This is a genomic window from Puniceicoccus vermicola, assembly GCF_014230055.1.
In the GTDB taxonomy this organism is placed as follows: Bacteria; Verrucomicrobiota; Verrucomicrobiia; order Opitutales; family Puniceicoccaceae; genus Puniceicoccus; species Puniceicoccus vermicola.
Genome location: NZ_JACHVA010000136.1, coordinates 1 through 40,469 on the forward strand (window position 1 = coordinate 1; position 40,469 = coordinate 40,469).

Consider the following 40,469-nt stretch of genomic DNA (forward strand, 5'->3'; position numbering starts at 1 on the left):
GGACGCGGATAGGGTCCTGAGTGTCCTGAAGCGGTATTTCGTGAGGGATGTTTCGTCCTGCCATTGCGCGGTGGGCGCTGAAGCGACCCACCCACGGTGGGGCATGGCTTGAGGCTAGCCCAGTTGGACGCGGAGAGGGTCCTGAGTGTCCTGAAGCGGCATTTCGTGGGGGATAGTTTGGTCCTGCCATTGCGCGGTGGGTGCTGAAGCGACCCACCCACAGTGGGGCATGGCTTCAGCCTTTCCCGGTTGGACGCGGATAGGGTCCCGAGTGTCCTGAAGCGGCATTTCTTGGGGGGTGTTTGGTCCTGCCATTGCGCGGTGGGTGCTGAAGCGACCCACCCACAGTGGGGCATGGCTTAAGCCTTGCCCAGTTGGACGCGGATAGGGTCCTGAGTGTCCTGAAGCGGTATTTCGTGAGGGATGTTTCGTCCTGCCATTGCGCGGTGGGCGCTGAAGCGACCCACCCACAGTGGGGCATGGCTTAAGCCTTGCCCAAGTTGGACGCGGATAGGGTCCTGAGTGTCCTGAAGCGGCATTTCGTGGGGAATGTTCGGTCCTGCTTTTGCGCGGTGGGCGCTGAAGCGACCCACCCACAATGGGGGCACAGTTAGCGGATTGAAATCCGCGCTGCAGGAGACGCTTTGTTCTATTCTCCGGTGCCTTTGGGGAATGCGAATACCAACCTTCGGTCAATCCAGCAGGGCCGGGTTTCGCCGGCTTTGATTCGTGTGGTCATGCGGTGAAAGGCGCGGAAGCGGAGATTCTCGCAGGTGGGGATGAGGGGTTGGAACTCGGTGACCCGGCGTCCACCCATGACTCGGGATTCGTGAATTTTTGCCTCAAAGCAAAGGTGGTAATCGGGGGCCTCGTGGGGTTCCCGAAAGACGAAGGCTTGGTCGCGGATGACGACATCGACCGAGCCGCTGGAGATTTCTGACGGGGCTTCCCATTCGCCAAGGGCGCTCTTGAGGAGGCCATTTTCAACGATTCCCGAGAGGCTGGCGGTTTCCCCGAAGAAACGGGCGGCGAAAGGGGTGGCGGGGCGGAAGTAGAAGTCTTCCGGAGAACCTTCTTGGACGATGTGTCCGTGGTCAAGGAGGAGAATTCGGTCAGCGAGCTGGGCGGCCTCTTCTCCGTCGTGGGTGACGAGGATGGTGGCGGAGCCTTCGCCGTGAAGGATTCGGCGGGTTTCTTCACGCACCGAGAATCGGAGGTTGATGTCGAGATTGGAGAAAGGTTCGTCCATCAGCATCAAGGCCGGACGAAGCGCAATGGCGCGGGCGAGGGCGACCCGCTGTTGCTGCCCTCCGCTTAGGGTGTGGGGGAATCGGTCATGGGAAGTCCCGAGGCCAACGTGCTCGAGGACTTGGGTCGCTCGTCGGTATCGCTCTTGGGGGCTGACTCGTTTGAGGCCGAAAACCACATTTTGAATGACGGTGAGGTGCGGAAAAAGGGCGTAGTCTTGGAAAACCATCGAGATGGGTCGTTTCTCGGGAGGAGAGACTTTGGGTCCATTCGCGACCTGGTTACCCGCGATGAAAATCTTGCCGGTTTCCGGGGCTTCCAGTCCGCTTGCAAGCCGGAGAATGGTGGTTTTTCCGCAGCCTGAGGGCCCGAGCAGACAGACGATCTCCCCTGGCTGAATCGAAAATGAGATATCCGTGACGCTGGGAGATTTTCCGTAGCGATGGGAGACTCCCTCGAAGCGGATTGCGGCTGGATCAACTGAGTTCTTCATGCGAATTGCGGTTTCACCCATTCAGGACTGTGGTGGGGAAGTCAAGGTTCGGTGAGTCGGTGAGTCGGTAGTCGGTAGTCGGTGGACGGTGGACGGTGGACGGTGAGTCGGTGAGTCGGTGGGATTGGGGTATGATCCCTATCGGCATTGGGAACAGTTGAAGGGTTGATCGGGTGGTCACTCGACTTCGCTGCGTTCGGCCCGGGATTTTGACATCATGCGGCTGAGGATGAGGACGGGGGCGAGACCTACTAGAACGATCATAAGGGCTGGGGCGGCTGATTCCGCGAAGCGCTCGTCAGAAGCCTGTTGGTAAATATGAACCGCGAGCGTATCGAAATTGAAAGGACGGATCATCAAAGTGGCGGGAAGCTCTTTCAATACCTCGACAAAGACGAGGAGGGCGGCGGCGAGGGTGCTGGCCCGCAGCATGGGAAAATGGATTCTGCGGAGAACCCCAACCGGTCCCGCGCCGAGGGTGCGTCCTGCCTGGTCGAGGGAGGGGGAGATGCGTCCGAGTCCGGACTCGACCGTTCCGAGGGAGAGGGTGAGAAAGCGGGTGACGTACGCGAAGAGGAGGGCGGCGAGGGTGCCGCTGAGGAGAAAGTGGTGGGAAAAGAGGGAGGTCGTAGCCCGATCCGTCCAGCCGAGAATGAGGAGGACGCCGACGGCAATCACGGAGCCGGGGATGGCGTAGCCCAAGGAGGCCATTCGGGCGGCGCTGCGGGACACGAGTCCCGGCGCAAGTCGAACGTTGTAGGAGAGGATCAGAGCGAAAAGAACGGCAAGAACGGAGGCGGAGAGGGCGAGGACGATGCTGTGCCATGCCCATTCGAGAGAATCGAGGAGAGAGGGAAAGAATCCGGCTTGGGTCGAGGCTTCGATGAGAATGCCCAGGGGAATCAGGAAGCCGATGAGGACCGGAAGAAAACAAATTATAAAGGCGCAGAATTTCTTGGGGATAGAGAGAGGCCAGCGGGGAAGATTCTGGTGCCGGTTGGTCGTGTGAAAGAAGCGTTTTCGCCCGCGGCTGAGGCGTTCCAGAACGACAACGAGGACGATGACTCCCAATAGACCGGCGGAGAGTTGCGCCGCGGCAATAGGCGAGCCCAGCCCAAACCAGGTGCGGTAGATCCCGGTCGTAAACGTATCGACCGCGAAGTAATCTACGGCACCGTAGTCGGCCAACGATTCCATGGCGACGAGGGCTATGCCAGCGGCGAGGGCCGGACGGGCAAGGGGAATGGCTACGCGACGGAAAGATTGGAGTCGCGATTGGCCCATGGTGCGCGAGGCATCCAGCATGCAGACAGATTGCTCGAGGAAAGAGGCTCTGCAGAGCAGGTAGACATAAGGGTAGAGGACGAAGGCAAACAGGAAGATAGCTCCACCGAGAGATCGAATCTGTGGAAACCAGTATTCCCGGGCTCCGAGTCCCGTCCAGTTGCGGATCCAATCCTGAATGGGTCCATTGAAATCAAGAAAGTCGGTGTAGGCGTAAGCGATGAGGTAGGTCGGCATCGCCAGCGGCAGAAGAAGCATCCACTCCAGAATGCGTCGCCCGGGGAATTGGTACATGGTGATGCACCAGGCCGAGAAGAGCCCGATGAGACCCGCGCCCAGCCCGGCTCCGAAGGCGAGGAAAAGGCTGTTGCGAATGTAGAGTCCGAGAACGGTTTCCCGGAGGTGGGCCCACGTTCCGTCGCCTCCCAGTAGGGGGCTGGCCGCTATGACGAAAACGGGGGCAGCGATAATCAGTGCCAGTAGGCAACCGCCCGTCAGAAGAAGAGGTTTCGTGGACGGACGGGAAATGCGGGATGAGGTCTCCTCAGGAGTCTCTGGTGCCGCCTGCGCGGAAGCGTTGGCTGTTGTGGAAGAGCCGTCAGAGGGAGGTTGTCCTGCTGGAATCGGGTGTTCGATGGTGTCGTCCGGTGTTCGGAAGTTCGATGTTTTTGATCTGCGGCTCGTATGAAAGAACGAAATGCCTCTGATGTTGGGCAGATAGGCCAGAACAGACACCGGAGAGGAATGGTGATCACCATTTCTACGGGTTGTTCCAGACAGTAAGGGAGGTGCTAAAGCAGCCTCCTCACTTTAGATCGGCGATTTGACTGCGTCTTTTTCTCGTTTCTTGTTGGAGAGGAATGGCGATCGCCATTCCTGCGCGTCGTCTCGGGCGGGAGGGGAGGCGCTGAAGCCTCCTCCCCACTCTGGAAGACGCCGCGGTTTCGTATCTTGGGCCGATCAGCGCCAGCCGACGCGGTCGAAGATACGGATCGCTTCCGGATTATTGTCGCCGATGACGGAAGAAGGAGTGTCGTTTTCTACAAAGACAAAGCTCTCGAGCACCTCCGGGACCTCGGCATCCGGATTGACAGGGAATTCGGAGTTTCCATTCGCGAGGATTTCCTGAGCTTCCGGGGAAACCATGAACTCCAGGAACTGAACAGCTTCTTCTGGGTGGGGGGCACCTTTGACCATGCCCGCTCCGCTGATGTTAACATGCGCTCCGCCTTCACCTTCGCCCTGATTCGGGAAGAAGACTCCAACTTTTTCGATCACTTCCTGATCCTCGGGTTTGTCGGAGCCCATCAGGCGAACGTAGTAGTAGTGGTTGGCAATGGCAATGTCTCCCAAGCCGGCGGCGACGGCGCGGAGTTGGCCTGTGTCGTTCGATTGTGGTTTGCGGGCAAAGTTTTCGACAATACCAGCGGCCCATTCTTCGGCTCCCTCTTCTCCCTCTTCGGCAATGATCATTCCGAGAAGAGACTGGTTATAGACGTTCGAGGAGCTGCGGATCAGGATGCTGTCTTCCCACTCCGGATCGGTGAGGGCTTGATAAGTCGAGAGATCTGCCGGATCAACCCGTTCCTTGGAGTAGAAAATCAGCCGAGCGCGCTTGGTAATTCCAAACCAGAGATTGTCGGGATCGCGGAATTCGGCGGGCACGGATTCGATGAGGATCTCGGATTCGGCGGGGGCGAAGATACCGGCCTGCTCGGCAGCCCAGAGGCGTCCGGCGTCCACGGTGATAAAAACGTCGGCGGGGGAGTTGTCTCCCTCGGCTTTGATCCGTTCGAGGAGGGCGTCGCCCTTTCCATCGACCACATTGACCTCGATTCCAGTCTTTTCTTCAAATTTCTCGTAGAGCTCGTCATCACCGGGATAGTGGCGAGCGGTATAGATATTGACTTCGGCGGCGTTGGCGAAAATCGCGGCCAAGGGCAATGAGAGGAACGCTAGGTTTTTTCGGATCATGTTAAGAACGAGTCTCATTTGCGGGTAAAAGTCAATGGGAATGCCATTATGGAGGGTGAATTGGGACAAATCTCATCGCCGCGCCAGCAAGATGGAGAGGAAGGAGAACTCCCTGAGGGCGAGCTAGGCCGACAACGTTGGGAATTTTGTAAAATTCTCCTGATCGCAATGGGTCCAAATTTCGATTGCGAAGCCCGAAAAGTTGAGCATCTTATGAGTATGCGTAAAAAGGACGCGTTTACCCTAATTGAGTTACTGACCGTGATCGCAGTGATTGCCATTTTGGCGGCAATTTCATTCGGAATCACCTCAGGTGTTTATCAGCGCCAAGCGCGCACGAAGGCGGCGGCAGAGCTTTCGGCCTTGTCGGCAGCCTTAGAATCTTATCGGGCTCAGTATGGCACCTATCCGATAACGAACGATCCAGGGGTTATGCTTAAGGCTCTGGCCAATCGCGTTAAATGGGATGGGCCTTCCTCGGATGATACCGTCAATATTTCGGAGCGTCGGCCATTCATTGAGCCTTCGAAGTATGATATTGCTGGTACGGGTGAGTTTTGGAATGACACGCAGACTTTGGTGGATCCATGGGGGAACGGTTATCACTATGAGTTTTCAACGGGTAGCTCTTGGAAACGGTTCGGATTCATCTTGTTTTCGGATGGGCCGGATGGGACTTCTGCTGCTCCGGTGGACGGAATTATGAACAAGGACCACGCTGACAACGCCGACAACATTTACGCCGGTTCGAACTAAGGGAGATTTAGCTATGAAGAAAAATAAACAAGGTTTTACCCTCATTGAGTTGCTCACGGTGATTGCGATCATCGGTATTCTTGCTGGGATCATTATTCCCTCCGTCGGGGCTGTGCGGAAAAGTGCGAAAAAGGCGAAGACGCAATCGATGTTCAGTCAGTGGGCTTCAGCAATTGAGCTTTTTCGCCAAGATTATGGCTACTACCCCCTCGCGGCAGATGGGTCGTACGATTTGAGTACTTCTGGCAACCAAACCAAATTTATCCAAGTGCTGGAGGGGACTGAGACGGGCGCTGACCGGTTGAACAAGAAGAATGTCAGGTACTATTCCTTCCCGGGCGATGCTTTCGCTATTCCTGACGATGATTCTTCTGGATTGGTCGATGCTTTCGAGAATCCTTCGATTTTCATGGCGGTAGACAATGACCAAGATGGAGTGATCGATGCAGCCGATGTGGATATATCGAGCGACGATGTTCGACGTGGAGTCATTTTCTACTCGAAGGCGAATGAAGATTTAGATGCTCCCGAGATTAAGTCTTGGTAGGAGTAGTTTTGAATTTTTGATCTGGATTTCTTCGCCGATCGCCCTCTTCACTAACGTATGACAAGCGAGACGCGTTCCTACGTGGTGCGCCGTTCTTCGATTCACAACCGCGGACTTTATGCGCGGACGTCGATTGAGGAGGGGGAGTACATTATTGAGTACAAGGGGGAGAAAATCTCTAAAGCGGAATCGGAACGGAGAGCCCTTTCTCAAGAAGCCCGCGGGAAGAAGAACCAGTCCGGTCAGGTCTACATTTTTGACCTGAACAAACGATTTGACCTCGACGGAAATAAGCCGGGAAATCTCGCCCGCTTTGCCAACCATAGTTGTGAGCCGAATTGTGAGGCCGTCAATTATCGGGGGCGGATCTGGTTCGTCGCCCTGCGAGACATCGAGCCAGGGGAGGAGCTGACGTTCGATTATGGATATGCTTTGGAAAGCGCCCTTGATCATCCATGTCGCTGCGGAAAGCCGTCCTGCATTGGGTATATCGTCAACGAAGCGGATCGCCCGAAGTTGAAGAAGATGCTTCGCAAAAAGAAGAAGAAAAAGGAGAAGAAGTCGTGATCGGCTCGATAGGTTGGATTCATGCCGAATTGGCCGGATTCCCCGACTCCTCCCTTGCTTGCAGAGGAGGTGCTTCCGTCGGAAGCGGAGGGGTTGGGTTGGATGGGCAACCCGGTTGGATTCGATGTGGTATTTCTGCGGATTGAGGTTCTGATTGTAAAGATATGCCTCCGGATGATAATTCAGCGGGCGCAATGGCGCGACCCGACTCTTTCGACGTTCCTGAAAAGGAATTGCCGGTTCGGCGTGTATTGATCCTCACTTCGAGCACGGGAGGAGGCCATGATATGCGGGCCAGGGCGTTGAAGTCGTGGTCAGAGACGGAGGAAGGTCGCAAGTTTGGGCTGAGTGTTGAAATCCATCAAGCTCTTGAGGATACGCACGGCCTTTATGGGTTCGGAGTGAATCTCTACAATCGGATTCAGCAGTTTTGGCCGAAGCTGCACCACATCTATTTCAATTTTCTTGAGCATGCGAGCCTACACGATTCGGCCGAGAAAATCTGGGGCCGCCATCGGTTTATTGAACGGGTCCGGGAGGTTCAGCCGGACCTGATCGTGAGCACTCATGCGCACCTCAATCACGGGTTCTTTGAGCTCGCGAAATGGGCGCTTCCCGGTCGACGGATCAAGTGCGTGACCTATTGCGGCGAGCTTTCGGGAGGATATGGGTTTAGCCGTCACTGGGTGAATCCGAAGGCGGACCTCTTCATCGGGGCGGTCGAGGAGACTTGCGATGCAGCCTCAACTTTTGGCCTTCACGATGACCGGAACTGGCTCGGGGGCTTCATGCTCGATCCCTCCTTTTACCAAGAACCCTCGACCGATGAGGAGAGAGCACAGTATCTTCGCGACGAATTTGATTTCGACGCCGATCGCTTCGTGTTGGTTCTGGGGACGGGTGCGAATGGTGCCAACAATCACATTCGTGCCCTGAATTCTCTTTATGAAGCGCGGGTCTATCCGCAAGTTGTGGCTCTTTGCGGGCGCAAATCGGAGACGGTGGAGGAAATTCTGGCTTGGCAGAAGGAGCATCCACTCCTTCCAGTGCGGCCGATCCCGTATTACCGTCAGATGAGCTGCCTCTTGTCGGCGGCTTCAGCTGTGGTGGCTCGGTCGGGAACGGGAACGACCAGCGAGGCCATTCTTTCCCGTTGTCCTTTGATCTTCAATGGAATCGGGGGCGTGATGCCCCAAGAATGCATTACGGTAAAATTTTGCCGCAAAAACGGAATCGGGATTTTGCTCCCGCGCACTCACCAGCTACCGGCGATTATCCGCGAATGGATGCAGGAACCCGAAAAGCGGGAGATCGTGGTCAATTCGATGGATCGGGTGAGGCCAAAGCGGCATCCATTGGACATCCTTGGAAAATTAAGGAGCTTGGTCGAATGATCAACGAGCCTCCGGTTCCGCTGCCATCGGTTTGCGCTGGATTGTTTTTTCGCGGAGTTCTTCCTGCGTTTGAAGATTATTTGAAATTTGATCCGGGGGCGCAAAAGATTCTCGGGAAAACCCAAGGCGAAGTTCTTTTCTCGAATGAGGAAGGGGCCAGCGCCTGCCTTCGATTTGAGGAGGGAGGTGTCCGTTGGTCGGATGTTGCTGAAGGGAAACCGAAGATCCATCTCAACCTCGGATCCGAGGCCAACACGGTTCGGTTTATCCGGGGAGGACTCGCAATTCCCCGCTTGCGGAAGGGCTACACCCACCCTTGGATGCTGTCGAAGCTCTTGCGTTTGTTTTTGCGTTTTCAGACTTATTTGAAGCCTTCGTCCAAAGATCTACAGGATCCGGAGTTTCGCGTGCTGCATGTCCGCCTGGCCCTAGCTGTGGCATTATTTTCCTTGGCCGAGATTGGCCGCGAGGATGCATGGGCCCGCCACATGCTCGAAAGCTGCCCCAATGGTAAAGTGAGTTTTCAGGTCGATGGGGAAGATTTGACGGCGACTATCGAAAAGACCGACTCGGGTCTTCACCCCCGGCGAGGCGGGAAAGACGAGACGGCCTCCGACGCTGTGGTTACGTTTGCTTCCTCCAAGGTCGCGATGGAAATCCTCACCCAAAAGAGTGATTCGCACGCTGCCGTCGCTCTCGGCGGGATTCGGGTCGAAGGCTATATCCCGCTTGCCGACGGGATCAATCACGTCCTCGATCGGGTGTCCCGGTATCTGCCGACGTGAATCCGTAGCCTGTCGAAATCGCTATCGCGCTTCCGCTCCACATCTCTAACTTGAGGAGAGGAACGGCGAGAGCCGTTTCTAAGCAGAGTCAGCGATCTGTTTGTTGAAGCAGCATGGCACGATTGCCGGAATGGAATCCGAGCTTATCTGCGGAAAATCCCGTACTTAAAAATTGCGTACAGGGCACGGACTCCGTCTTTCCAGCCGATTTTTTTTCCTTCGGCATAGGTGCGGCCATAGTAGGAGATGCCGACTTCGAAAATCCGGGCCCCCATGCGTGCCGCTTTGGCAGTGAGCTCAGGTTCGACTCCGAAGCGGTCCTCTTCGATCTGGATCTTGGAGATGATCTCTTTGCGAAAAATTTTGTAGCAGCACTCCATGTCGCTCAAATTGATGTTGGTGAACATGTTGCTGAGGAGAGTGAGAAAGCGGTTTCCGAGCATATGCCAGAAGAAGACGACACGATGCGGACCGGCACCGGAGAAGCGGGAGCCGAAAACGGCGTCCGCCTTTCCCTCTTGGATGGGTCTTATGAGTAGGGGCAGCTCTTTGGGGTCGTATTCCAAGTCCGCGTCTTGGATGGCCACGATATCGCCGGTAGCCTCCCGAAAGCCGGTACGGAGAGCGGCTCCTTTTCCCTGGTTCTCTGAATGATAGAGCTTCTTGAAGATGGGATCGGTAAAACCGTCTTCGAGAAGTTGTCGCGTGCCGTCGTTCGAACAATCATCGACTAGAATGATTTCCTTGATGGGAAGATCTTGGACATCGCGGACTCGATCGACAACGGTTTGTAGCGTTTCGTGCTCATTGTAGATGGGGATGACAATCGACATATCCATAAAACGAGCATGGGAAAGGGAAGCTAGGCTGACCAGCATGGAGTTGCTGTAATCTTGATTTGTCGCAGCTAAATGCTCCCTGAAGATTTTGGCCGGCGCTCCTTTTTGCGGGACCCTCAGTGAACGATTGCCGCATCCAGTTCGATCTCGAAGAGCAGGTCGTCTCGGCATACATCGGATTGAATCATGATGTAGGGGAGGTTTTCGATGCCATGTTCCCGAAGATAGCGTTCGAACTCAGGAGCGCTGGCAAAGTCTTTCAGATAAACGACTGCCCGAACCGCATCGCTCCAATCCATCTCTCTCGAGTGGAGGATCGCTTGGACGACTTCCATGGAGAGAGCGATCTGATGCTGCACATCGTTGAGGTGGACTGTTTTTCCTCCCGGCTCGATGCTGGCGGTGCCGGAGATGATCAATTGGCGGAAATTGGGGTGGTTCAGCTCGACGGCCCGGCTGAACGTGCTGCGATAGTCGAGAGCGGGGCATTGAAGAGGGGAGGCGATGGCTTTGGCATGGACGCGGTTGGTCTTGGGCTGGACGGCAAAAGCTCTCGCCATGAGGGCCGCGTTGCGGCGGTTTCGCGAACCGACACCCGTGCTCGCGGGGACCAAATTCGCGAATACATTGTGCTTTTCGAAGAAGTCGTCCCGAGCCCGATTGAACTCGTCGTACCATTCGAGAATTCTGTCGTTGTAAAACCACGTCCGAATGACGTCCTGAAAGCTCATGCCGATCGTTTGCAGCGCTTGTTCGATTGCATTGAGGATTTGTTCGGTTTGATTGCCCCGGCTCGCCGAGATGTCTGACGGGAAAAGGTTCCCGATAAGAGCATAGCGCGCTTCTTCGTCTTCATAGACGATCCCGACGTTTTCTGCGTTGAGAAGAATCGGCGTGGCAGGGATCCCTTCCACAATCCCCAGTTGGATGCCCTGGTGGAATTCAATGTCGTTCTTCGTTCCATAGAACTCAGTGCATCCGTTTCCGAGAAGAAGTTCTTTGGTTTGATTTGGAGAGGCGTAAATTTCGGGGCCGATGACCGTTGCGTCCTGAGCGGGGATGTAGTCTTGCAGAGACGAGACGCTTTCGAAGTTGGAGCCCGTGTAAGACAGAAAGGAGAAAAAGGAATCTTTTCCGGCGAGAGGAATCTTGCTGGCAAGCATGTTGTCGGTGTTGGTCATGGGAAAGTAAACTTGGGTGACGGTGTTGAACTAGAGAGACTGGACGAATTGAATTAAACTTTGACGATCTTCCGCAGGGAGGTTTCGAAATTGTTCCCTCGCGAATTCTGCCTCGCCGAAGTGCCAGAGGATGGCTTCTTCGAAGTCGCGCGCCCGCAGGTCGTGAAACATGTCGGTATGGTTGGCGGCTTTCTTCATGAGCCCGCGTCCCCAGAGTGGAGGGGTGCGGTACGTGCGGTAGCGGCCTTTGTTTTCGTCTCCCATGTCATGCATGAGGAGATCGGTGTACGGCCGGATGATCTGGTGGGAATACGCGGGCATGGGCTCGTACTTGCCGGTCCTCCATTCGGGTTTGTGACAGCTGACGCATCCGAGTTCTCCAAAGAGTTCACGTCCCCGAATGACTTGCGGGCGATCCAGGTTGCGGGCTGCCGGAACGGCTAGCCCCCGGTGCCAAATCATAAAGTCCGAGAGATCTTCCTGAGAGAGTTCCGCAGGTTGTTGGCCCTCAAGATCGGAAACGTCGATCCCGAGTTCGCGTTGGCGGTCCATCCATTGCTCCGTAGCGTAGAGATGAGGTCGGTCTTCCCGCGTCACATTGGTGGTGTTGTAGAGTCCATTGTAGCCGGGGCCGTTTTGCAGAGTCGCTCGGGTGCAGTGCCAGGTGAACTTTCCGAGTCGTTTTTCTCCGCTATAGGGCTCCGCGATCCACTTGCCGTGCTGCCCTTTCACCGGTCCGGGCATTGATTGCTGGCGATCGTATTCCGCGAGGATCGACTCATCGCTGATCGCATCGAGGAGGCCTGTTCCGTAGATGCCGATCGTTGCTTCGAGTGAGACTTTGTAGTCGTCGGGAAGGGGAATTTGGGGATCGACTATGTCGGCGGTTGGATATGTGAGTGATCCCTCGGTGGGTTTCCCCGCGTTGTAAGGAGAGCCATCGGGGTAGCGGTTTCCGTATTGGTCGGTAAACTCGTTCCAAGTGATTTCGACATCGCGTGCGTAGGGAGTGTAGGGCGCGACCGAGTGGATCTGGAGCATGAAGGTGTAGCCTTCGACAATCGTTCCGTCGGGATTATGAACGAAGGCGATGTAGCCGTTGCCGTATTCCTGGGAAAAGTCGTCGGTTCGTTTCGCTCTCCCGTAGCCTGGGTGGCAGGAGATGCACGACGATTTGACGTAGGTTGGACCGAGGCCTCCAAATGGAGCGTCAGGATTGGAAACGAAATTGCCTTCAAAAAAGACTTCTCCAGCGAGGAATTCTTTTTCGAGTCCGGCATCAACGATGGCCGGGCTGGGTTGTTCAAAGGCTTTCGAGGTCGCGTTGAACACGGTTCCAGCCTGGCCCCCTGCATAGTAGACGGGAGCCGGTTCGTTGTCTCGTGTTTGAAGTTCAGGGGGAGCGAGATCTCTCCCGTAGGAGACGTGGCAAGAGACGCACTCGCGTTGAAAGTAGGCGGGGTCAAGATCGGCAAAGGTAACTTCATCACCCTCGGCATTCGGAAAGGCTTCACGGGGAATTCTAGGATGTCGGATCCCTCGGCTTTGTGCGGCGAGCGGGATGATGCCATCCTTTAATGTCCCGCTCCAGCCGATCAGGCCTGCGTAAGCGATGACTCCCAGGCTTAGATAAATGTATCCGCGTTTCATCTGACTGTATTTTGTTCCTTATGAGCGGGGCTGATTTTTTGAAAACCGTCGGGGCATGATCTTCCCCGAAGAGGGCTGCCCGCGCTTTTAATGGGATGAGTCGCGCAGGCAGCCCGGATGCCTCGGGAGAGGCGAAATGCCAAATGCTATGGCATCGATTTTATGGAGAATTGGTGACCTGCGTTTCAGCTATCCAGTTTTTCCTGAACGCTCGCGAGTTTCTCGGAGACGAGAAGGCAATCGGCGACCGCAGCATCGATGGCTTCCGATTCTCCGAGATTGTTCCGGTAGGGGGCCGGGATGGCGCTGACGCTCTTCCGGGCGGTGGCGATCGCCGCTTTTACTCCGGCGTCCAAACCAGGGTCTTGGGCTGCGACTAAATCCGAGAGAGAGTCGCCACCGGTCGTTCCTTCGTAGGCATTTTGGATGCTGATCAGGTTGTTGGTGAAGTCGTCGAGAGAATTCCAGCTATACCAGGATTCACATTCCTGTGGGTTTTGCGACTCGGCCGGATCTCCGATTTTGGCACCGGCCAATTCGTCTGCGATGTCGATGCAGCCCTGCAAGATTTCCTGGATCGCTTCGGTCTGGGAGTCGTAGCGGCTTCCGGCTTTCCCCGCGTTGACGAATTCCTGGCCGTAGGAACCACTGGTCTCGATTTCCGCCTCCTCGAGGACTTCCTTTTTATCCTCCGCAAGATTGTCCATTCCAGTCCACCAAGCTTCTAACGTGATGCAATCCTCGGTCATTACCTGAGTCGCGGCGACCAGATATTGCAGCTCGGCTTTGGTGAAGTCTGCTGCCGCGCGGGGTTGTCCGTTGCGGAAAAGCAGATACTCGACCGCGTGAAAACCGCGGAGGGCGGCGCCGAGGTAGTCTCGAACATATCCTGCGTCCACTTCGAGCTGACCGTTCTCAATGGTGGCGAGAACGTGGTCGAGCTGGGCCTGGTCGAGGGGCCAAGAGTCGAGCTGGGGATCCAGATCATTGAAAGACGCGGGCCCGAAGAGAAAGGCTTCGCTTTGTTCCCAGTTGGCGCGGGTAGCACGCCAAGCATCAGCAGCTGCTTCTACCCGTGCATCGGTCGGCTTCGCAGCGAGTTTATTCACCGCCTCATTGAGCTTGAGAGATTCGGTCGCCATGTTGGCGTAGGTCTGGATGACCGTTCCCTCGGTGTAGTGGGTCAGAACCCCGTCTACAGAATTGGAGGAGAGGCTCTCCGCTTGAGCAGTTGCAATCGCCCCAGACGTCGCAGTGAGGAAGGAGAGGAGGATTCTCTGATATTTCATGATTTTCGATTTCAGTGTTTTTGTGAACGAAAGTTGGGTTGGTTAATTCTTTGGCGAATGAGTCTCTTTCTCAGTGATTCGGCCGACGTTATTTCGGTTTCCGTGGAAAGTGAGGAAGAGGCACATTGAAGCTCTCTGTGATGTTGAGATTCAGTATCATGATGAAGTTAGTCAAATTCTCTTATCTTTTGATTTGTTTGTATAAGTAGAAATTATTGACTTAATAACAGAAACGATGTCTGCCCCGCGGCACTCGGCTGTTGGTTCACAGCTCGCTTGGTAGAGGAACGGCGAGAGCCGTTTCTACGGATTAGGCGGTTTGGTCGGAGCGTTCTCGGCGACCGTCGAAATCGCTATCGCGCTTCCGCTCCACCTTTGATTGCGCCTTGTAGAGGAATGGCGATAGCCATTTCTATGATTTTGCGGTTTGGCCAGAGCATTTTCGGTGACCATTCGAAATCGCTATCGCGCTTCCGCTCCACCTGTGATTGTGCCTTGTAGAGGAATGGCGAGAGCCATTTCTATGATTTTGCGGTTTGGTCGGAGCATTCTCGGGTCCATTCGAAATCGCTGTCGCGCTTCCGCTCCACCTTTGATTACGCCTTGGAGAGGAATGGCGATAGCCTTTTCTATGGTTTTGCGGTTTGGCTAGAGCGTACTCGGTGATCATTCGAAATCGCTGTCGCGCTTCCGCTCCACCTTTAATTGCGTCTTGTAGAGGAATGGCGATAGCCATTTCTATGATTTTACGGTTTGGACAGAGCGTACTCGGTGATCATTCGAAATCGCTATCGCGCTTCCGCTCCACCTTTAATTGCGTCTCGTAGAGGAATGGCGAGAGCCATTTCTATGATTTTGCGGTTTGGTCAGAGTGTTCTCGGTGACCATTCGAAATCGCTATCGCGCTTCCGCTCCACCTGTGATTGTGCCTTGTAGAGGAATGGCGAGAGCCATTTCTATGATTTTGCGGTTTGGTCAGAGTGTTCTCGGTGACCATTCGAAATCGCTATCGCGCTTCCGCTCCACCTTTGATTACGTCTTGTAGAGGAATGGCGATAGCCATTTCTATGATTTTGCGGTTTGGTCAGAGTGTTCTCGGTGACCATTCGAAATCGCTATCGCGCTTCCGCTACACCTTTGATTGCACCTTGTAGAGGAATGGCGATAGCCATTTCTATGATTTTGCGGTTTGGACAGAGCGTACTCGGTGATCATTCGAAATCGCTGTCGCGCTTCCGCTCCACCTTTAATTGCGTCTCGTAGAGGAATGGCGAGAGCCATTTCTACGGATGCGCTTGGAGGAAATGGAGGTGCTGAAGCAACCTCCCCACATAGGATCCTCTGTGGATCTTTGACTTCTCCGTTCTATGTTGGAAAGGACTTTCCAACATGCCGCGATTGGGTCGACGGTTCCCTTTTGTCCTTCAGCCGCCGAGACGCCACATTTCTTCGTGCACCTTCGGGGAGTTGGCTTGGCCGCGAATCTCGGAGTAGCGGTCATTGCGATGCCGCCAAATCGATTTCAGTTTCTCGGGAAAGTTTTCGTCGCTTTTGAGAAAGGGTTTAAGGGGGATGCCGGTTGAAGAATAGAGGCAGGTAAAGAGCTCGCCTTCGGCTGAGACACGGGCGCGGGTGCAGTCGCCACAGAAGGGCGCACTGATGGACTCGATGAATCCCACGGTTCCTCGTCCGTCGGTGTATTCGTATTCGCGAGCAACCGCGCCAAAGGGAATCGGGAGGGGTTTGAGTGGGGACAATCCGGTGAGTTGATCGCGTAGTTCTGCTCCTGTGACGACTTCTTTCCGGTCCCAGTGATTTTGGGTGCCGACATCCATGAACTCGATGAAGCGTAGGGGAAATCCTCTGTCCCGTGCCATTCGGGCGAGGGGGAGGACCTCGGATTCGTTCCATACGCGTTGGACGACGGTGTTGAGTTTGACGCCCAATCCCTCGCTGCGAGCAGCCTCGGCGGCTTCGAGGACGTGTTCGGGATGGACTCGGCGCCCAGCCATGCGCTCGGCAACGGTAGGATCCAGAGCGTCGAGGCTAATGTTTACCCGGTTCAGGCCCGCCTTTTTGAGGTCTGGAGCCATGGAGGCGAGGCGCATGCCGTTGGTCGTGAGAGCGAGATCGAGGGAAGGGTCGAGATCCCGGAGTCTGGCAATCAAGTCGGGGAGGTTGGGGCGAAGGAGAGGCTCCCCTCCGGTCAGTCGGATCTTCTGCACTCCGAGGGAGAGAAAGGCTGAGGCGATTTCGGTCAGTTCGTCGAAGCTCAACAATTCGGAGAGGTTGCGGAATCGAAAGTCCTCGCCAAAAACTTCAGCGGGAAGGCAATAGCGGCAGCGCAGATTGCAGCGATCAATGACTGAGAGGCGGAGGTCCCGGAGAAGGCGGCCCCGCTGGTCGGCGACACTGGCGATTGGCGGTGTAGATTCCTGTGGAAGAGGGGCGCTCATGCGCCTTCCGTGGTCTTTGAGGAGTGGGAGTGGGCGCAGTGGCAGGCGGTCGGGTCGACCCATTCGTCGCTGCCGTCGGTGTAAAACTCGTGCTTCCAGATCGGAACGTGAGCCTTAATCTCGTCGACCGCGTGGCGGCAGGCTTCAAAGGCCTTGTCCCGGTGAGGCGCGCAGGCTCCGACCCAGATCGCGAGGTCGCCCGGGACGAGAGAGCCGATCCGGTGTTCTGCCCGGATTCCGGTGAGTGAATGTTGATCGAGAATCTCGTGGAGAATCTTCTCTCCGACCTTTAGCGCGAGGGCTTGGTAGGCCTCGTAGTCCAACCGGGTGACGCCGCGACCGAGGTGATGGTTGCGGACCCATCCTTCGAAGACGCAAAAGCCTCCTGCCTCTTGATTGAGCATGGGGCTGCGGAGGAGGTCGGGGCGAATCGGTTTCTCGGTCAGTGAAAAGAGCATCTCATCCTCCGGCCATGGGCGGCATAAAGGCGATGGTGTCGCCGTTGTGAATGGATTCGTCAGCGGGGCAAAGCGCTTCGTTGCGGGCAAATCGGAGACTCTGGATCTTGTAGGGAAAATCGAGCGTCTGAGCCCGTTCCCGAATCAAATCCGCGATCGTGGATGCCGCAGTGTTGACCTCTTCCTGATGGGTCCCCGCATCTTCCCGCAGGCGACCAAAATAGAGAATGGTGACCTGGCTCATGACGGTGAATTTGACGTAAGACCGTGGATACGTTCCAAGTCCTCGGGCGTGTTGGCGTTCTCCAGTGCCCGGGGGTGAGGAAGGTTGTGGAGGCTGACGCGTTCCCCTTGCTGGATGAGGAATTTGCGCGGACAGGGATGGTCTCCGGAGAGGCGCTCGGAAAGGAGAGGTGCCGCGGCCGGTTCGTAGATCGCGCAAAGCGGTTCCGGCAGTCCATCGAAATTGCTGAGGAAGGCGGTGGCCAGCTTGGTGGGATCGCGGTGACCGATGAGAGTTTGCAGGGTTGCGGGATCGAGGAGGGGAAGGTCGCAAGCGAGGACGAGCCAGGCGTGATCCGGGTTTCGGGCGAAGGCGTCCAGAATTCCGCCGAGGGGACCGCGTCCGGGAGCAGAATCGACGATCTTGGGATGGCGAGTAGGCTCCGATTCAGGGAGTTCCTGATCCTCGCGGATGGACAGGTAGGCATCCGAGCGGACCGTCTGCAGAAGGTTCCAGGTGCGCAGCCAGAGAGGGCCCTCAGGGGTCGAAAGCGAAGCTTTGTCACGGCCCATGCGCCGGCTCTTGCCGCCGACGAGGAGGAGTCCGCTGAGCGAGGGAGCGTCTGGGTGGGTCGTCACTTGTTCAATCGGTGTCATGAGAATTTTTATCAATGATCAGCATGGGTCCGGACGCCTCCGTCCGCTGGCCCCTCCGGATCATTCGATAACTCTAGTCTTAAGAAGCAGGTTCTTTGAGGAGCGCGGAATTTATTCCGCCCCGCCTGCCTCTCGGTCTTTTTGCGAGTGTCTACGAAGAGCGACCTCTCAAACGGAGCTGTTCCAACGGGGCGGAATGAATTCCGCGCTCCATTTGAGACCCATGATCCGGGTGATAAATTAATAGATTTGAGGATATCCTTCCTCCTTGTAGGTGAAGGGAGAGACGAACGATTGTGGGTGGCGAGGTTCTTCTCGACTGGATGAACTCTTAGGCGATCGGTATGGAAATTTGGGTGCAGCACACTCATCCTCGTTGAAAGTCGCTCTTGCCGCCAGTTTTGGAAACCAGGGAGATCTCTTCAATGACGATCTCGTGGCTGAGACTCTTGGTCATGTCGTAAAGGGTGAGGGCGGCGGTACTGACTCCGGTGAGCGCTTCCATCTCGACACCGGTTTTCGCCTCGGTGGCGACGGAGCAAAGAATCGAGATGCGCTGGGTTGCCGGGTCCGGCTCGATCTGGATCTTGCACCGTTCGAGGGGAAGAGTGTGGCAGAAAGGGATGAGCTCCGCGGTTTTCTTGGCTCCCATGATCCCCCCGATGCGGGCGACGTCGGCGATGGCCCCTTTCGAGGTTTGAAAATCATTCTGGCTGAGGATTTCCCACGCTTCGTCCGGATAGCGAACCCAGGCTTGGGCTTGTGCTTCGCGGCGGGTGACGGTTTTCGCAGAGACGTCCACCATGCGGGCTTGGCCTTGCGAATTGAGATGAGTGAGTGACTGGGTCATCGTTGCCAGAGTTGGTAAGAGAAGGAAGTGAGTGGCGCAGTGTTGCCGGATTGGGCCGGAATTTCAAGAAAGCCTGCGCTGTTGGCCAGGCGGGCATAGTCGCCGGAATTGTTGGTCGGTTGGAGGCGCGCCTTGCCCTCGGGGGTGAACTGAAAGGGGAGGAATCGGGTTAAATCCGGATGGGGAGGAACGGTGTCGGTGGTCTCAACCGTGGGCCGGGAAGGATTCGCAGCTCCGGCGCAAGCGAGCAAGAAGGGAATGACGTAGCGATGGGTTGCGATGAGAGTCGAAACCGGATTGCCGGGAAGTCCGAAAATTGCAGTTCGGTTGCGCTTGGTCCAGAACCCCATCGGTTTGCCGGGGCGTTGGGAGACTCCGTGGAAGATGCGCTGCCCCTGCTGATCGAGCGCTTCCGGAATCCGATCCCGTTTGCCACGGGAGACTGCGCCGGAAATGATGACGAGATCGTTCTCGGCAATCGCACAGGCTAGGATTTGTTCCTGGGTGCGGATGTCGTCAGAGAGGTGGGAAACGAGTCCGGCCGGGAAGCCTGCGGAGGCCAGAGCGTTCTCGATGACGTAAAGATTCGAGCGGCGGATTTGAGTCGGCCCAGGGCTCGCCTGCACGGGAACGAGCTCATCGCCGGTTCCAAAAATAGCGATACGGGGCAACTGGCTGCAGAGTGGTTCGGCGTAGCCACAGGAGGCCGCAATTCCCACCTCGACCGGACCGAGGAGACTGCCGGCGGAAAGGAGCGGTGTGCCCTTGGGATAGTCGGAGGCTTGCCGATGCACGCCATCCTCCGGGGAGAGGGGGGCGCTTTCCTCGAACCGGAACTGGTTGTCTCCGAGGGACGTCGTCGATTCGTAGGGGATGACCGCGTCCGCGCCCGGAGGTAGGGAGGAGCCAGTCATAATTTCGAGAGCGGAAAGGCGGGGAGCCGGAAGGGGCGCAGTGTCTTCTCCGGCATGGATGCGGGCGGCAATGGTGAAAATGGCACCCGGCTCGGCCTCGGCAGCTCGCACGGCATACCCGTCTAGCATGCATCGATCAAATGGGGGCAGGTCTCGGTCGGCGCGAACCTCTTCGCGGAGAACTCGACCCGCCGCCTTCTCCAAGGGGCAGCGGACGGAAGGTGCCGGGTGGACGTGGCTCTGCAAAAGACGGTCGGCTTCCGAAACGGGAATTTTGGAGCTCATGAAGTTAGTCGGTTGGCGGATAGAATTTCGAGAGATTGCGAGCCCAAGCTTAACCGCCCGGATTGGAGAATCCGGCAGCGAAGGCCTCCCCGATTTTTGAGCCACTCAAAGGCTCCTGGCGCCACCGCTTCATCCATCCAGAAACAGGGAGCACACTCCTCACTGCCCGAAAATTCGACCTCGCCGAGGCGAAACTGCTTTCCGACTAGAGCGTTGAGATCGATTCCTTGGAGGAGGACATTGCGCCGGAGGAGGGCTCCTTCGATGTCAGGCAGTTTCAGTTCCCGGGCCAGCTGCTCAAGAACGGCAGCGTCAAAAAAGGTAATCTGTCCTTTGAAGTCGGGTTTGTGATTGTAGTAGCGATCCCCGACCAGTCCCTTGCCTGCGTGACATTCGATCTCCGGCACGGATATGATCCCGTTGTGGAGACGTTCCTGACCGTAGCGTCCCTTGAAATCGTGCCCCGGCGAGAGCCAGATTTTTTGGATTTCAACGGGAATGTGCGAGTGAGAAGAAGGCATCGGAGAGTTGGTGAGAAAAAGGCGGGCGCGAAGAAGTGTCTCTTCCGCGCCCACCTGAGCATCGAACAACGAATCGAAGGGATATGCAAATCAGAGTGGATTTTCGAGAGAACTCAAAAACGATCCACCTCCGGTGCGCCTACACCCGACTATGGTGGCAGCCATTTCGGCGGATTCCTTCCCTAGCCTCGGAGAGGAATGGCGATAGCCATTTCTACGGTAAGGCGGTTTTGCCGGAGCATTCTCGGCGACCACTCGAAATCGCTATCGCGCTTCCGCTCCACCTTTGATTGCGTCTTGGAGAGGAATGGCGATAGCCATTTCTATGATTTTTCGATTTGGTCGCAGCATTCTCGGCGACCATTCGAAATCGCGATCGCGCTTCCGCTACACCTTTGATTGCGCCTTGTAGAGGAATGGCGATAGCCATTTCTACGGTAAGGCGGTTTGGCCGGAGCATTCTCGGTGACCATTCGAAATCGCTATCGCGCTTCCGCTCCACCTTTGATTACGTCTTGTAGAGGAATGGCGATAGCCATTTCTACGGTAAGGCGGTTTGGCCGGAGCATTCTCGGTGACCATTCGAAATCGCTATCGCGCTTCCGCTACACCTTTGATTGCGCCTTGTAGAGGAATGGCGATAGCCATTTCTACGGTAAGGCGGTTTGGCCGGAGCATTCTCGGTGACCATTCGAAATCGCTGTCGCGCTTCCGCTCCACTTTTGATTACGCCTTGGAGAGGAATGGCGATAGCCATTTCTACGGTAAGGCGGTTTGGCCGGAGCATTCTCGGTGACCATTCGAAATCGCTATCGCGCTTCCGCTCCACTTTTGATTACGCCTTGGAGAGGAATGGCGATAGCCATTTCTACGGATTAGGCGGTTTGGTCGGAGCATTCTCGGCGACCATTCGAAATCGCTATCGCGCTTCCGTTCCACCTTTGATTGCGCCTTGGAGAGGAATGGCGATAGCCATTTCTATGATTAGGCGGTTTGGTCAGAGCATTCTCGGGGCCATTCGAAATCGCTGTCGCGCTTCCGCTCCACCTTTGATTGCGCCTTGGAGAGGAACGGCGAGAGCCGTTTCTACCGCATACGCCGCTCAGGTTCCGGACTAGACCTCCACCACGGCCCAGGAGTCGGTCACCGAAACGGGAAAAGTCTCGACCGAAGGATCGGGATCTTCGGCGGAGATCGCTTCCTCTTGGGCTTCGCCGTTCTCGTCTTCCCGATACACGGTGTAGGATTTCACCCGGCACCGATGCGGGTTGAAGAGGCTGCGGCCGGTCGTGATGTCAAACTCCCAGCCGTGCCACGGGCAGCGAACGACTTGGCCATCCATCCCGTAGGCAAACTCGCCGACCTTCCCAGGCAGGGTCGTACCACCGACGTGTCCTTGGCAAAGGGGAGCGAGTTGATGCGGGCATTGATTGCGGATGGCGTGCAAGCGTCCCTGCACGTTGTAGACGCCGATGGATCGCCCTTCGACTTCGACGATGCGGTGTTCGCCGGGAGGGAGCTCGGAAACGGGAAAGAGACGATGTTTCGTGCGGGGCATCAGTTTGTGGGGGTTGCGGAATTGGCGGCCTCCTCGGACACGGTACTTTCCTGCGGGGGAAGACCGTAGAGCTCGGCGGCGTTGTCATAGAAGATCCGCTTGCGGGCGGCTTCGTCGAGCTTGCGGGGAAGGACGAAGCGCGGATCGTCGCCGTCCCAGTGCGGATAGTCGCTGGAGAACATCAGGGTTTCCTCTGCGTGGATCATGTCGAAAATCTGAAGCAAGTGCTCAGGTTTTTCCGGTTCCTCGATCGGTTGGGTCGTGAGGCGGACATGACGCCGGATCAGTTCGCTGGGCGGTTCGGTGAGCCAAGGGGTCAACTCGCGCAGCGCCTTCCAGTTCTTGTCGAGGCGCCAGAGGAGGTGCGGGAGCCAAGCAATTCCGCCTTCGATAGCGACGAACTTCAGTTCCGGAAATTGATTGAACACTCCTTCAATCGCCAGAGAGGCGATTTGTCCCATGTAGTTCTGAGAGAGGCTGGTGTGCCATTCAAAATAGCTGGAGGGCATGCCCGCATAGGGACGGTTGCTGATCCCATTGCCTTCCGCGCCGGGGTGGACGGCGACGGGGAGTCCCATCTCGCAGGCCGCTTCGTAGATCGGCCAATATTGTTCGCGGCCCAGGGGAGATTCTGAGGCCGAGGTCATGATGATTTCGCGGAACTCGGGTCGTCCACCGAGGCGACGAATCTCCCGAGCGGCGGCTTCGGGCCAATTCGGGGCCACGAGGATGGCGCCGACGTAGCGAGGATCAAAGCTGAGCCAGCTCTCGAGCATGTAGTCGTTGTAGGCGCTGCAGAGAGCGGCCGCATATCGATAGTCGGCGGAGACACCAGCCGCGAGGAGCCCGGCAGGGTGGAGGATCCCGTAGCGGATCTGATTGGGAACGAAATGGTGCTCCAGGGTGTAGGCGGGGTCCGAGCACGCCTCGCCACCACCGGGAGGCGTGGCATCGCGGCGGTTCACTCCGTGGGGATTGCCGAAGCCGTTCCCTCCCGGGAGAGCCAGACCCCGGGCGGCCAACGCCTTGGGCATGTGAGCCAGCACTTCTTTCTTGTCTGGAGAGTGGTGGACGTCGGTATCGATGATGGGCAGAGTTTGTTCTTTCATGAGACGGGCGATAGGGAGGTTTCGTGGGGGATCGATTGGGATTGCGGGCGTTGTCGGTCGAGAAAGGGGAGGAGTCGTTTGGATTCCGCCAGGAGGGCGTCGATGACCGACTGGCGCTCAGAGGATGAAGGGGATGAATCCCCCGGAAAGCTGGCCCCCAGTGAACCTTTGAGGGCATTGTTTCGATTAAATAGAGGGACCGCGACGCGATGGGGGTCTCGATCGTGGATGTCGACGAACCCGACCTCCCGAACTTTCGCGATGGCGCTCTCAAGCTTTTGCGCGGATCCCCAATAGCCGGCGCCGTACATCGCGAATGGATAAAGAGTTTCGCATTGTTTGCGGGGATGGCTCGGCCAAAAGGCCAAATGACACAGACTCGATGCCGAAGTATAGGGTGGGAGCCAGGTGCGGGATCCGCGAATGACGACATTTTTCCGCGAGGGCTCAATGAGTCGATCGCACAGCACGTCAACGCCCTCCGCCTCCGCGGTGATGAATCTCCATTGAGGATGTTCTTCGGCCAGTTTGAGCAAACTCTCGTCGATCGCCGCCCCACTTCCGAAAGCAGTCCCCCGGTTCAAGGCTTCGACCGAAGCTCCGAGCCCATACCGGATCGGTCGGGTATGGGTTTTCTCCAAATATCCCCGGTCAGCTAGTGTGCGGGCCAGGTTGAAGAGAGTGGTATTCTTGAGGCGGGTCCGCTCGGAGAGTTCCTGTAACGTCATCCCCGCCGGCGAAGTCGCAATGGACTCAAGAATGTCCAGAGCCCGGTGGAGTGATTGCACGCTTTGTGATTGAGCCATGAGATAAACATGGGCGAAATGATGAAAATCGGCAATTCAGAAAATAGATTCATCTATTATGAATGTATTCCTATAGTGATGCGCCCCAAACGTACCACAGGCAGCCTGCCTGTGATTCCCGCGAAGTAATTGTCGCAAAAGAAGAGGGTGATTGAGATCTCCAACGACGTTTAGAAAAGAATATCTCCTCCTTGCATCGAGATGTTGTTCTCGAGCAGCCACAGATGGAGATCTGTCGCCCAAACGTATTGGAAGGCGGGATTGGAGACCGGATCCAAGAAGGGTCCAAGGTGAAAACACCCGATGGTCCGCTGCCGGAAGGAAGCCGACCCCGAGAAGGGGGCGACCTCGCCGGGAAGAAAGTACTTCTTACTTCCTTTACGGTTCGCTTCTTCCCGGAGAGGCGGAGAGGAACGGCGAGGGCCGTTTCTACAAAAAGATCCTCTGTTGAGTGTTTTGGGATGGGATCGGCGCTTGGAGGGTTTTCTTAAGGGCTCCTGTAGACGTGTAACGCTCCCGCGAGGATCGGTTTGGCCCACTCGGGTGCATCCGGACGCACGGATCCGACAATTCTCTTCTGGTCCACCTGGAGAAGAAGTTTTGGGACGGGAGTTTCGCCAGCCTTGGGGTCGGTCTCTTGGGAATTGTCGAAAAGACGGAGGCTGTACAAATGGGGGAGGAGTTGAATGAGGTTCCGGCGGCTGCTGTTCCAGCGCGTGCGTATGGCGGCTTCGGGAATATCGTGCCCGCCATGGGTAACCCGTTTTTTCACGCGTGCCAAATTCTGTTCCACGGAGGCGAGGCCGACATACCAGATCTTCACCTTCAACCCTTCTTGAGCGGCTTGCGTGAGCAGTTGAGTTATCGTCGTCCCGCCCAAGGTGGTTTCAAAGGCATAGGTCTCTCGCCGTTCGATGGCCTTCTCGAGCATTTCTTTGCCGAGGGTCCAGGCGTGCCCGTTGGCGAGGGCCTGGCTCAGGTTTGGATGAATCTTTCGCAGTGTTTTGGCGGCGGCATCGGGATTGTAGTATTCGACGCCATGGGCAACGAGGTTGGCGCCGCCGATACTGCTTTTTCCGGAACCATTGACCCCGGCTAAAACGAAGATCGTCGGGTTGGGCATCAGTCCTTCTTCGCGGCTTCAGCGAGGGCCGATTTTCCAAGTTCGGTCGGGGAGGCCTCGAATGCATCATCGTAGGCCTGTCGGGCAGACTCGGTTTGCATGCCGGCAAAGCGGGTGTCGTAGTCCTTACGGAGAACTTCCAAGGGGTCCCGGGCGGCGAGCTCGGCGATCATTTGGTCGTAAAGTTGGGCTGAGAGGAGAATCGCTTCCCGCTTCCGGTTGCGGGTAATGCTCACCGCTCCCGCATCGAGCGCCAACTCGTACACCCCCTTGAAGGCGTTCTTGAGCTGAGAAGCCGAGGAGGTCGGCAGATCTTGGGAAGGGTGGAGCGCGTGAAGATTGTAGGTCGAGGCCATAATGGCAAATATTGCCATATTTGCTTGAAAGTCAATGATTGGGGGCGTGGGGGCGGAGGGCGTGGGCGCTTTGCCGGGAAAAATGGGAGCTTCCAGCTCCCGCGTGCTGCCTCACCGGAGTGCTGCCTCGCTGGGAAGAAAGTATTTCATCCTTCCTCTACGGGGTGCGCTTCCTTCCGGAGATGGGGAGAGGAGCGGCGAGAGCCGTTTCTGGGATCTTCCGAAAAGCTCGGTCCCGTCTGGGCGAATTTCTTCTTCGCCGGGAAAAAATCAAAGTAGTGGGAGCTTCCGTGCTTCGCTTTACAGTTTCGGAGGACAGGTCCAGCAATCCGGGAATTGCGGATTGGAAGGGTGGGGATCCAATCATCCAAACAGCCCTTCATCCGGATCTTCCGACTCTAGGCTTCGATGATATTCGAGAATCGCGGTAAGTGGGTCGGTGGAACGAATAATCTCCTCGGATAAGCGGATTGGCGGGAACGGCGGCTCGTTGGAATTTTCAGGAGTATTCTGAATTTTCTGCCACTCTTGTACATCCGCGAAGAGACGGTGATACCGAGTTTGCCAACTACGGGCTTCACGCTGGGCTTGGCCCACCCAGGCGATCAGATCGAGTCGATCAACGGTTCTCAGTCGGGTTTCGGCTTCGGGGAGGTCCAGATAGACTCCGGTCAATACGCGGTGCCAGATCGCGAAATAGACCGGATAGAGCTTTCCTTCGTTTTCTTTTCTCGTGATGGAGATCCAGCAAGACTCCTCGACGATGCCGGTTGCGACGGGGGATTCATCCAGGACAGAGCCGATTGAAAAATTTCGTAGTAGACTCCCAAATTTCTTGGTCTGGATCTCGGCGATGGAATGCTTTCCATCCGGTAGATGGAGAGGCTCGGGAAGGTGAATGGTATCGTAAAGGCCCATTGATGAGGGAGAAATTAGAACAGTGTATTTTTGTTCATGCTTGGTCCTTCTGTCAAATGAGAGTGGTCTGTCATGCGAGCGGGATTCTGGTTTCAATCCGCGCCCCCGTGAAGGGGGCGACCGCACGCGTTGCACCGCGGCTAACGGTATTGCCTGTTTCAATCCGCGCCCCCGTGAAGGGGGCGACCTTTTCGCCTAATGAGGAGGATGTCACTGTTGAGTTTCAATCCGCGCCCCCGTGAAGGGGGCGACCTTATGCTTTTCCCGCTTGGGTAAAAGCAATGCTTGTTTCAATCCGCGCCCCCGTGAAGGGGGCGACACCGGAGAGCGCATTTCGATTTATCCAAATGACCGTTTCAATCCGCGCCCCCGTGAAGGGGGCGACATTTCCGGATCGTGCCCAAGGGCCCACACAAGGGTTTCAATCCGCGCCCCCGTGAAGGGGGCGACGCAATCGGCCACCGTCAACGGCAAGAGCTACACGTTTCAATCCGCGCCCCCGTGAAGGGGGCGACGTTTGTGGGTTTATGCGATAACCTTGACAGATCGTTTCAATCCGCGCACCCGCAAGGGGTGCGACAGCTTTTAAGTTTCAAGTTGGTTTTTCGGGCTTTGCGAGAGGGAAATGCGAGAACCTCGTTTTTCAGTATAGTATTTCTGTCAAAGAGCGCAGGGTGGATGGGATGCCACGAATCTGCGAGCTTGAGGTTCGCGGAGTGGCCTCTTTTTCACTGCCTGAGAATATGGAGGTTTCTTTAGTGCAGATCTGTGGGGCTCTCAATTCCGAAAAGTTGTGCTCGCTTGGGTATCGTTTTAAGCTCGGTAGGAGGCAGTTGCGACCGTGGCTTCGCTATTCTCGGAGGGTAAGGATGAATAGTCGCAATGCTTCTTACTCGTACCACAGGCAGCCTGCCTGTGATTCCCGCGAAGGAGCGGCCCTAAAGAGGTGTATTGAGAGAGCCTTCGACGATGCCTGGATCCCATTCGCGGCTGGCTCTCTCGCCGAAATTCCCTCTAATAGGGCGTATGAAAAATTGGGAAATCTCTGTTTTCGGTCGTAGGGTTTTGGGGCTTTTCGGGGTTCTGACTTTGTTGGGACTCGGGGGCTGTGTGACGACCACCGAGGTCGATGACGGCGATGGCATTGTCATGGAAGAAGAGCCTCCGCTGGTGGATCAGGTGAAAGTGGAGAACTGAGACCGGGGAAGGGGCACGCGGTTCTCTTGTGGGCACGGCTTCAGCCTTGCCCAGGTAGCGGCATGGCTCGCTCCTATTTCTTGAGAAGAGCTTGTCGTCGAACGGGTTTCTTTTCGAGGTGTGTGTGTGCATGCTGATGGAGGGCGCTGAAGCAACCCTCCTCCTGTGGGGCACGGCTTCAGCCTTGCCCAGGTCGAGGCATGGCTCGCTCCTATTTCTTGGGAAGAGCTTGTCGTCGAACGGGTTTCTTTTCGAGGTGTGTGTGTGCATGCTGATGGAGGGCGCTGAAGCAACCCTCCTCCTGTGGGGCACGGCTTCAGCCTTGCCCAGGTCGAGGCATGGCTCGCTCCTATTTCTTGGGAAGAGCTTGTCGTCGAACGGTTTTCTTTTCGAGGTGTGTGTGTGCATGCTGATGGAGGGCGCTGAAGCAACCCTCCTACAGTGGGGCATGGCCTTCAGCCTTGCCCGGGTAGCGGCATGGCTCGTTCCTGTTTCTTGGGAAGAGCTTGTCGTCGAACAGTTTTCTTTTCGGGGCGTGTGGGTGCATGCTGATGGAGGGCGCTGAAGCAACCCTCCTCCTGTGGGGCACGGCTTCAGCCTTGCCCAGGTCGAGGCATGGCTCGCTCCTATTTCTTGGGAAGAGCTTGTCGTCGAACGGGTTTCTTTTCGAGGTGTGTGGGTGCATGCTGATGGAGGGTGCTGAAGCAACCCTCCTACAGTGGGGCACGGCTTCAGCCTTGCCCAGGTCGAGGCATGGCTCGCTCCTGTTTCTTGGGAAGAGCTTGTCGTCGAACGGTTTTCTTTTCGGGGCGTGCGGGTGCATGCTGATGGAGGGCGCTGAAGCAACCCTCCTCCAGTGGGGCATGGCCTTCAGCCTTGCCCGGGTAGCGGCATGGCTCGCTCCTGTTTCTTGGGAAGAGCTTGTCGTCGAACGGTTTTCTTTTCGGGGCGTGCGGGTGCATGCTGATGGAGGGCGCTGAAGCAGTCGAACGGTTTTCTTTTCGGGGCGTGCGGGTGCATGCTGATGGAGGGCGCTGAAGCAACCCTCCTCCAGTGGGGCATGGCCTTCAGCCTTGCCCAGGTCGAGGCATGGCTCGTTCCTGTTTCTTGGGAAGAGCTTGTCGTCGAACGGTTTTCTTTTCGGGGCGTGCGGGTGCATGCTGATGGAGGGCGCTGAAGCAACCCTCCTACAGTGGGGCATGGCCTTCAGCCTTGCCCGGGTAGCGGCATGGCTCGTTCCTGTTTCTTGGGAAGAGCTTGTCGTCGAACAGTTTTCTTTTCGGGGCGTGTGGGTGCATGCTGATGGAGGGCGCTGAAGCAACCCTCCTCCTTGGGGGAATGGCTTTCAGTCTTGCCCAGTGAGTTGGCTCGCAGACTCCCTCTCCTTGCGGCCATCTGGCAAAATGGTTCTTCTTGCGATGAGCTGTGGGTGCTGAAGCCGCCCACACAGGGGAGTGTTTGAGCACGAAAAAGCCCGGGACCTTGCGGGCCCGGGCTTCCGGAGAGGGGTAGTGCTTTTTCTGGATCCCTCTCCGTGGTGCTTACAAAAGCGGTCGAATTCTACAGTGGTGAGCGAGAATCAAGAGACCGCTTCAAAATTGGAATCCGGGAGGGAAGGTGCCGATCGGTCGGATTAATGCCCGATCGGCACCGTTTCCCGGAAGCTCTCTTTCGATCTCCCCGTCTCAGAAGGAACGGGACTGGACGGGAAGACAGGTGAACGAGAACCATGCTTTCATTACAGATAGGATTGAGATTTGAAGTAAGTTGAAAGTGAGACTCAGTGTCAATAGGTTTTTTTGGAAAAGTTTTGGGGGGACGTTGAGAGGTTTTGACGTTGGGACGTTCAGGCGTTCAGAGGTTCAGAGGTTCAGAGGTTCAGAGGTTGAGAGGTTGAGAGGTTGAGAGGTTCAGAGGTTGAGAGGTTTTTAGGTTTTTCGGCTGGGGTGGGTTCTTTTCTCCTAAAACATTCTTGCGAAGAATTGGGGAATCCGGCTCCTTGGAACGTTTGGTATTCTCGCCTAATGTTTCGTTCTATCGCCGGATCTCTCAGTCAGTCGAAGCTCGCTGATCGCTTAAAGCAGTGGGCTTCTACCTTTGCGCGCGAAGAGGACGACTTGGAGCCCCTTCGCTACATAACGGATGAGGAGGAGGAGAGTGCGGAGCCCCCCGTGGCGGAGCGGCAAGCGGATGCGGTCGAAGAGGCGGTGCCGGAGCCGGTGGACCCCGCCAAAGAACGGGAGGCTTTCTGGTCGACCGAATGGGAGCGCATTGAGGAGTGGAACGCCGAGCTGGCGGAGCGGATTGCCCGCCGGGAGCAGCGGAAGACCGATCACGCGAAATGGATGAGCGAATGCCTGGAGCGCGTGGCCGAGGCCTTGCAAGCGCCAGCGGTCCCGGATCCGGAAACCGCAGAAGAGGCGGAGCAGACCGAGGCAGCCCCTGAGGTGGATCCGGCGGAAGTGGTGGCAACCTCGACTCCCGAACCTCTCCCCGAGCCGGTGGAAGGGTATCACTCCGGCGATGTGGATGGTTACTCCATCCCTTCGGTGGAGTTTCTCCGGGCGGCGAACGATTATTCCGATGCGGGGATGTCCGACGAGGAGCTGGAGGAGCAGCAGGCGAGCTTGCAGCAGACTTTTGATAACTTCTCGATCGACGCCATCGTCTGCGATGCCACGGTGGGACCACGGGTGACGCAATACCGGGTGAAGCCGGGTTACGGCGTCCGGGTTGAAACGATTTCGAATTTGGAGAACAACATCGCCCTGGCGATGAAGGCCAATGCCGTCCGTATTCAGGCACCGATTCCCGGGGAGCCTTACGTGGGGGTAGAAGCGCCGAATCCGCGGAGCCGCACGATTACGCTGAAGGAGGCGCTGCTTTCCGAAACCTGGAAAAGCAGCACGGCCAATCTACCGATTGCCCTCGGGATGGACATTACGGGGCAGTTTCAACTTTGCGATCTGGCGAAAGCTCCGCACTTGCTCATCGCCGGTGCGACCGGAAGTGGTAAATCGGTCTGTATCAATAACATCATTCTCTCGCTGCTCTATCGCTTTGAGCCGGGAGAGTTGGAGCTGGTGCTGGTGGACCCGAAGCGGGTGGAGATGGCCATGTACAAAGATCTCCCGCACCTGATTCATCCAGTGGTCGGCGATCCCAAACAGGCCTGCCAGGCCTTGAAGTGGTTGGTGCGGGAAATGGAATCCCGCTACGAAACCCTCGCCGAGCGGCGGGTGCGCAATCTTGCCGGCTACAACGAGAAGGCCCGCAAGGAAGGATTTGCTCCTTTGCCCTACATCGTCCTCATCATCGACGAGATGGCCGATCTGATGATGACCGCCAAGGAGGACGTGGAGACCCCGCTGGCCCGATTGGCCCAGATGTCGCGCGCGGTTGGGATCCATACGATTCTTGCGACCCAGCGGCCGAGTGTGAATGTCATCACCGGGGTCATTAAAGCCAACTTTCCGACGCGCGTGGCTTTCCAGGTATCCTCGCAAATCGACAGCCGGACGATCCTTGATGGCAAGGGTGCAGAAGCGCTGCAGGGAAAAGGGGATATGCTCTACACTCCTCCGGGACAGTCCCGCTTGCGGCGTTTGCAAAGCCCCTTCGTCGACGACGACGAGATCAACAAGATCACCGATTTCATTCGCGAACAGGCTCCTCCGCGCTACCGGGTGGAACTCATCGCCGAGGATGCCCCCGGAGGTGGAGAGTTTGCCGCCGAAGGCGAAGAGGGAGGCGATCCTCTCTTGATGGACGCGTTGGCGATCGTTGCCACAACCGGGAAGGCGAGCACCAGCTTCCTCCAGCGGAAGTTGAAAATCGGCTACAATCGGGCAGCGACCCTGGTCGAGGAGCTCGAAGTGCGCGGGCACATCGGTCCGCAGGTCGGGAGTTCGCCCCGCGAAGTCTTTGTCACTCCGAGTGAGCTCCCACGCTGATGAAGGTTCCGAGCACCATTGAAGAGCTGCTGGAGCTGATCCAGACCCAGGGAGTCGATGCCGTGGCTCGCCGTTTTCGGAAGCCTCCGGTTCCCACGAAGCTCCTTTTGGCGCTGAGCCAGTCGAATCCTCCCGAGGAAGGATGGATTTTTCTGACCTCCTACGCTCTGACGCCGAGTAGCCTGCTCGAAGAAATCGGAGCCCAGTCCGCCGACTATCCGGCATCGGTATTGGTCCCGTTGACACAGAATCCGCGGACGCCTCCGAGCACTCTTTCCGCCTTGGTCCGTCATGAAGATCCGGAGGTGAAGGCGGCTGCGGGGAGTAATCCGAATCTGCCCCAGCGCGATATCGAGGCGCTCCTCGAAGAGAAAATTCCGGAGGTCTTGCGGACACTCGCTTCGAATCCCTCGCTGAAATTCCGGGCCCAGGCGATTCTGGCCGCGCAAGGGGATGCCTCGGTGCGCCTCGAGCTGGTGAACAATAAAAACCTGCATCCGGATCTGTTGGTGGCCCTGTCGGCGGATCCGAGTCCGCTGGTCCGGCACACGCTAGCCTCCTCTGCCAAAGTGGATGACGAGATCTTGCTCTTCTGGGCCGACAGTGATCGCGAGGAAATCCAGCACGCTCTCATCAGCCGCGGTACCCTTTCGAAAGAGGTCTGGCGCTCGTTGATTCTCTCGCCGCATGAATCTGTGCGGAAGGCCGTGCGCGAGACGCGCAAGCTCGACGAGGTGGAAGTTCTTCATCTCAGCCGTTCGGAGGCCTACGAAGACCGCGAGTTTGTGGCGCTGCGCAAAAAGGTCGCCCCGGGGATTCAGCACGAGTTGGCCCATGATACGGAAACCGATATCCGGATCGCCCTCGCAGGAAACCGCTGCATCGAGCCGGAGGTGGCCGAGTTTCTGGTCACCGGGGAGGACATTGAGGCCTGCCTCGCTCTTCTCGAGAATCCGGACATGCCGCCGGGGCTCTTCCTCGAACTGGCTTGGATGAATCAGCCGAGCGTCACAGCGGCCCTCGCCCGCAACAAGAAGACTCCCGAGGAAGTCCTCCAGTATCTGACCAACGAAAAACTTTCGGCCGTGGCCTTGGCTTACCTCGCGATCAGCCGCCGTCCGGCGACCTGGTTGCGTTCCGAGCTGGCCCACGCCCTGGCCCGGCACGAATTGCCATCCTTCCGGGCTCTGGCTGCGAGTTCTCTTCACCTCTCAGAGCAGGCTCGCAATCGACTCCGCGACGATCCCTCGGCGCGGGTGAGTAAGATGGCGCTGGCCTATCCGGCAGAGGAGACGCCCACCAGTGCGCCGCTGCCGACCGATGCTCTCCAGAATTGCCTGAATGAACTCTCGGCGATCATCTCGGGCGCTTTTGCCATCGTGCCCGACGCCAAAGACGAAGAGGATCGCCCGACGGACCCCAAAATTGAGGAGGCGGACTCGGAAGAGCTTGCCGCCTCGGAAACTTTAGAAACAAGAACCTCTGATTAACCACTAAAACGATTATGGCCAAGAAGACCTCAAAACCGATCTCGTTGGATCGCAATGACATCATCCTCGGTGCCGACGCGGAGACGATTCGCGCAGCCCTCGAGGCCCGTGAGCAGATCGACGTGTTGCTGAACGAACGCGCGGAAGCCTACCGCAAGATCTCCGAACTCGAAGACCAGGTGGACGACCTCCTCGGCGACGATTCGGAATTCCCCTTCCCGGAACCCGAGCTGCCCGTTGCCAGCTTTGGCAATAAGCCGAAGACAGCCCGCAAGCGCGCACCCGCACCGAAACCTCCGGCACCCTCGAAATCGTCGGATGATTCGGAATCCGTTCCCGCGCTGAAGCCCGCTGCCTCTCCGAAGGCAGCGGACGATCAGAGCGCCGAATCCGCAGACAAATCGAAGTCTGCCGAGAACTCTTCGGAAGATTCGAAGGAGTCCTAAGCAGGACTGAAGTGGGTTTTCGCCCATGGATATAAGCACGCAACAGCGCATCGAACTTGAGCACCTCCTGCTCCAGCGGGAGGGGGCGTACGCGCGTGTGCACCAGGCGGAAGCCGAAATTCATAAAATCTTCGGGGAGGAGTTTCCGCTGCCGCCTCCGCCCGAAGACGTGGCCACCGGACCGGTCACGAAAAAGAAAACCCGCAAGAAGCGGGTGGCCGCGAAGAAAAAAGCCGTGCCCAAGATCCGCACCCTCGACCCGGACGAGAGTGCCTACCGCATCATCTTCCTCCAGGAGGGCAGCGAAGTCGAGGAAGTCCACACGGATCGCAAAGCGATCCAAAACCTCTTCAAGACCGGCGCCGCCGATGAGGCTGTGGTCCGAATCGAAACCCTCGATGCCTCTGGATCGACGGTGGAGCGCATCTACGAGCGAGAAGAGGGGTAGTTGTCCGATTCCCAGGGACGGCGGGGCTGCGCGCCACGCTCATCCGCCTCACTGCAATCGAGTCCCCAGTTTTCCGCGTATAGAGCGCGGACCGCGGATTTCAATCCGCCCCGTTGGAAGAGCCGCGTGGGAGAGGAGATTTTGCCGCGGAAAAGCGCAAAGAGTCAGATAAGAGAAGAGGGGAGGGCAGAGATCCGTCTCTGCCGCGTCATTGGAAACCGAGTGCTGACCTCTTTCGGCTTTTGCCCGAGAAAGTTGCCCATCGGGATTACTCCCAGGCTGTATCGACTTCGAGCGCGCGGTAGAAGCGGGACTTGTCGAGAAGGGGAAGCGATTGAGTCTCCGGAGGTCCATCGTCGAGCCACTGGACGGACCAGCCCGACGCGTAGATGGCGGGGAGAACGGTTTCCCAGATCATTAGATCTTCCGAGAACTGGATGTAATATTTCCCGCCGGGCTTTGCGTTGAAATCGATCAGGATGGAGCCGCCCGGGAGGGGAGTGATTGAGGTGATCTTAAAGGGCTCCGGGTTCGAACGGGTGAGCCGGGCTCCGGCTGCGTCGAGAATGCTGGATGGGACCTGGGATTCGTTGGAGATGAAGAAATTCAGGTCGTAGGTCATTCGGGTGGGATATTTCACCCCGTCAAAGGTGTAGGGGCAGATGTCGAAAAATTGGTAGTCCCCGAAGTAGTTTTCCGTGTAGTGGATATCGCCGAAGGTCCGGCATCCGCCCGTATCGCTACCGTAGGAAATCTTCAGGTCGGTGAGAAGGCTGAGGACGTCCTGCATCTCGTTGGCGAGGGCGACCGGCTGGAAGATGCTTCCGCCGAGCGGACCTTGGCCAAAGTCGATGTAGCCGGGAGGGTTGTCGAAGGAGACATTGTTGCGAAGGGTGATGTAGCGGCTTCCGCCATCGGTGTAAAAAATGTTGCCACCCCCGTCGGGACGCTTGTTGCTGGCGACGTTGCCCTCGATGAGCATCCCGTTGGCGAGGTCAGGGCCTTGGCGGCCGAGGGTGTAGATGGCTCCGCCGTCCCAGACCGTTTCGATGAAGTTCTCGATGCGATTGTTCATCACGCGGTTTCCTCGGTTGGCGGTGAGGGTGGTGAAGGTGCCCCACTGGCCCGGGCAGGCGTTGGGGGCGCCGACATAGGTCGAGCCGTCGAAGGGGTCCAAAAGTCCCCAGCCCCAGCCGAGTGCGATGGCCGACCAAGGAGTGTGGGTGATGGTGTTCTCGAGGATGGAGGTCCGCTCGGTGAAACCGACAAAGATCCCGGCGGCATCGACGTAATCTTTCCCGGTGTGGGTGATCAGGTTGTTGGAGACCGCGTTGTCGCTCGTGTATCCGGCCGCATTCTCCGGGCGGGCATCGAGCTTCTGCACGCCGCCAATCTGGATCGCCGCGGAGGAGATGTCGGTGAAGATGTTGCTGTCGACGGTGTTGTTCTGGCTGCCGCGGCCGAAGTCGAGGGCCACGCCGCCGAGATGGGCAAAGATGCTGTTGCGGAATTCGATGTCGTGGGCGTAGCGGAAACTAAGGTTTCCCGGCGTGCGCGTGACGGTCTCCACATGTCCGCTGAAGTTCGTCGGGTTGGAATCGCCGGTGACGTGGAATCCGCTCTGGTCGCAGATGTAGCCTTCGCCGTTCTGGCTCGGTCCGAGCCAGGTCGAGTAGGAAAAGGTGAGGTTCTCTATGCGGACATTGGCGACCGGAGAAAGATCGGAACCATGCCCTTGTATCAACGTCTCGATGACTGGAAGTTCGGCATCGATCGTGGCGATATCTTCGCCGACGCGGGGAATGTAATAGATCACGTCGGCGGTTTCATCCAGATACCACTCGCCGGGTTCGTTGAGGAACTGATAGGCGTTTTCGAAATAGGTCACTTCGAAGAAGCTCCACATTCCCGGTTGCCCGACATCGCTCGGATCGTCTCCCTTACCCTTCGTGCTGTCGCCGGCGTTGCGGAACATATTGGCGTTCCACCAGCCGGGAGTCTGCATCTTGATGAGCTTGCTGTTGTCGTTGAGAATGCCCGGGTCCTCGGTGACTTCATCAATCAGACAACGCATGGACTTCCACTGGGTGATGATGACGGCCTCGATCTGGCTTTGATTGGTCCAGGTCGTCGGGTCGCGCCAAGCTTCCGGATTGAGGGGATCGACGATGTATTCGATGCCTCCTCCACCGGTCACCGGAACCGTCCGGTCCGGGTTGCCGCAGGTCGGATCGGGGAGGTGGTCGGGTTGAAACTTGGGGACAAAGCTGGCAGGGTAGTCGATGGTTCGCGCCCGCACGGTCCGCTGTTCGTTGACGAAGAACTGGCGGGATTGAACGCCGTCTGGAACCGCGGCGCCGTAGATGCCGAGGTCCGAATCCACCAGAGTCCAACCGTCGACCGGAATGGAGCCGACAATCACCGGGATCTCATCGGTGACGGCCCGGTAGACGACGTCGAATCCGTTCTGGCCGGAGTCAGCGTCTGTGAGGATCAGAGGACTCGCGAGGCGATAGACGCCGCCGTAGAGATTGACGTGGAGGTCCTGCGACTGGGTGGGGAGGAGATCGCGGACCGCGAGCTTCGCGCGTTCCAGAGTGAGAAAGGGTTCGGACTCCGAGCCGGGATTGCTGTCGTCTCCGAGGGGAGAAACCCAGAAATCGGCGGCTAACGGCGACGGGCTGACCACGGCGAGTACGGAAGAGACCAGAAATGCGAAGGACCGACAACAGAACATCAGATCCATAAGAGTGTCTAAACCGGGTTATTATTCCAGATAATTTGGAAATATCTGGCCACGAAAAGGCACATAGAGGTCCACGGAGGGTGGGGCTGAGGGAGCGGGAGATGAGTGGCCGCCTGGATTTCTCATGGTGGTGAAAGCTTTCGTGCTTGAGTAGCACAGGCAGCTTGCCTGTGGATTTGCGCAGCAGCTTAGCCACGAAAATGCACGAAGATTCACAAAAAGGGAAGGGACGTGGGGCGCAGGGCGTGAATGGCACTAGTTTAAGAGGTTTTATGGAATGGGAACCTCCCCACCCCCGACATAGTCGGGAGTCTTCCCCTCCTACTCGTAGGAGGGGAGTCAGAAAATTACAAAAAGACTCCTCCCCTGCTACAGGGGAGGGGGATCCCGCGGACGCGGGATGGAGGGGTTCCTCTTCAAAAGTCGCCAATATCAAAATTTCCCCGCTAAAACCCTTAAACTAGTGCCACTCGGGCGCAGGGCGAGGGAGGTGGGGGGACGGCTTCGCCGGGACTCCCCAAAGTAGTGGGAGCTTTCGTGCTTCGCTTTGCCGCTTCGCAGAACAAGTCCAGCTCCCGCATCGCTTCGGAATGGGGGAGGGCAGAACTCCGTCTCAGCGGTTTTGGAAGGAGAGGTGGCGAACGTCCAACGCTGAACTTGGCCCGTCCAACTTTTGACGTTCGCTCTCGGGCATTTTCTGAAAAGGGCAGTTGCCTGATTTTTTCGGACAACGTATCAAGATGAGTGTGTTTGTAAGGGGAAAGTCTCGTCACCGATTTTTGATCCGAATGCTTTGTCTGCCAACGCTGGTCGCGCTGAGTGGTTCGGGGTGCAAGAGTCAGTCGCAGGAGGACTACCGTCCTGCGTGGGTTCGCCAGTCAGAAGCGCAATTTTCCGGCAAATCTTTTTCGGAACTGGCGACGGGGCAATCTTCACAGAGGTCCGGGGGTGCCGGAAACTCTTCTCCGAAACCGAGTTCGCCGCGAGCGGAACCGAGATCCATGCCTACGCCGGCAGGCGTGCAGTGGGGGGAAACGCGCGTTATGGTTGAGGTCGAGGAGTGACCCCGGGGTGTCCTGGTTATTTTTGGAAACATTGAGCTGACTTGAGTTCCGGCGATGGATGAGTGTTGATTCCTGATCACCTCGGGGGCGGGAGTTTTTGCCATCAAGAGGTAAAAAACACAAAAGGGAGAGGGATCTGGTTTGGAAATTTTGCAGCATCCAGACGTGAGGCGGATAACCGTTAGGGTGTGAAGTTGGACCGCGGCCCCGTAGACGCGGGATTCGCTCTGGGGTGGGATGTTTGTTCACCACAGAAAGCACAAAAGACACAAGAAGGGGATGTTTCGGGGAGCGGGTCTCAGGGCGCGGGGCGTGGGGGCGGCTTTGCGGGGGCTCCTCATGGTAGCGGGCCGCGCATCGAGGAGGAACGGGGACGGGCAGGGCTCCGACTCTACCGCGTCTTCGAATCTTCGGGAGATTCGCATCGGTGTTCTTAACATTTTTTATTCTCGTATTCTTTGACAAATCTTGGTTTTGTATATACAAAATGTGTATATGAAAACGAAAATTTTTAAAAGTGGGAATTCGAAAGCTGTGAGGATTCCTGCATCGATCCAACTTTCTGGCCCGGAGGTGGAGATCGTTGATCTTGGCGCGGACGGCGTCTTGCTGAAGGAGTTGGCGCAAACCCGGGACCCGTGGGATCTGTTTCGCGAGGGCTTGGCTGAACTGGGAGGCGAATGGCCGGAACGTGCTCAGGAAAAGGACCAGAAGAGGCCCGAATGGTGAAATACCTCCTCGACACCAATGTCCTTATCGAGTGTCTGCGTCGAAACCCGAAGATGGTCGAGACAGTCATGGCCAAGGGGAAAGGACATGATCTCGCGATTTCTGCGGTGACCTACGGAGAGCTATTGGTAGGCATCCACAAGAACGATACTCCTCGTCGGAGAGCGGCTCTGAGCAAAGTGTTGGCACCGATGCAGATTCTCGCGTTTGATGACCATGCCGCCGCTGAATTCGCCAAGATCAAATCAGCCTTGGAAAGAACTGGCGAGGGGATCGGCTCCTACGATATGCAGATTGCCGGACACGCGATCAGCGCTGGTCGTCGTCTCGTGACGCACAACGGCGATGAATTCGCACGCGTCAAGCAGCTGAAGTGGGAAGACTGGGAAAACGGTTAGAACGTGAACCTCAGGGCGAGGGGCGCGGGGGCGGCTTCGCCGGGATCTCCAAGGTGGTGGGATCTGAGTAGCGCAGGCAGCTTGCCTGTGAATCTGTGCGGGAACTTGGCCACGAAAAGGCACAAGAATCCACAAAACGAGGAGATGCCCAGTTAGGGGATTTTGTAGCATCCCGCCTGCCTGTCCGCCATAGCCTCGTGCGAAGGCTGGGTGAGGCGGATGATCGTTAGATCTTCGCGAAGGTTGCGTTTGCTCCCAGCTGCACTCTACTCTCCTTAGATAAACCGTGGAGGAGAATAGAAGCATCTGGAACGCAGTGACCCGGGACGGAACCGTCTTACTCGGGTTGAGTGGACTCATCTTGATGTTTTGTGGAGCCTTCGCTCTCTTTCTCTCGTTCTCCGGCGAATTCCTGCCCCATGACGCTGACGCAATCGGTTTTACAGCGGATGGGCTGTGGGTTTTATCCCCCAATCTCGTGGATTTTATGCTGCACGACCGGGCAGCTTTCGGGGGAGTCTTACTCGCGATCGGTGCCCTCTATGTTTGGCTAGCGGCCTATCCATTGGCCAACGGGCAAGCTTGGGCATGGAAGACCTTCTGCATTTCCGGTGTTCTCGGCTTCGGCAGCTTCCTCCTCTATCTCGGCTACGGCTACCTCGACATCTGGCATGGGATTGCGACCCTGTTCCTCCTCATCGTCTTCGTCAGTGGACTGTTTCTCAGCCGAAAGGTGGTCCGGAAATCCGACTCTCTCCGATGGTTCCCAACTCTTGCCGAACTGAAGCCGAATTACCGAAAAGGATTATCCACTCTCTGCTTCTATTTCTATGCCTTCGGCCTGATCAGCGCCGGGATCGTCATCAGCATTGTCGGCATCACCACGATCTTTGTCCCGTCGGACATTGAGTTCATCGAGCTGTGTGGAGCGGATGTTGCTGCGATCTCGGATTCCCTGCTAGGCGTCATCGCCCATGATCGAGCAGGATTCGGCGGAGCCTTACTTACAATCGGAGTTACCGTATGGCTCATTCTTTCGAACGCGAAGTTTTCCAAGAGCCTTTGGCAAACTCTCCTTGTGTCCGGTATAATGGGATTTGTCCCGGCAATCGGAATTCACTTTTACATTGGGTACACCGACTTTTTGCATGTTCTGCCAGCTTTCATTGGTGCCTTTGTCTTTGGGGGCGCCATATTTCTTTCTAGAAACTCGACTCCAACCTCCGCTCCAACGGGGTGAACCTTTGCCGAAACAATATAGCGTGTCGCCGTTTGAGCCTGCGAGAATCTTAATCTTTTGCGTTTGAACCCCGTGGTCTGTCTGGTGTTCCGTTGGGGAGAGGTTGGGGAGACGTTGGGAAGTTAGTAGGTTGAGACGTTTTGAGGTTTTTGGGTGGGAGAAAGATGGCGAACGTTAACCTTTCAACTTTAAACCTCGAACTGTCCAATCCTGATTTAAAGTTGTCAGTATAGTTTTGGTTATTGTTTGCGTTGTAAGAGGATTAATTAAGGGAGACATTCGCCCCCATGGGGGCGGGGCGGCGATGGACTCGCTCCGGGTAGTTCATTTCCAGAGCACGGTGTGGACGGATCGTATTGAAGCACTCGATAGCGTGCTCTACCATCTTTGCTGCCATCGCTTTTGACGGGAGTTTTCTCCCGAGTCCGTATTCCTGCTTAAGTATGCCGTTGAGCCGTTCGGCCTGTGAGTTTTCGTAGCAATGATTCACTTCGGTCATACTCACCGAGATACCGCGG

Annotated in this window: 39 protein-coding genes and 1 CRISPR repeat array; of the genes, 15 read left to right on the forward strand and 24 right to left on the reverse strand. The window is 56.9% G+C overall.

Annotation, left to right across the window (positions count from 1 at the left end; translation table 11 throughout):
- Positions 1-114: 114 nt before the first annotated feature.
- The 4 genes from H5P30_RS19215 to H5P30_RS19230 all read right to left on the reverse strand — a co-directional run bounded on the left by H5P30_RS19215 (position 115) and on the right by H5P30_RS19230 (position 4,999).
- Positions 115-315, reverse strand: coding sequence for a hypothetical protein (locus tag H5P30_RS19215; RefSeq protein ID WP_185694537.1), 201 nt, complete (start codon positions 313-315; stop codon positions 115-117).
- Between the two features lie 334 nt (positions 316-649).
- A complete protein-coding gene (locus H5P30_RS19220; RefSeq protein ID WP_185694538.1) occupies positions 650-1,741 on the reverse strand; it encodes an ABC transporter ATP-binding protein in 1,092 nt (363 codons plus the stop codon).
- A gap of 177 nt (positions 1,742-1,918) precedes the next feature.
- Complete coding sequence (locus H5P30_RS19225) at positions 1,919-3,760, reverse strand: ABC transporter permease (protein WP_221774416.1); 1,842 nt, start codon at positions 3,758-3,760, stop codon at positions 1,919-1,921.
- A 225-nt stretch (positions 3,761-3,985) separates the two neighbouring features.
- Complete coding sequence (locus H5P30_RS19230; RefSeq protein WP_185694539.1) at positions 3,986-4,999, reverse strand: extracellular solute-binding protein; 1,014 nt, start codon at positions 4,997-4,999, stop codon at positions 3,986-3,988.
- A gap of 213 nt (positions 5,000-5,212) precedes the next feature.
- On the opposite strand from H5P30_RS19230, the gene H5P30_RS19235 reads away from it, so the two are divergent.
- From H5P30_RS19235 to H5P30_RS19255, 5 genes are all read left to right on the forward strand, one after another.
- Positions 5,213-5,755, forward strand: a complete 543-nt coding sequence (locus H5P30_RS19235; RefSeq protein WP_185694540.1) for a prepilin-type N-terminal cleavage/methylation domain-containing protein — start codon at positions 5,213-5,215, stop codon at positions 5,753-5,755.
- A gap of 13 nt (positions 5,756-5,768) precedes the next feature.
- Positions 5,769-6,302, forward strand: a complete 534-nt coding sequence (locus H5P30_RS19240; protein WP_185694541.1) for a type II secretion system protein — start codon at positions 5,769-5,771, stop codon at positions 6,300-6,302.
- 57 nt (positions 6,303-6,359) lie between these two features.
- Positions 6,360-6,869 carry an SET domain-containing protein gene (locus tag H5P30_RS19245; protein ID WP_185694542.1) on the forward strand — a complete coding sequence of 170 codons (510 nt, stop codon included), beginning with the start codon at positions 6,360-6,362 and terminating at the stop codon, positions 6,867-6,869.
- A 164-nt stretch (positions 6,870-7,033) separates the two neighbouring features.
- Positions 7,034-8,263 carry a glycosyltransferase gene (locus H5P30_RS19250; RefSeq protein WP_185694543.1) on the forward strand — a complete coding sequence of 410 codons (1,230 nt, stop codon included), beginning with the start codon at positions 7,034-7,036 and terminating at the stop codon, positions 8,261-8,263.
- On the forward strand, positions 8,260-9,048 hold the full coding sequence (locus H5P30_RS19255) for a hypothetical protein (RefSeq protein WP_185694544.1): 789 nt from the start codon (positions 8,260-8,262) through the stop codon (positions 9,046-9,048). The genes H5P30_RS19250 and H5P30_RS19255 overlap by 4 nt, the downstream gene beginning before the upstream one ends.
- Before the next feature lie 143 nt (positions 9,049-9,191).
- Here the strand turns inward: H5P30_RS19255 and H5P30_RS19260 are convergent, their stop codons facing one another.
- The 17 genes from H5P30_RS19260 to H5P30_RS19340 all read right to left on the reverse strand — a co-directional run bounded on the left by H5P30_RS19260 (position 9,192) and on the right by H5P30_RS19340 (position 26,240).
- Entirely contained in the window at positions 9,192-9,887 is a 696-nt protein-coding gene (locus tag H5P30_RS19260; protein WP_185694574.1) for a glycosyltransferase, read from the reverse strand.
- Between the two features lie 116 nt (positions 9,888-10,003).
- Positions 10,004-11,068, reverse strand: coding sequence for a Rid family hydrolase (locus H5P30_RS19265; RefSeq protein ID WP_185694545.1), 1,065 nt, complete (start codon positions 11,066-11,068; stop codon positions 10,004-10,006).
- A 30-nt stretch (positions 11,069-11,098) separates the two neighbouring features.
- Positions 11,099-12,718 carry a di-heme oxidoredictase family protein gene (locus H5P30_RS19270; RefSeq protein WP_185694546.1) on the reverse strand — a complete coding sequence of 540 codons (1,620 nt, stop codon included), beginning with the start codon at positions 12,716-12,718 and terminating at the stop codon, positions 11,099-11,101.
- Positions 12,719-12,903: 185 nt separating this feature from the next.
- Positions 12,904-14,007, reverse strand: coding sequence for an imelysin family protein (locus H5P30_RS19275; protein ID WP_185694547.1), 1,104 nt, complete (start codon positions 14,005-14,007; stop codon positions 12,904-12,906).
- A gap of 1,424 nt (positions 14,008-15,431) precedes the next feature.
- Positions 15,432-16,463, reverse strand: coding sequence for a GTP 3',8-cyclase MoaA (gene moaA / locus H5P30_RS19280; protein ID WP_185694548.1), 1,032 nt, complete (start codon positions 16,461-16,463; stop codon positions 15,432-15,434).
- Positions 16,460-16,921, reverse strand: a complete 462-nt coding sequence (locus H5P30_RS19285) for a molybdenum cofactor biosynthesis protein MoaE (protein WP_185694549.1) — start codon at positions 16,919-16,921, stop codon at positions 16,460-16,462. Before H5P30_RS19285 ends, moaA begins: the two co-directional genes overlap by 4 nt.
- Before the next feature lies 1 nt (position 16,922).
- Positions 16,923-17,165 carry a MoaD/ThiS family protein gene (locus H5P30_RS19290; protein ID WP_185694550.1) on the reverse strand — a complete coding sequence of 81 codons (243 nt, stop codon included), beginning with the start codon at positions 17,163-17,165 and terminating at the stop codon, positions 16,923-16,925.
- On the reverse strand, positions 17,162-17,800 hold the full coding sequence (locus H5P30_RS19295) for an NTP transferase domain-containing protein (protein ID WP_185694551.1): 639 nt from the start codon (positions 17,798-17,800) through the stop codon (positions 17,162-17,164). Before H5P30_RS19295 ends, H5P30_RS19290 begins: the two co-directional genes overlap by 4 nt.
- Before the next feature lie 367 nt (positions 17,801-18,167).
- Entirely contained in the window at positions 18,168-18,650 is a 483-nt protein-coding gene (gene moaC / locus H5P30_RS19300) for a cyclic pyranopterin monophosphate synthase MoaC (RefSeq protein ID WP_185694552.1), read from the reverse strand.
- Positions 18,647-19,849, reverse strand: coding sequence for a molybdopterin molybdotransferase MoeA (locus H5P30_RS19305; protein WP_185694553.1), 1,203 nt, complete (start codon positions 19,847-19,849; stop codon positions 18,647-18,649). The genes moaC and H5P30_RS19305 overlap by 4 nt, the downstream gene beginning before the upstream one ends.
- Complete coding sequence (locus tag H5P30_RS19310; RefSeq protein WP_185694554.1) at positions 19,846-20,370, reverse strand: MOSC domain-containing protein; 525 nt, start codon at positions 20,368-20,370, stop codon at positions 19,846-19,848. The genes H5P30_RS19305 and H5P30_RS19310 overlap by 4 nt, the downstream gene beginning before the upstream one ends.
- Before the next feature lie 1,114 nt (positions 20,371-21,484).
- Complete coding sequence (locus tag H5P30_RS19315; protein WP_185694555.1) at positions 21,485-21,928, reverse strand: Rieske (2Fe-2S) protein; 444 nt, start codon at positions 21,926-21,928, stop codon at positions 21,485-21,487.
- Positions 21,928-23,037 carry an amidohydrolase family protein gene (locus H5P30_RS19320; RefSeq protein WP_185694556.1) on the reverse strand — a complete coding sequence of 370 codons (1,110 nt, stop codon included), beginning with the start codon at positions 23,035-23,037 and terminating at the stop codon, positions 21,928-21,930. The genes H5P30_RS19315 and H5P30_RS19320 overlap by 1 nt, the downstream gene beginning before the upstream one ends.
- A complete protein-coding gene (locus H5P30_RS19325) occupies positions 23,034-23,843 on the reverse strand; it encodes a helix-turn-helix domain-containing protein (protein WP_185694557.1) in 810 nt (269 codons plus the stop codon). The genes H5P30_RS19320 and H5P30_RS19325 overlap by 4 nt, the downstream gene beginning before the upstream one ends.
- A gap of 487 nt (positions 23,844-24,330) precedes the next feature.
- Positions 24,331-24,966, reverse strand: coding sequence for an ATPase (locus tag H5P30_RS19330; RefSeq protein ID WP_185694558.1), 636 nt, complete (start codon positions 24,964-24,966; stop codon positions 24,331-24,333).
- Complete coding sequence (locus tag H5P30_RS19335; RefSeq protein ID WP_185694559.1) at positions 24,966-25,340, reverse strand: hypothetical protein; 375 nt, start codon at positions 25,338-25,340, stop codon at positions 24,966-24,968. The genes H5P30_RS19330 and H5P30_RS19335 overlap by 1 nt, the downstream gene beginning before the upstream one ends.
- Before the next feature lie 345 nt (positions 25,341-25,685).
- Positions 25,686-26,240, reverse strand: coding sequence for a hypothetical protein (locus tag H5P30_RS19340; protein ID WP_185694560.1), 555 nt, complete (start codon positions 26,238-26,240; stop codon positions 25,686-25,688).
- Positions 26,241-26,329: 89 nt separating this feature from the next.
- Positions 26,330-26,820: direct repeats of the CRISPR family, unit length 32 nt; unit sequence GTTTCAATCCGCGCCCCCGTGAAGGGGGCGAC.
- A 446-nt stretch (positions 26,821-27,266) separates the two neighbouring features.
- On the opposite strand from H5P30_RS19340, the gene H5P30_RS19345 reads away from it, so the two are divergent.
- Positions 27,267-27,437, forward strand: a complete 171-nt coding sequence (locus tag H5P30_RS19345; protein ID WP_185694561.1) for a hypothetical protein — start codon at positions 27,267-27,269, stop codon at positions 27,435-27,437.
- Between the two features lie 436 nt (positions 27,438-27,873).
- Here H5P30_RS19345 and H5P30_RS19350 read toward each other — a convergent pair whose 3' ends face one another.
- Positions 27,874-28,260 (reverse strand): hypothetical protein, encoded by a 387-nt coding sequence (locus H5P30_RS19350; RefSeq protein ID WP_185694562.1) that lies wholly within the window; start codon positions 28,258-28,260, stop codon positions 27,874-27,876.
- Positions 28,261-28,264: 4 nt separating this feature from the next.
- On the opposite strand from H5P30_RS19350, the gene H5P30_RS19355 reads away from it, so the two are divergent.
- The 6 genes from H5P30_RS19355 to H5P30_RS19380 all read left to right on the forward strand — a co-directional run bounded on the left by H5P30_RS19355 (position 28,265) and on the right by H5P30_RS19380 (position 33,774).
- The gene (locus tag H5P30_RS19355) at positions 28,265-28,417 is read left to right on the forward strand and encodes a hypothetical protein (RefSeq protein ID WP_185694563.1); all 153 of its coding nucleotides are present in this window, start codon (positions 28,265-28,267) and stop codon (positions 28,415-28,417) included.
- 44 nt (positions 28,418-28,461) lie between these two features.
- On the forward strand, positions 28,462-28,614 hold the full coding sequence (locus H5P30_RS19360; RefSeq protein ID WP_185694564.1) for a hypothetical protein: 153 nt from the start codon (positions 28,462-28,464) through the stop codon (positions 28,612-28,614).
- A gap of 847 nt (positions 28,615-29,461) precedes the next feature.
- Complete coding sequence (locus H5P30_RS19365; RefSeq protein WP_221774417.1) at positions 29,462-31,390, forward strand: DNA translocase FtsK; 1,929 nt, start codon at positions 29,462-29,464, stop codon at positions 31,388-31,390.
- Positions 31,390-32,880, forward strand: a complete 1,491-nt coding sequence (locus H5P30_RS19370) for a hypothetical protein (protein ID WP_185694565.1) — start codon at positions 31,390-31,392, stop codon at positions 32,878-32,880. Before H5P30_RS19365 ends, H5P30_RS19370 begins: the two co-directional genes overlap by 1 nt.
- Positions 32,881-32,894: 14 nt before the next feature.
- Positions 32,895-33,326, forward strand: a complete 432-nt coding sequence (locus H5P30_RS19375) for a hypothetical protein (protein WP_185694566.1) — start codon at positions 32,895-32,897, stop codon at positions 33,324-33,326.
- A gap of 25 nt (positions 33,327-33,351) precedes the next feature.
- Positions 33,352-33,774 (forward strand): hypothetical protein, encoded by a 423-nt coding sequence (locus H5P30_RS19380; RefSeq protein WP_185694567.1) that lies wholly within the window; start codon positions 33,352-33,354, stop codon positions 33,772-33,774.
- A 268-nt stretch (positions 33,775-34,042) separates the two neighbouring features.
- Here H5P30_RS19380 and H5P30_RS19385 read toward each other — a convergent pair whose 3' ends face one another.
- Positions 34,043-36,520: a right-handed parallel beta-helix repeat-containing protein gene (locus H5P30_RS19385; protein ID WP_185694568.1), complete on the reverse strand. Its 2,478-nt coding sequence runs from the start codon at positions 36,518-36,520 to the stop codon at positions 34,043-34,045.
- A 1,559-nt stretch (positions 36,521-38,079) separates the two neighbouring features.
- Here H5P30_RS19385 and H5P30_RS19390 point away from each other — a divergent pair.
- From H5P30_RS19390 to H5P30_RS19400, 3 genes are all read left to right on the forward strand, one after another.
- Positions 38,080-38,313 carry an antitoxin gene (locus tag H5P30_RS19390; protein WP_185694569.1) on the forward strand — a complete coding sequence of 78 codons (234 nt, stop codon included), beginning with the start codon at positions 38,080-38,082 and terminating at the stop codon, positions 38,311-38,313.
- Positions 38,307-38,711: a type II toxin-antitoxin system VapC family toxin gene (locus tag H5P30_RS19395; RefSeq protein WP_185694570.1), complete on the forward strand. Its 405-nt coding sequence runs from the start codon at positions 38,307-38,309 to the stop codon at positions 38,709-38,711. The genes H5P30_RS19390 and H5P30_RS19395 overlap by 7 nt, the downstream gene beginning before the upstream one ends.
- A 286-nt stretch (positions 38,712-38,997) precedes the next feature.
- Entirely contained in the window at positions 38,998-39,951 is a 954-nt protein-coding gene (locus tag H5P30_RS19400; protein WP_185694571.1) for a hypothetical protein, read from the forward strand.
- Positions 39,952-40,213: 262 nt separating this feature from the next.
- On the opposite strand, the gene H5P30_RS19405 is transcribed toward H5P30_RS19400, so the two are convergent.
- Positions 40,214-40,469: integrase core domain-containing protein (locus tag H5P30_RS19405; RefSeq protein ID WP_185694572.1), on the reverse strand; the 256-nt coding region annotated here is incomplete at its 5' end.

Excerpts from the sequence above, each read along its gene's own strand:
- H5P30_RS19320 (WP_185694556.1), bottom strand. The coding sequence starts at position 23,037 with ATGAAAGAACAAACTCTGCCCATCATCGATACCGACGTCCACCACTCT.
- H5P30_RS19235 (WP_185694540.1), top strand. The coding sequence starts at position 5,213 with ATGAGTATGCGTAAAAAGGACGCGTTTACCCTAATTGAGTTACTGACC.
- H5P30_RS19380 (WP_185694567.1), top strand. The coding sequence starts at position 33,352 with ATGGATATAAGCACGCAACAGCGCATCGAACTTGAGCACCTCCTGCTC.
- H5P30_RS19285 (WP_185694549.1), bottom strand. The coding sequence starts at position 16,921 with ATGCTCTTTTCACTGACCGAGAAACCGATTCGCCCCGACCTCCTCCGC.
- H5P30_RS19240 (WP_185694541.1), top strand. The coding sequence starts at position 5,769 with ATGAAGAAAAATAAACAAGGTTTTACCCTCATTGAGTTGCTCACGGTG.
- H5P30_RS19360 (WP_185694564.1), top strand. The coding sequence starts at position 28,462 with ATGGAGGGCGCTGAAGCAACCCTCCTCCAGTGGGGCATGGCCTTCAGC.
- H5P30_RS19345 (WP_185694561.1), top strand. The coding sequence starts at position 27,267 with ATGAAAAATTGGGAAATCTCTGTTTTCGGTCGTAGGGTTTTGGGGCTT.
- H5P30_RS19325 (WP_185694557.1), bottom strand. The coding sequence starts at position 23,843 with ATGGCTCAATCACAAAGCGTGCAATCACTCCACCGGGCTCTGGACATT.
- H5P30_RS19355 (WP_185694563.1), top strand. The coding sequence starts at position 28,265 with ATGGAGGGCGCTGAAGCAACCCTCCTCCAGTGGGGCATGGCCTTCAGC.
- H5P30_RS19315 (WP_185694555.1), bottom strand. The coding sequence starts at position 21,928 with ATGCCCCGCACGAAACATCGTCTCTTTCCCGTTTCCGAGCTCCCTCCC.
- H5P30_RS19295 (WP_185694551.1), bottom strand. The coding sequence starts at position 17,800 with ATGACACCGATTGAACAAGTGACGACCCACCCAGACGCTCCCTCGCTC.
- H5P30_RS19215 (WP_185694537.1), bottom strand. The coding sequence starts at position 315 with ATGGCAGGACCAAACACCCCCCAAGAAATGCCGCTTCAGGACACTCGG.
- H5P30_RS19350 (WP_185694562.1), bottom strand. The coding sequence starts at position 28,260 with ATGCACCCGCACGCCCCGAAAAGAAAACCGTTCGACGACAAGCTCTTC.
- H5P30_RS19230 (WP_185694539.1), bottom strand. The coding sequence starts at position 4,999 with ATGATCCGAAAAAACCTAGCGTTCCTCTCATTGCCCTTGGCCGCGATT.
- H5P30_RS19265 (WP_185694545.1), bottom strand. The coding sequence starts at position 11,068 with ATGACCAACACCGACAACATGCTTGCCAGCAAGATTCCTCTCGCCGGA.
- H5P30_RS19220 (WP_185694538.1), bottom strand. The coding sequence starts at position 1,741 with ATGAAGAACTCAGTTGATCCAGCCGCAATCCGCTTCGAGGGAGTCTCC.
- H5P30_RS19260 (WP_185694574.1), bottom strand. The coding sequence starts at position 9,887 with ATGGATATGTCGATTGTCATCCCCATCTACAATGAGCACGAAACGCTA.
- H5P30_RS19275 (WP_185694547.1), bottom strand. The coding sequence starts at position 14,007 with ATGAAATATCAGAGAATCCTCCTCTCCTTCCTCACTGCGACGTCTGGG.
- H5P30_RS19310 (WP_185694554.1), bottom strand. The coding sequence starts at position 20,370 with ATGCCTTCTTCTCACTCGCACATTCCCGTTGAAATCCAAAAAATCTGG.
- H5P30_RS19390 (WP_185694569.1), top strand. The coding sequence starts at position 38,080 with ATGAAAACGAAAATTTTTAAAAGTGGGAATTCGAAAGCTGTGAGGATT.
- H5P30_RS19385 (WP_185694568.1), bottom strand. The coding sequence starts at position 36,520 with ATGGATCTGATGTTCTGTTGTCGGTCCTTCGCATTTCTGGTCTCTTCC.
- H5P30_RS19370 (WP_185694565.1), top strand. The coding sequence starts at position 31,390 with ATGAAGGTTCCGAGCACCATTGAAGAGCTGCTGGAGCTGATCCAGACC.
- moaC (WP_185694552.1), bottom strand. The coding sequence starts at position 18,650 with ATGACCCAGTCACTCACTCATCTCAATTCGCAAGGCCAAGCCCGCATG.
- H5P30_RS19335 (WP_185694559.1), bottom strand. The coding sequence starts at position 25,340 with ATGGCAATATTTGCCATTATGGCCTCGACCTACAATCTTCACGCGCTC.
- H5P30_RS19330 (WP_185694558.1), bottom strand. The coding sequence starts at position 24,966 with ATGCCCAACCCGACGATCTTCGTTTTAGCCGGGGTCAATGGTTCCGGA.
- moaA (WP_185694548.1), bottom strand. The coding sequence starts at position 16,463 with ATGAGCGCCCCTCTTCCACAGGAATCTACACCGCCAATCGCCAGTGTC.
- H5P30_RS19270 (WP_185694546.1), bottom strand. The coding sequence starts at position 12,718 with ATGAAACGCGGATACATTTATCTAAGCCTGGGAGTCATCGCTTACGCA.
- H5P30_RS19255 (WP_185694544.1), top strand. The coding sequence starts at position 8,260 with ATGATCAACGAGCCTCCGGTTCCGCTGCCATCGGTTTGCGCTGGATTG.
- H5P30_RS19365 (WP_221774417.1), top strand. The coding sequence starts at position 29,462 with ATGTTTCGTTCTATCGCCGGATCTCTCAGTCAGTCGAAGCTCGCTGAT.
- H5P30_RS19395 (WP_185694570.1), top strand. The coding sequence starts at position 38,307 with ATGGTGAAATACCTCCTCGACACCAATGTCCTTATCGAGTGTCTGCGT.
- H5P30_RS19245 (WP_185694542.1), top strand. The coding sequence starts at position 6,360 with ATGACAAGCGAGACGCGTTCCTACGTGGTGCGCCGTTCTTCGATTCAC.
- H5P30_RS19250 (WP_185694543.1), top strand. The coding sequence starts at position 7,034 with ATGCCTCCGGATGATAATTCAGCGGGCGCAATGGCGCGACCCGACTCT.
- H5P30_RS19340 (WP_185694560.1), bottom strand. The coding sequence starts at position 26,240 with ATGGGCCTTTACGATACCATTCACCTTCCCGAGCCTCTCCATCTACCG.
- H5P30_RS19375 (WP_185694566.1), top strand. The coding sequence starts at position 32,895 with ATGGCCAAGAAGACCTCAAAACCGATCTCGTTGGATCGCAATGACATC.
- H5P30_RS19290 (WP_185694550.1), bottom strand. The coding sequence starts at position 17,165 with ATGAGCCAGGTCACCATTCTCTATTTTGGTCGCCTGCGGGAAGATGCG.
- H5P30_RS19305 (WP_185694553.1), bottom strand. The coding sequence starts at position 19,849 with ATGAGCTCCAAAATTCCCGTTTCGGAAGCCGACCGTCTTTTGCAGAGC.